This is a genomic window from Streptomyces sp. URMC 126, assembly GCF_051386555.1.
Lineage (GTDB): Bacteria > Actinomycetota > Actinomycetes > Streptomycetales > Streptomycetaceae > Streptomyces.
In genome coordinates this window covers 1-57,671 of the sequence record NZ_JBPQTX010000002.1, presented here as the reverse complement: position 1 = coordinate 57,671, position 57,671 = coordinate 1, and the positions used below count along the sequence as shown (strand labels likewise).

The following is a 57,671-nucleotide window of genomic DNA, read 5'->3' as shown; positions in this document are numbered from 1 at the left end:
CGCATCCACTCGTCCTCGGCGATGCCGAGGTAGTCGAAGAAGGCACGCTGCAGGTTGGGAACCGTCGCCTCGCCGACCCCGATCCGAGGAATCCTCGGGGCTTCCAGCACGGTGATGTCCACCGTGCCCTGGAGGGCCTTGCCGAGATACGCGGCGGTCATCCAGCCGGCCGTACCGCCGCCCAGGATGACGACCTTCTGCAATCGGGTGTCGGTGCTGGTCATGGATCAGCCCTCATTTCGGAGTCGGGAAACACGGCCGGTGGCCGAGAGCCGTGGAGCACGACGCCCGGTGGGCGACCCGGGCCGGTTGGCCGGGGTCCACGAACCGCGGGTGGCTTTTGCCCGGAGCGCCGGAACATCAGTGTGGGGAACCGCTCTATGACGGACCTACAGAGGAGAGTTCCGGCCGGTATAGGGCGCTCGTAGAGCGGGGGAACAGACTCGCCGCAGGCAGAGCGGCATACGACGGCCCCGGGAGGACGCGATGACGACCGCGGTGACCGGAATCGCACGGCAGGCGGTACGCGTCCGCTTCCTCGGCGACTTCGAACTGACCCTGAACGGCGCCCCGGTGCGGCGCTGGCGGGCCGGCAAGGCACGCGGCCTCTTCCAATTCCTCGCGATCCACCGGGGTCAGACACTCACCCGGGACCGGCTGTACGAGGCGCTGTGGCCGGATTCCGACCGGTCCGCCGGGGACAGTTCGCTGAAGGTGGCCGCCCACGCGCTGCGCAGGGTCCTAGGCGCGCACCCCGACGGCACATGTGGGGCGGGGATCCGCCTGTCCTACCGCGACTTCGGCTACGTCCTGGACATCGCGGACCTGTGGTCCGACGTCGACCGCTTCCAGGAGCTGGTGCACGCCGGACTGCGGTCGGCCGCCACGGGCGACCGAGCAACGGCCCGTGATCGGCTGCGGTCCGCGGTCGCCCTGTACGCCGGGGAGTTCCTACGCGGCGAGAGCGCGGACTGGGTGATCGAGCAGCGCGAGTACCTGCGGTCGCTGGCACTACAGGCGCTGGAAGTGCTGCGTGTCGACGCCGCCGAGCAGGAGGACTTTCCCGACCTCATCGAGGTGTGCCGAAGCACCCTGGGCGTCGACCGGCACCACGAGGGGGCCTACCGGGCACTGATGACGGCGCACGGCAGACGGGGCGAATACGCCTGCGTGCGCCGCTGGTACGAGCTGTGCGCGCGCCGACTGCGCGAAGACCTCGCGGTGGCGCCGTCCCGCGAAACCGACCAATTGCTGCACGCGCTACTGCCCGCACCGGTGGCTCCTGCCGGAGGGCCGACACGCTCACCCCTGACGTCCCCGCCGTCCCTGGCGTCCGCCGTGCCGAGTGATGCCTCCCCGGGGCTCCGGCCGCGTGCGGTGCGCCGCTCACGGCCCGACGCCCGCGCCGCCGCCCGCGTGCCCGGTCCCGCGGTCGGTCCGTGGGCCGCCGCCCCCGGCCCCCGGCCGGGTCCGGGTCTCGTCCCGCCGCCGCGCCTCCCCTGACCGAGCGACCCAGTGAGGAAGTCACCGTGACCGTGCCGACCGTGCAACAGGGCTCCGCCGTACCGACGGCCGGGCCGTCCCCGGGGCCGTTGCCGCCCCGCTACGACGACCACTGGATCGGGGGCCGCTGGACGCCTTCCGATGCCGATCGTCGGCTGGTCGTCACCGACCCCAGCACCGAAGCACCGCTCGCCACTGTGCCCGCGGGCACCGCCCGCGACGCCGATTCGGCCGTACGCGCCGCCGCCCGCGCCTTCCCCGGCTGGTCCGCCACTCCGGTACGGGAACGGGCGTTCCTGCTGGGTCGCGTGGTGGAAGGCCTGGAGCGCAACGCCGAGCGATTCGCCCGGACCATCACCGCCGAGGTGGGGGCGCCGTCTGGGATAGCCCTGCGGACCCACGTCGGCCTGTCCGTCGGCATGGCGGCACACTGCGTGGAGACCGTCGCGGCCTACGGGTTCGAGGAGCGGATCGGCCACTCCCTGGTGGTGCGCGAGGCCGCCGGTGTCGCCGCGTGCATCACGCCGTGGAACGTCCCGCTGCTGCTGACGGTGCAAAAGCTGCTGCCCGCGCTCGCCGCCGGCTGCCCGGTCGTCCACAAGCCCAGCGAGCTCACACCGCTGCACGCCCGGCTGCTCGCCGAGGTGTTCGCGGAGGCCGACCTGCCACCCGGCGTGGTCAACATGGTCGTCGGCACCGGTGACACCCTCGGCACCGCCCTCGTCACCCACCCGCTCGTGGACATCGTCTCCCTGACCGGATCCACCCGCGCCGGGCGGCAGGTGGCGGCCTTGGGCGCCGACCGGGTCAAGCGCGTCCACTTGGAGCTCGGCGGCAAGAACGCCTCCCTCGTCCTCGACGACGCCGACCTGCCGACGGCGGTGGGTGCCACCGTCGACCAGGCTCTGTTCAACACCGGGCAGGCGTGCCTCCAGTGGAGCCGGCTGCTCGTGCCCCGCGACCGCCAGGACGAGGCGGTGGAGCTGGCCGGACGGATCATGGACGGGTACGTCACCGGGGACCCCCGCGCCCCCTCGACCGATCTCGGTCCACTGGTGTCGGCCGCCGCGCACGCCCGGGTGACCGACTACATCCTCCGGGGCGTGGCCGAGGGCGGCGCCCGTCTGGTCCACGGCGGCACCGGGCGCCCCACCGGCCTGACCAATGGGTACTACATCCGGCCCACCGTCTTCGCCGATGTCGACCCGTTGACGACCATCAGCCAGGAGGAGATCTTCGGGCCGGTGCTGTGCGTCATCCCGTACGACGACGAGGAGCAGGCGGTACGGATCGTCAACGGCACCAGATACGGGCTGCACGGCGCGGTCTGGTCCGGCGACGACGGCCGGGCCGAGCGTGTCGCACGCCGGTTCCGCACCGGTCTGGTGGACGTCAACGGCGGATCGTTCAACCCGGCGGCTCCGTTCGGCGGTTTCAAGCAGTCCGGCATCGGCCGCGAGTGCGGGAGCGCCGGACTGGAGGCGTTCCTGGAGACCAAGTCCCTGCAGTTGCCCCGGCCCGCGGACTCCGGGGAACCGGTGGCCGGCCCGCGCCTGCGGGCCACCGCCCCGGTTCGCCCCCCGACCGCGACCGGCGCCCCCGCCACTGCCCGCACCGAGGAGAGGAACAACGGATGACGACCCAGCATGCCGATCCCGAACCGGCGCCCCGGCCCCCTGACGGGCCGTCGGACGTAAGCCTCCCCCCGCTGTTCGCCGCGCTGGCGCGCTGGGCCCGCGAGCAGCCGGACGAGCCGGCCGTCGTCGCCGAGGACGGGACGTTCGGCTACGCGGAACTCACCGCGCGCACCGCGGCGACCGCCGCGGCGCTCGCCTCCGCCGGTGCCGGACCCGAGAGCACCGTGGGGCTGCTCCTCGGGCGCTCCCGGGAGAGCGTGCCCGCGCTCCTCGCCGTGTGGAGCCTTGGCGCCACGGCCGTACCCCTGGACCCCGGCCACCCCGTGGAACGGCTCGGTTCGGTCCTGCGGGACGCCCGAGTGTCCGTGCTGGTGGCCACGGAGGTGCCCGACGGGTTGGACGTCACGGGAACCCGTACGGTCGGCCCGGCCGGCCCCGCCTCCGGGACGCTCACCGTGGCAGTACCCGCGCCCGACGGATGCGCCTACGTCATCTACACCTCCGGCACCACGGGCCGCCCCAAGGGGGTCGAGGTCACCTACCGCGGCCTGGACACCTTCCTCGGCGCGCTCGCCGGGCTGGGCCTGTCACCCGGCGGCCTCGGCCTCAACGCCGTCTCCCCCGCCTTCGACGGCTGGCTGTGGTGCACGTTGCTCTATCTCGTCCACGGGCAGGGCGTCGCATTGGTGGACCTGTCCCTCGACGGGCTGCGCCGCGCCGACGTCGAGGGCCGGGATCCGCTGCCCGCCGGACTGCGCACCGCTTGCCTGACCCCGTCCCTGCTGGCCGCCCACGGCGACGGGCTGGACGAGGCGGAGGTCGTCGTGGTGGCCGGCGAGACCTGCCCGGCGGCGCTCGCCGAGCGCTTCTCCCGCGGTCGCCGGCTGCTGAACGTATACGGGCCGACGGAGGTGACGATCGCGGCGACCTGGGCCGACAGCGAACGGGGGGACGACGTGAGCGGCATCGGACGGCCGCTGCCCGGCTACCGGGCGTACGTGCTGGACGACGACCTCGTCCCGGTGCCCACCGGGACCGAGGGCGAGCTGTACCTCGGCGGACCCGCCGTGGCCCGCGGCTACCGCGACCGTCCGGGCCTCACCGCCGCCCGGTTCCTGCCCGACCCGTTCCAGGGCGGCGGAGCCCGGATGTACGGCACCGGGGACCTGGTGGTCCGACGGGCCGACGGAGAACTGGAGTACCACGGGCGGCGTGACGACCAGGTGAAAGTCCGCGGGCACCGCGTCGAGCCGGGTGAGGTGGAACGGGTCGCCGCCGAGGTTCCCGGCGTGGTGGCCGCCGCCTGCTGCCCCCTCGCCCCGGGACAGTCGCTGGGGCTCGCGCTCGTCGCCGCGCCCGGCAGCGGCGCTGCCGCGGAACTGGCCACCGCGGTCGCCGGGCACTGCGCCGGGCTGCTGCCCGAGGCGGCGGTACCCACCGTCGTCCGGGTGGTGGACCGCATCCCCACCCTCACCACCGGCAAGGCCGACCGGGTCGCTCTCGCCGCCCGGCTCATCGCGCCGGAGCAGACGGACGGGGCGGATCGAGTGAGCGGGGCGCGGAGCGCCACGGCACGGGAACGCGAGGTGATGGCCGTCTGGACCAAGGTCCTGGAGCGCGACGTCCCGGGACCGGCCGCCGACTTCTTCGAGCTGGGCGGGCACTCGCTCGCCGCGGCGCGGGTCGTGGCCGATCTGCGCCGGGCCACCGGCCTGCGCATCACGCTCGGGAAGCTGCTCACGCGGCCCACCGTCGCGGAGGTCGCCGCGGAACTCGACCGGCTCGCCGCCGGGGCCGGATCCGGCGCGCCGGCCGCGCCCGCCACCGCCCAAGGAGCCTGACGCCATGGGCAGCTGGATCTCCACTTGGCCGTCCGGCCCCGGCGAGGCCACTCTCCCGGCGCTGCTCTGCCTGCCGCCGGCCGGCGCGGGCTGCCGGCAGTTCCGCGCCTGGACCGCCGCCCTGGACGGGGTCGGGCAGGTCTACGGCGCGCAGTTGCCGGGCCGCGAGAACCGCTGGGGCGAGCCCATGCCGCGAACGTTCGACGAGGCCGTCGAGGCGATCGCCGCCGAGCTGCGGCCGGTCGTCGCCGGCGGCCGACGGCTGGTCGTCTTCGGCCACAGCTTCGGCGGGCTCCTCGGGTACGAGATCGCCCGCCGGGTCCGGCCCACCGCCCTGGTGGTGAGTGCCTGCCGGGCACCCGCCCACTGGGACGGCGCCGGGCGGGGCATCGTCGACGACGACACGGAATTGGACAAGCTCTTCGATACCGCCGGGCTCGACCCCTCCTTCCTGGACGAGGACACCCGCGCGCTGATGGTCGCGATGCTCCGCAAGGACGCGGTGCTGTCGTTGAGTTACGCCCACTCCCCCGGCGCCCCGCTCTCCGTGCCCGTGCACGCCTGGAGGGCCGACGGTGACGACACCGTGACCGCGCGGGACCTCGCCGGCTGGGCCGCGGTCACCACCGCCGCCTTCCGCGTCCACCACGTCGACGGCGGTCATCACGCCGTGCTCCGCCGCCCGCAGACGCTCCTGGAACACCTCGCCGGACTGCTGCGCGACGCGGCCGTACCGGCCGGCACCGCCTGAGCCGGGTGCGGGCCGTCCGGGCCCGTACCGGCACGGGTGGTCCGCGTGCGGATCACCCGCCCCGACCCGTTCGAAAGTCCATGTGACCGAGCCCGGAGGACGTCGTGCCCCTCACTTACCAGGTCCTCGTCAACCACGAGGAGCAGTACGCGCTGTACCCCTCGGCGCGAAAGTTGCCCGACGGCTGGACGCCGGCGGGGTTCAGCGGCACCGAGGACGAGTGCGTCGCCCATGTGGACGCCCGCTGGGACGACACGCGCCCCCGCAGCGTGCGCACCGCCACGGACACCCCCGCGTGCCGGGACGAAGGGAACTGAGATGCGTGTCGACCTGCTGGATCCGGCGCCTTTCGGCCGCAACGACTTCTGGTCCACCTTCACCTGGCTGCGCGCCCACTCGCCCGTGCACTGGCACCCGGAGCCCGGTGGCGACGACGGTTTCTGGGTCCTCAGTAAGCACCGCGACATCGTGGCCGTGTACGCCGACAGCGACACCTTCGGCTCGGACCGGGGCATGCGGCTCGGCAGCGATCCGGCGGCCGTCGCCGCCGTCGCCCAGCGGATGCTGATCGTCTCCGACGCCCCCCACCACCCCCGGCTCAAGCGCGCGTTCCACCAGGCGCTCGCGCCGCAGCAGATGCCGGGCCTGGAGGCCCTCGTCGAGACGGTCGTGGGCGAGCTGGTGGCCGAGGCCGTCGAGGAAGGCGAGCTGGACTTCATCGACCTCGCCAAACAGCTCCCGAACCGGGTGGTCTGTGCGCTGATGGGCATCCCGCGCGCCGACTGGGCCTGGATCGGGGCGCTGACCACGGACGCCTTCGAATCCCCCGACGAGACCTTGCGCAGCAGGGCGCACTCGGAGATATTCCTCTACTTCATCGAACTCCTCGGCGAGCGCCGGGCCCGGCCCGGCGACGACCTGGTCAGCCGGATCGCCCACGACACCCTCGTCGACGAGGGGGAAGGCACCGAACGGCCCCTGAGCGACGAGGAGATCGTCGTCAACTGCAACGGGGTGCTGTCCGGGGCCAATGAGACCACCCGCTACTCCGCCGCGGGCGCGGTCCACATGTTCGCCCGGCTGCCGGAGCAGTGGGAGCTGTTGCGGAGCCTCGGCACCCCGGGCATCGCCCCGGCGGTCGAGGAGATCCTGCGCTGGACCACCCCGGGGGTGCACGCGCTGCGCACCGCCGTGCGCGACACCGAGATCAACGGGACGCGCATCGCGGCCGGCGACCGCGTCACGCTGTGGAACGTCTCCGCCAACCGCGACGAGGACGTCTTCACCGATCCGCACGCCTTCCGCGTCGACCGGCGTCCCAACCGCCACGTCGCTTTCGGCCACGGGCGCCACCTCTGTTTGGGCGCCCGGCTCGCCCGCCTCGAACTCGGCGCCCTGCTGGCCGGGATGCTCACCGCGCTGGACGGCTTCGAGCCGGCCGGCCCCGCCCGGTTCAACTCGTCCAACTTCACGTGGGGGATCACGAGTCTCCCGGTGCGGCTGCTGCGCAGCCGGGCTTTCGCACACCGAGAAAGGGCTGCGCTGTGACCACCGCGATCGTCGACTTCAACCGGACCGACACCGACTTCCCCACCACCGGCTACCCGCGGCTACTCGCCGAGCAGGCGGCCCGCACTCCCGGCGCGCCCGCCCTCGTCCACGGCGACCGCGCCTGGACGTACGCGGACCTGGAGGCCGCCACCAACCGGCTGGCGCACGCCCTGATCGTCCGGGGCGCGGCTCCCGGCGAGCGGATAGGCCTGTGCTACCCGCGCGGCGCCGAGTACGTCATCGGCTCGCTCGCCGTCCTGAAGACGGGTGCCGCGATCGTGGCGCTCGACCCCGTCAGCCCCGACGACCGGCTCGCCACCATGATCGCCGACGCCGGACCGCTGCTCGTGCTCACCCCGCCCGAGACAGGTCCGCGGATGCCCGAAGGCGTGGCGCTTGCCGACGTCGCCACCGCCGGGAACGGCCTGCCCGAGACCCCGACCGACGTCCCCACCGGCCCGGACACGGTCAGCCATCTCATCTACACCTCGGGGTCGACCGGCACGCCCAAGGCCGTGTTGGAGCGGCACGGCGCCCTGACCAACCTGGTGCACTGGACCGGGCGCGCCTATGGCGTGCGACCGGGTGACCGCGCCTCCTGGATGTCCACCCCCGGGTTCGCCGTGCAGATCATGGAGTGGTTGCCGTACCTGCCCCTGGGCGCGTCGATCCACATCCCGGAGGCGGGCCGGGCACAGACGCCGGAACAGATCCGGGACTGGCTCCACGCCGAGGGGATCACCCATACCATGCTCGTCGCCGCGCTCGCCGAACCGGTGTGGGGGCTGGAGTGGCCGCGGGACACGGCGCTGCGGATCCTGGTGACGACGGCGGAGCGGGTGCACAGCTGGCCGCCCGTCGACACGCCGTTCCGCGTTGTCATGACGTACGGCACCACGGAGACGACCAACGTTCTCACCTGCCTCGACCTGGGCGCGGGCGTGGACTTCACCAGCCGGGCCACCCCGGAGGAGGTCCGCGCCACGCGGCAGGTGCCCGTCGGAGTGCCCATCGCCAACATGCGCGTGCACCTGCTGGACGAGGAGGACCGGCCGGTCGCCGACGGCGAGGTCGGCCGGCTCCACGTCTCCGGAGCGGGAGTGTCCGGCGGGTATCACGACCGCCCGGAGCTGACGGCGGCGAAGTTCCGTCCCGGGGTCGTCCCGGACGACCCGTATCCCGTGCTGTACGACACGGGCGACCTGGCACGCCGCAGGGAGGACGGGGCCGTCGAACTCCTCGGCCGCTCCGACTCCCAGGTGAAGATCCGCGGCTTCCGGGTGGAGCTGGGCGAGGTCGAGACCCACGTCGCTCGTACCGACGGTGTCGCCGAGGCGGTCGTCGTCATCCAGGAACGCGGCCCCGACGACAAACGGCTGGTGGCGTACGTCTCCGCCGACGGCGACACGGCTCCGGACCCGGGCGCGGTGCGCATCGCCGTGGCCCGCGCCCTGCCGTACTACATGGTCCCCGGCACGGTTGTCGCCCTTGCCTCCCTGCCGCGCCTGGCCAACGGCAAAGTGGACCGGCAGAGCCTGCCCGAACCGCCGGAGCCCCACGAGGGTGTCGGCGCCGGATACGAACCCCCGCGCAACGAGGTCGAAGACGGGTTGATCCGGCTGTGGACCGAGGCGTTCCGCACCGAGGGCATCGGCGTCCACGACAACTTCTTCGAGCTGGGCGGCCACTCTCTGCTGGCGTTCCGGCTCATCGACGAGGTGCGCCGCCGCTACGGCGTCGAGCTGAGCCTGTCCGATCTGTCGTCCTGCCCGACCGTCGCCGAACTGGGCACCCTGATCGGCGCGGAACGGACCGACGGCCGGGACGAGTTCGGCGGGCTGGCCGCCATCGTGCCCGATCCGGGTGCCCGCTTCGAGCCGTTCCCGCTGACGGAGAGCCAGCAAGCGCTGTGGATCGGCCGCGGCGGCCTGGTCGAGCTGGGGAACGTCGGCTGCCACGGGTACTTCGAGTGGGAGAACGAGAATCTGGACGTCCCGCGGTTCGAGGCCGCCTGGCACCGGCTGGTCGAGCGTCACGACGCGCTACGCACCCGGGTCCTGCCCGACGGTACGCAGCAGGTGTACGAGGAGATCCCCGCGTACGACATCCCGGTCACGGACCTCGGGCACCTGGACGCCACGGCCCGGCAGGCGGAACTGGACGCGTTGCGCGAACGGTTGTCCCACCAAGTGCTCGACGCCGACGCCTGGCCGCTGTTCGACGTGCGGATCAGCCTGCTCGGCGGCGGCCGGGCCCGTATTCACCTCTGCCTGGACTTTCTCGTCGCCGATGCCTGGAGCTACTTCCAGGTTCTGGTCCCGGACCTGGTCACCTACTACACCGAGCCGGGCACGGAACTCCCGCCTCTGGAGCTGTCGTTCCGCGACTACGTGCTGGCCGTGGGGAACTCACTGCGCGACAGCGAGCTGTACCGCCGTTCCGAGTGGTACTGGCGGGACCGGCTCGCCGCCCTTCCTCCCGCACCGGAGCTGCCCGGACGCCCCGCCGACGCCCCGGACCTGCCCGTCCGCTTCGAGCGGCTCAGCCACGTTGTACCCGCCGAACTCTGGAACCGCATCCAGGAGCGGGCCGGCGATCGCGAGGTCACGCCCTCCGGGGTACTCGCCGCCGCCTACGCCGAGATCCTCGGCAACGCCTGCGGGCAGGCCCGGTTCACCATCAACTTCCCCCTGTTCAACCGACTCCCGTTGCACCCGCAGGTCAACGCCCTGCTCGCGGACACCACGACCACCCTGCTGCTGGCCGTCGAGCAGCAGGACACCACCTTCACCGGGCGCGCCCAGGCCGTGCAACGCCGGCTGTGGGCCGACCTGGAGCACCGCTACTTCAGCGGCGTCCAGGTGCTGCGCGAGCTGACCAGGTTGCGCGGCTCCCTCGCTCCCGCCATGCCCGTGGTGATGACGAGCCTCGCCGGCCACCCGCCGCAATACGAGGAGACCGAGCTCGGCGTACCGGTCTACGGCATCTCCCAGACGCCGCAGGTCTCGCTGGACTTCCAGGTCTTCGAGAAGGCGGACGGCCTGACCTTCAACTGGGACCACCTGCCCGCCGTCCACCCCGATGGGCTGATCGAGTCGATGTTCCAGGAGTTCGTCACCCTGCTCGAGGCGCTCGGCGAGGACGAAGCCTGGGAGCGGGTCTCCCCGCCGCCCGGCGAACGGCACGACGACGCCGTCGTCGCCGAACCCGTCGAGGAGCGGGACACGGGCGACGCGTGGGAGCGCTATTGGGCGGGGATCGAGCGCACCGGCCGCGGCGGTGACGTCATCTGGGACGCCGACAGCGGCGAGGAGTTCCAGTGGCTCCTCGGCCAGGCCCGCCGGCACTTCCGCGACGACCTGCCGGTCATCGACCTCGGCTGCGGCAACGGCCGCTACAGCCGCGAACTCGCCCCGCATTATCCCCGAGTGGTGGGCGTGGACGTCTCTGCCAGCGCGATCGCGCACGCCGTGCGGGAGGCGCGCGCGGAGGGCGCCGCGAACGTCGAGTACCTCGCCGTCGACATGACCGACGCCGAGCAGGCCCGCGCGCTCGGCGAGGGCCCGTACAACATCTTCGTCCGCGGTGTCTTCCATGTCCTCGACAGCGCCGCCCGGGCCCGTCTCGCGGTGGTCGCGGGCCGGCTGCTCGGGCCCGACGGAGTGCTGATCGTCCACGAGCCCGATTATTCCGGCAACTCGTTCGGCTACCTCGGCTTCGTCGGCGGCAAGCGCGGCCGGGCGCAGGACCTCGTCGGGCCACTGGAGGCGGCCGGTGTGCGGCACTCCCGGCGCTTCACCCGCCCGGAACTGTCCGCGACCTTCCCGGTGGACGACTGGGAGGTGCTGGAGGACAGTGTGATCGGGCTGCACGCCATCGATCCGCAGTCCGACGCGGACGCGCTGCTGCTGCCGGGCTACTACGCGGTCCTGCGCCGCAGGCGCTGACGGGAGCGGTCGCGCGCCGGCCGGACCGAAAGGTACCGGCCGGAACCTACCGAACCGATGTGGCTGCGAGCGATACCGCCAGCCGCCGGTACCGTTTTCGACGAAAGACCGGAGATCGTGGAACGACGGACCGCCGACCGGCTGCTGAGGGCGCGAGCACAGGTGATCGGGGGGCAGGCCCGCGAGAAAACGGTCGCCGCCGCCCTGAACCGGGTCCTCGCCATCCAGGCGCAGGACCTCACGGCGGCGGGCCTCGGTCTGCGCGCCCGCGTGACGGGACTGGCCCCCGACGACGTCCGGCGGGCCACCGACGTCGAGCGCACCGCCGTCCGCGGCTGGTTCATGCGCGGCACGCTCCAGATCGTCCCCGCGACCGACGCCCGCTGGCTGCTCGGCCTCTTGGGACCGGTCCACTTGGCACTCGGCGCGCGTCGCCTGCGCGAGCTCGGCCTGGACGAGTCCCTGTGCGAACGAGCCTCGCGGCTGATCGTCCGGGCGATCGACGGCGAGGGCCCGCTGACCCGGGCCGAGCTCACCGCACGTCTTACGGCCCTGGGCGTCGAGCCCAAGGGCCAGTCGGCCTTCCACCTCATCCGCCGCACGGCGCTGGCCGGGCTGATCTGCCACGGCCCGCGGCGAGCGGGGGAAGCCGGTGAGCCGACATTCGTCCTGCTCGACGACTGGCTGCCGGGCACCGGCCCGCTCCCCTTCACGGAGGAGAGGGCGGAGACCGAACTCGCCCGCCGCTACCGCGCGGCGCACGGGCCCGGTGACGCCGTGGACTTCGCCCACTGGTCGGGGCTGCGCACCGGCGCGGCCAGGAAGGCGTGGGCGGCCGCCGGCGCAGTGCCCCCGCAGGACGCGGAGGACATTCCGCGGGGCGACGTGCGATTGCTGCCCGCGTACGACAACTACCTCGTCGGGTACCGGCGCAGAGACCTGTCGGTGCCCGCGGAGCACGAGCACCGCGTATGGCCCGGAGGTGGGGTGATCCGTCCGACGGTCGTGGTCGACGGCCTGGCCGTGGGCACCTGGTCGGGCGGCCGGCGCGGCAGCGCACCGGTGGTCGATCCTTTCCCCGGCAGCGGGCCCTTCGGGGCCGCGGCCGCGGCGGGGATCGCCCGGGAGAGCGCCGACGTCGCCCGCTTCTCCGCGGTCTACGACACTTCTCATACGCTCTCTACGCCCGGTCTCCGACCGCCCGGATGCGTAACCGGCCCCTAACCCGCCGTTCCTACGGTGATGCCGACCGACAATTCCGTCCCCAACCAGAAAAGGGCGTCGACATGGCACTGGGTCGGCATTCCGATTTCAACCGCCTGTGGTTCGGGCAGACCGTCAGCAACTTCGGCGACAAGATCTCTTTGCTCGCGCTGCCGACCCTCGCGGTCGTCTTCCTCGGCGGTGGAGCGATCGAGGTCGGCGTCCTCGGCGCACTGCGCTTCCTCCCCTTCCTCCTGCTGGCCCCGATCGCCGGTCTCGTCGCCGACCGGTTCTCACGCCGCACGATCATGATCGTGGCGGACCTGGGCCGCTTCCTGGCCCTGGCGTCGATCCCGCTGGCGTTCGCCCTGGACTCCGTCACGATGACGCATGTCTACGTCGTGGCCGGCGTCGCGGGCATCCTTACCACGTTCTTCGAGGTCTCGTACCAGTCCTGGCTACCGCAGCTCATCGGCACGGAGAACCTGGTCGAGGGCAACACCAAGCTCCAGATCAGCCGCAGCGTCGCCGAGGCCGTCGGCGCCGGCGCGGGCGGCGCGCTGATTCAGGTGCTCGGTGCGGCACGCGCCATCACGACGGACGCCTTCACCTTCCTCGTCTCGTTGGTCGCCCTGCTGGTCATCCGGCACCGTGACACCCGCATGAAGGCGGAGGAGACCAAGGCGTCGGCCAAGGCGGAGATGAAGGCAGGCCTCAAGACCCTCTTCGGCAACCCCGTCCTGCGAGGTCTGTTCACCGCCAACGTCGTGGTCAACCTCGGTGCCGCGATGGGCGACGCGCTGCTGATCGTGTACGCGTACAAGGTGCTCGACCTCAGCCCCGGCCAGGTGGGCGCGGCCTTCGCCGTCATGTCGGTCTTCGTGATCGTCGGCGCGGTCCTGTCCGAGGCGGTCACCAAAGTGCTCACGGTCGGCCGCACGCTGATCCTGACCGCCGTCGTGCTGGGCGCCGGGTACATCCTGGTACCGACCGGTGGCGCGGTCGCCGGCTTCACCGGCCTGATCGTGGTCCAGGCGGTCATCGGCTTCGTGTCCCCGATGTTCGACATCCACGTCCTGAGCCTGGTGCAGGGCGTCACCCCGAACGAGCAGATGGGCCGCGTCAGCGGTACCGCCCTGTCGGCGGTCTACGGCGCACTGTCGCTCGGCTACTTCGTGGGCGGGGTGCTGGGCGAGGCACTCGGTCTGACCGGAGCCCTGGCCATCGCCGGAGCCCTCAGCATCGTCGGCGGTCTGACGCTCCTCGGAGGGCCGGTCGCCGCCATCAAGGAAATGCCGGGCGGGGATGCCCCCGCCGGCCGGAACGTCGCCGACACGGATTCGGCGCTGTCCTCCGCGGAGGGCACGAAGGTCGGCGCGTAGCGCGGCGGCCCCGAGAGGTCGGAGAGGGTGCCGGCCTGCCCGGCACCCGCTCCGCGGCCGCGGCCCCGTACCGCACCCGGCACCACCCCGTGGTTCGCGCCCGCCCGGCAGGACCCCGACGGCGTACCGGTCGCGCCCCTCCCCCCTTGCTGTATTCCTCTCCACCAGACGCACGGAGGCACAAGGTGAGCGAGTCCCTCGCCGAACGCATAGCCGCACTGCCGAAGTCCCGCCGGGCACTGTTCCAGGCCCTCGCGGGCCGCACCGGCGGGCGCGCCGCCGTACGGGAGGACCCCGAGCCGGCGCCCCGGGACCCCGCCGGGGCGCCGGTGCTCTCCTTCGCCCAGCGCCGCCTGTGGTTCATCGACCAGCTCCAGCCGGGCAGCCCGGCGTACAACGTGCCGGTCGCCACCCGCATCCGCGGTCCCCTCGACGTCACCGCCCTGCACGGCGCCCTCCAGGACGTCGTGGACCGGCACGAGGTGCTGCGAACCGTCTACCGGGACGTGCCCGACGCCGCCGAGGCCGTGCCCCGGGTGATCGACGGGTACCGGCTGCCCCTGCCGGTAGCCGACCTACCGGACGAGGACGCCGTCCGGGCCTTCTACGACGCCGACGCGGCGGCCCCCTTCGACCTCGCGGGCGCCGTCCCGCTGCGCGCCTCGCTCGCCCGGCTCTCCGCCGACGACCACGTCCTGGTGCTGAACCTCCATCACATCGTGACCGACGGCTGGTCGATGCGGCTGCTGTCGACGGAGCTGGAGCGCGCCTACGCGATCCGCACGGGCAGGAAAGACGAAGCACCGCCCCGACTCGCCCTGCAGTACGCGGACTTCGCCGCCTGGCAGCGCCGTCGCATCAGCGGCGACCGGCTGGAGCGGCTCACCGCCTTCTGGCGCGAGGAACTCGGCGGCGCGGCCCCCGTGGACCTGCCGACCGACCGGCCCCGCCCACCGGTCTTCGGCCATGCGGGAGCCTCACGGTACGTCGACCTGCCGCCCCGCCTGATCGCGCGGCTGCGGGAGTTCGGCAGGTCCGAGGGCGTCACCCTCTACATGACGATGCTGGCGGGATTCGCCGCGACCCTGCGCCGCTGGACGGGGCAAGAGGACATCGTCGTCGGCACTTCGGTCTCCGGCCGCGACCACCCCGCCTTCAGCGACCTGATCGGCTTTTTCGTCAACACCCTCCCGCTGCGCATCAGAACGGGTGGCGACCCGGGCTTCGCGGAGCTGGTCCGCTCCACCCGGCACACCACCCTCCAGGCCTATGCCCACCAGGAGCTGCCGTTCGACCTGATCATCGACGCGCTCGGACTGCCGCGCGACCCCAGCCGGCCGCCGCTCACCTCGGTGATGTTCCTGCTGGACGAGACCCCGGACACCGCGCCCGGCCTCACGGGCCTGGAGACCGAGCCCATCGATTTCTCCTCCCGCGCCACGAAGTACGACCTGATGATCAGCGTCCACGACAACGGCAGCACCGCGCGCGCCCTGGTGGAGTACCCCACCGATCTCTTCGACGCCACGACCATCGACCGGCTCTTGGGCCACTTCCTCACCACCCTCGAAGCCGCCGTCCAGCGGCCCGGCGCGCCGCTGTCGGCCCTGCCACTGCTCACCGAGCCGGAGCGGCGCGCCGTCCTGAACGATTGGAACGCCACCCGCGCGCCCTTCCCCCAGGACGCCTGCCTGCACCACCTGTTCGAGGAGCACGCCGACCGGCGCCCGGACGCCGCGGCCGTCGTCTGCGGGGGGCTGGACGGCTGGACCGTCACCTACCGGGAGCTGGAGCAGCGCGCCAACCGGCTCGCCCATCGGCTCACCGAGGCGGGGGCGGGGCCGGATCGCACCGTCGCGCTGTGCCTGCGCCGCGGCCCCGGGCTGGTGAGCGCGATCCTCGCGGTGCTCAAGGCGGGCGCGGCGTACGTGCCGCTCGACCCCGAGTACCCGGCCGAGCGCCTGGGCCTGCTGCTGCGGAACGCGGCACCGCCGATCGTGGTCTCCGACGCGGAACTGGTCGGCCGGTTGCCGCTGGACCCAGGCATCACACGGATCCTGCCGGACGCCGACCGGCGGCGGCTGGAGTCGCTGCCGGCGGACCGGCCCGCGGTGCCGGTCACGTCCCGGGACCTGGCGTACGTCATCTTCACCTCCGGCTCCACCGGGGCCCCGAAGGGCATCGCGCTGGAGCACCGCGGCGTCGTGAACAACCTGCTGGACCTGAACCGCTCCTACGGCATCGGGCCGGGCGACGCGGTTCTCGCGCTGTCCTCGCCGAGTTTCGACATGAGCGTGTACGAGACGCTCGGCATGCTCGCCGCCGGCGGCACCATCGTCCTTCCCGACCCGGTCGCGGCGAAGGACCCGGCCCACTGGGCCGAGCTCGCCGAGCGGCACGGCGTGAGCGTATGGAACTCCGCGCCTGCCTTGCTCGGCCTCCTGCTCGACCAGTTGGAGCACGCCTCGGGGCCCGCACTGCCGGGCCTGCGCGCCGCCTTCCTCGGCGGCGACTGGATTCCCGTGACCCAGCCGGACCGGCTGCGGGCCTTCGCTCCCGGAGTGGCTTTCGCCGCGCTCGGCGGGGCGACCGAAGCGTCCATACACTCCATGGAATACCGCGTCGACCACGTCGAGCCCGGCTGGACAAAGCTGCCCTACGGCCGCCCCATGGCGAACCAGCGCGCGTACATCCTCGATCCGGCCGATCGGCTCGTCCCGGTCGGTGTCCCCGGCGAACTCCACCTCGGCGGCGTCGGACTGGCCCGCGGCTACCTGGGCAAGCCGGAGCTGACGGCGGAGAAGTTCGTGCACGTGGAGCTGGCGCCGGGGCGCACCGAACGGCTCTACCGCACCGGCGACCTGGCCCGCTACCGGCCCGACGGAACCGTCGAGCTCCTCGGGCGCACCGACTTCCGCATCAAGCTCAACGGGCTGCGCATCGAGCCCGGCGAGGTGGAGAGCGCCCTGCGCGACCGGCCCGGCGTTCGCGACGCGGTCGTCGTCGCCCGGCAGGCCGCCGGCTCGGCCCGGCTGACCGGCTATGTCGTCCCCGAGAAGGAGGAAGCCGGTCCGGACCCGACGACACTGCGCGCGGCCTTGGGCGCGGTACTCCCGCCGCACTGCGTACCGGCTGAAATCGTCGTGCTGGAGCGGCTGCCCCTCAGTCCCAACGGCAAGGTCGACCGCGCGGCGCTGTCCGAGCCGCGCGCCGCGGCGGCGCCCGCGGCGATCCCCGCACGCGTGGAACGCGACCCGGCGGCTCGGCGCGTCGCGGCCGTCTGGGCCGATGTCCTCGGTCTGCCGGACGTGCGGGTGGACGACGACTTCTTCGCCCTGGGAGGGGACTCCTTCGCCGCCGTCCGGGCGGTGCGGGCCGTCGCCGAGGTATTGCCGGGTGCGGGCGGCCTGCGGGTGGTGGACCTCTTCAGCAACCCCACCTCCGCCGGTCTGGCCGCCCGCGCCGCCGAGCTGACCGGCCGGAGCGGCGGGGGCACGGCGGCGCCGCACCGACTGCTGCACCGGCTCTCTCCCCCCTCCGCGGGCGTCCCCGCCCCGCTCACCCTCGTGTGCTTCCCGCACGGCGGCGGCGACGCGATCGCCTACCGGCCGCTGGCCGCGCATCTCCCGCCGCACATCGAGCTGCTGGCCCTGGCCCCTCCCGGGCACGACCCGCTCAACCCGGGACCGATGCTCCCGGTCACCGACCTCGCCGAGCTCGCCGCCCGCGAGATCGCCCGAGACGTCACCGGGCCGTTCGCCGTCTACGGACACTGTGCGGGAGTGGTCACGGCCCTGGAGACCACCCGGGTGCTGGAGCGCGACGGCTTGCGGCCGGTGGCCCTCCACCTCGCGGCTGCCCTGCCGGAGGACGATCCCGGCTTCGCACTGGAGATGGAGCGCGTCTCCACCGACGACGACCTCGTCGGCTACCTCACCGCCATGGACGGCTTCGACGGCGTCCTCGACGACAACGACCTGTCGGCCGTGCTCCGCATGGTCCGGCATGACATGACCGAGGCCGCCCGCTTCTTCGCCCGCACCCCCGACGGATACGACCAGCCGCTCGTCACCCCGCTCACCTGTGTCATCGGCGACGCCGACGACGCCACCAAGGGCTACGAGGAGGGTCACCGCGCCTGGGGCCGGTACGCCCGCGACCTCCGGCTCGCCGTGATCCCCGGTGGCCGCCACTACTTCGCCAAACATCTGCCGGACCGGCTCGCCGCACTGCTGGCCGAGTTGCACCGCAACGGAGGAACTCATGTCTGACCTCGCCGAACGTCTCGGCCGGCTGCCCCAGGGGCAGCGCTCCCGACTGCTGGGCCGGATGCGCAACCAGGTGACCGCCGGTGTCGGTCACCGCAACGAACTCAAGCGAACCGACCACGGACCGCGCTCTCGCGCCTCCTTCCAGCAGGAGCAGATGTGGTTCATCGACCGGCTGGGCGCGGGCAAGGCCCGCAACAACATAGCCCTGGCCATACGCCTGGACGGGCCGCTCGACCGGGCCGCGCTCCACGAGGCGCTCAACGCCGTCGTCGCCGGCCACCAGGTGCTGCACAGCAAGCTCGTCGAAGTGGACGGGGTGCCGTGGCAGGAGCCCGTCCCGGCCTTCGTGCTCGGTGTGCGGACCAGTGACTTCGCCGACAGCGACGATCCGGAAGGGGAGCTCGCCGAGCTCACCGCGTCCTGCGCGTCGGCGCCCTTCGACCTCGCCGCCGCCCCGCCCGTGCGGGCCCACTTGGTCCGCCTCGGTCCCGACCGGCACGTCCTGTTGTGGGTGGTCCATCACGTGGTGTGGGATCCGGGTTCCACGCGCATCTTCACCGAGGAGCTCACCTCCTGCTACGCGGACGCCGCCCGAGGCCGGCGCCCGGAGGCCGGTTCCCCGCCCGTCGAGTACGCCGACTTCGCCGCCTGGCAGCGCGCCAAACTCGACAACGCGGAACACCGCGGGGCGTTGGCCGACAAGTGGCGGCAACTGCTCGCGGGCGCCGCGGCCACCGAGGTGATGCCCGACCATCCGCGCAGCCCGGAGACCCGCGGTGACGGCCGCGGGCTGACGCTCACGCTGGAGCGGGAACTGCTGGACCGGCTGAAGGAGGTGGCGGAGGGCTCCGACACCACCGTCTTCACCACGCTGCTCGCCGCGTTCAACGCGCTGCTGCGGCACTGGGCGCACACCGAGGACATCGTCGTCGGCACGGCGAGCGCCTCCCGTCCGCACCCCGACCTGGAACGGGTCATCGGCTGCTTCGTCCAGATGATCACCTTGCGCACGGAGGTGGGTGACGGCCTGACCTTCCGCGAACTCGTCGCACGCACCGCGAACACCGTGATGGACGCCTTCACCAACAGCGAACTGCCCTTCGAGCAGGTCGTCGATGCCGTGCGGCCGGTCCGCGACCCGCTGCGCCACCCACTGTTCCAGATCGAGTTCACCTCGCTCGGCCGCTGGGGCACGCACTCGACCGAGGCCGGTGGTGTCGGGTTCGCCGTCGAGCAGTTGCACGACGGGGCGGCCAAGTTCGACATGAGCTTCCTCGTCGGTGAGAACGACGGGCTGGAGCTGTCCCTGGAGTACAACACCTCGCTCTACCGGCACGGAACGGCCTCCGCGATCCTCGCCGCCTTCCGGCGCGTCATCGAGCAGGTCGCTGAGGACCCCGACAGGCGGATCGGCGAGCTCAGTCTGGTCGAGGAGCCGGCCGCCTCCCGGCACGCCCGCGAGTTGTCCCGGGGCGGCCCCGTCGACGAGACCGCCTGGACCACCACACTCGACCGGGCCTTTCGCGAGCGGGCCACCATTGAGCCGGATGCCGTCGCCGTCCGCGACGGTGCGACGACGCTCGACTACGCGGCCCTGGATCGCTGGTCGGAGGCGATCGCCCACCGCCTGCGCGACCGCGGCGTGCGGCACGGCGACCCTGTCGCCGTCTGCCTCGAGCGCGGCCCCGCGGCGGTCGCGGCCCTGCTCGGCACCCTGAAGGCAGGCGCGCACTACGTCCCCGTCGACCCGGCCGCACCCGCCGAGCGCACCAGGACCGTGCTCGCCGACGCGGGCGTGCGGCACGCGCTGGTGGACGACGCGGCGGAGTTGCCCGCGCCTCTGGAACTCGTCACGACCGGCTCCACCGCCCCGGTGCGCGAGGTGCCGTCGCTGGCACCGTCCTCCTCCCCCGCCGACCTCGCGTACGTGCTCTACACCTCCGGCAGCAGCGGCACCCCCAAGGGCGTGATGATCGAGCACCGCTCGGTGGCCCACTTCTCCCGAGCCATCGCGCGGGCATACGAGATCGGCGCCGGCGACCGAGTGCTGCACTTCGCCCCGCTCACCTTCGACGTATCCGTCTTCGAGGTCTTCGCCACCCTGCTGGCGGGTGCCGAACTGGTCATCGCCACCGACCACGAGCGCCGCGACCCCGCTCTGCTGCAAGCGCGGTTGGAGGACGACGGGGTGACGGTAGCGGAGCTGCCGCCCGCCCTGCTGCCGCTGCTCGACCCACGGCGCCTGCCCGGTCTGCGCCTGGTGTCCGTCGGCGGCGAGGCGTTCCCCGGCAAGCTGGTGGCCGAGTGGACCGCGGGCGAGCGCCGCTTCGTCAACGGTTACGGTCCCACGGAGGCCACCGTGGCCGTCACCCTGATGGACTGCACCGGCAGTTACGACCGCAATCCGCCCATCGGCCGCCCCATGCCCGGGCACCAGGCGTTCGTCCTCGACGAGCGGCTGCGTCCCGTACCGCCGGGGGTGCCCGCGGAGCTGTGCGTGGCGGGCCCCGGCATCGCCCGGGGCTACCTGGGCAGGCCGGAGCTGACGGCGAAACGTTTCGTCACCAACCCGTACGCCGACGGGCCCGAAACCGAGCGCCTCTACCGCACCGGTGATCTGGTGCGCTGGCTGCCGGGCGGGAACCTGGAGTTCCTCGGCCGCACGGACCGCCAGCTGAAGCTGCGCGGCCACCGCATCGAACCGGGTGAGGTCGAGGCGGTCCTCGTCGGGCACCCCTCCGTGCAGCAGGCGGTCGCCGTGGCCCGGCCGGCCGCGGGCGGCGAGCGGATGCTCGTCGCGTACGTCACCGTCGAGCAGGTCGGAGCCTACGCCTCAGAGGTCGCCGACGCCGAGGGGCTGCGCGCCTACGCCGCCTCGCGGCTCCCCGGTTACATGGTGCCGGTCGTGATCGTGCTGGAGGAGCTGCCCCTCACCCCGCACGGCAAGGTCGACACCGCGGCGCTGCCGCTGCCCGCCGACCAGTCCGTCGGCGGCACGGCTCCCCGCGACGCCATCGAGGAGCAGATCTGCCGCGACATCCTCACACCGCTGCTGGAGTGGTCGAACCCGGACGTCGAAGGCGACTTCTTCGCCCTGGGCGGCAGCTCGCTGCAGGCCACCATCGTCGTGTCCCGGGTACGCGCCGTGTTCGGCATCGATATCGCGCTCGCCGACTTCTTCGGGCACCCCACCGTCGCGGGTCTCGCGGAACTCGTCCGGAGGGCGCGGGCCGAGGCGGCCGGCGAACAGGACCGGCTCCTGGCGGTCTTCGACCGGATCGAGAGCATGAGTGACGACGAGGCGGCCGCGCTGCTCGGCTCCCTGCAGAATCCGGACGGCACCTGATGGCCGCGCCAACCGATACCGGCGTCGATCGGGCGCTCGCCGCGCTACCGGAGGCCAAGCGCGAACTGGCCCGGCTGCTCCTCGCCTCCAGGCGCCCCGTCCCCGCCCGCCCGGCTCCGCGCTCGGGCGCGGGGCCGGTCCCCGCGACCGCCCTCCAGGCCCGGCTGCTCCGGTGGGAGCGGCACCGGCCGGGCACCGGCACCGGGTCGCACGCCGTTCGTCTCACCGGGCGCCTCGACCACGGGCGGTTGCGCGAGGCGCTCACCGGCGTGCTGGCACGGCACGAGGCGCTGCGATGCAGGATCTCCGGTTCCCCGGACGGTGCGGGGCCGCTGCTGACCGTGGACGACACGCCCCGTCTGCGGCTGGCCCGGACGGACCTCACGCGCCACTCGGAGGCGACGCGACGGAAGGCCGTACGGCGCGAGATCACCGAGAGCGCCGGGACTGCACTGTCACCGGAGGACGGGCGGACGAGCCGGTTCCGGTTGCTGTGCCTCGGTCCGGACGAGCATGTCCTCGTCCTCGCCTCGCACCTGGCCGTCTTCGACGGCTGGTCGTCCGGGGTATTCCTGACCGACCTGGCGGCCGGTTACCGGGACGGACCGGAGTCCCTCGCCCCGCCGGAGCTGCAGTTCACGGACTACACGGACTGGCAGTGGCGCTGGCTGGCCTCACCGGACGGGGCAACCGAACTGGCCCGGCGCCGGGCCGGGCTGGCGGGCGCGCCCGCGGCGCCGCCCGCGCCGGGCGGATTCGAGCGGGGGCACCTTGCGGTGCGGCTCGGCCGCGGACCGGGAAGCCCGCTCGACGCGGCGCTGGCCCTCGGTGCCGCCGAGGGGGCCACGCCCTTCATGACGCTGCTCGCCGCGCTCGCGGTGGTGCTGGCCCGCCGTGAGGGGGGAACGGACGTCGTGGTCGGCACCCCGGCCGCCGGCCGCTTTGCCACACAACTCGAAGGGGCCGTAGGACAGTTCACCACGGTGGTCCCGGTCCGGATCGCCCTTTCCGGGAAGCCGTCGTTCCCGGAGCTGCTGCGCCGCGCCCGAGCGGCGGTCGCCGAAGCCCTGAGCAACCAGCGGCTGCCCGTCGACGTGCTGTGCACCGGCGGGGCACAGCCGTACAGCGTCCTGTTCGCGCTCCACAACTACCCCGCCGTGCCCTTCGAACTCCCCGGAATCGAGGCGAGCGGGCTGCCCGGACCGCCCGCCCGTCACCTGGAGCTGTACAGTCCCGACCCCGCCGCGACCTCCGCCTGCATCGGCCTGGTCGAACGCGACGGCGAGATCGGTGGCACCGCCGAGTTCAACCGTCGGACCACCGCACCCGAGGACGTGAAGGCGCTGCTCGGCGGCGTCGAGGACGTCCTGCGGCGAGCCCTCGCCTCCCCCACCGCCCCCGGGATCACCCGCTAGCCCCTGGGAGTATCCGTGCTCACCACCGAGTTCTACCGGGCACCCGCCGACTGCGGGTTCGTCCGCAGCGGCGACGGCGTGCCCCGCACGCCGATGAGCGCCCTCCGCGAGGAGATCCACGACGTCCTGGTGTCCGCCCCGGTCGCCGCCGCCCGGCGGACGAGGGACCCCCGCCCCGTTCACCGGGCCCTGGGCGAGGCCGGCCTGCTCGCCCCGCAGTGGCCCGAGGAGTACGGCGGCCGCGGGGTCAGCCAGGTCGCGGCCGCCGTACTCGTCGAGGAGCTGGCGATGCACGACGTGCCCGACCTGCTGCACACCCTGACGGTACAGATCGTCGGTTCCACTCTGCTCAATGTGGCGAGTCCCGCGATGAAGGCGAAACACCTGCCGGGCTTCGCGGCCGGCACGGCCTTCGGCTGCGTGCTCTTCAGCGAACCGCAGGCCGGGTCCGACCTCAACATCCTGTCCACCCGCGCCGTTTCCGACGGGAACGGCGGATACAAGCTCTACGGCACCAAGGTCCACTCGCTGTTCGCGGGCCTCGCCGACTACGGCCTGTGCCTGGCGCGCGGCGAGAACGACGCCTTCAGCCTGTTCCTGGTCCCGCTGGCCCGGAAAGGTGTGACGATCAAGGCCATCCCGGGCATCGGTGACGACGCCTTCCACGAGGTGACCCTGGACGGCGTGGCCGTCACCACCGACGACGTAGTGGGGTCCATCGGCCAGGGATGGGCGATCGTCGTCAGGACCCTCGCCTTCGAGCGCACCGGACTCGACTACTACGTCAAGGCGCTGCGCTGGTACCGGGCCGCCGTCGAACGGCTCGAGGGCCACACCGACCGGCTGGAGGCCGGCCAGCACGACCACATCGGTCTGGCCAAGCTCAATGCCCGGCTGCTCGCCGCCGGCACGCTCGTACGGCGCGTGCTGACCAGGCTGGACCGAGGTGAGCTCAACGAGGACGAGGCGGCCGCGGCCAAGTGGTACACCACCGAACTGGCCGCCGAGGTGGCCTGGTGGGCCGCCGAGCTCGACGGCGACCACAGCATGACCCTCGACGACCCGGGGACCGACGGGGTGGCACATCCACTGGACTCGGCGATGCGCGAGGCCCCCGGGATGCGGATATCCGGCGGCACCGCCGAAATGATGCTGGAGACGCTGGCCCGGCTGCGTCTCGACTCAGGGGCGGAGGTACGGCCGTGACACAGGGAACACAGCGGGGAGCCGGCAGCGGGGCGCCCGTCGAGCGGTGGCGCGAGCGCGAGGCGGAGGACTCCCTCTTCCACCGGCTGCGGCTCACCGTGCGCCAGGGGCTGGAGAGGGACGCCAGTACCCCCGCGCACGCCTGGGAGGCCCTGACCCAGGTGGGCGCGTGGGAGTTCGCGCTGCCCATCGGCATGGACGGCCTCGACCTCGGGCAGGCCGTGGCCGCCATGGTGTGCGAGGAGGGCGGCAACGCGATGCAGCCCGTCCCGCTGGCCGACACCCTGCTCGCCCTCGACCTGCTCTCCGGGCTCGGTCCGTTCGCCCCCGAGGGGCTCGACGGTCTCCTCGACCGGGTACGGGAGGGCACCCACCCGATCGCGGTGCCGGGCCGGCTGCCCGACCCGCGGGGCAGCGTACCGCCCGGCATCGCGTGGAAACCCGACGGTGACGGCGGCGGCATCGTGCTCGACGGCTCCGGCGGGCCGTTCGCGGCCGGGGTGGCGCCGGGCGCGCTGCTGGTCCCTGCCTCCGGGCCGGACGGGCCCTGCGTCGCGCTCGTGGAGCTGCCGACCGGCGGGGTCGAAGTGCGCCCGCTGCGCACCCATGGCGGTGGAGCCGTCGCCGGAGCGGTCTTCGAGCACGCGCCCGTACCCGTCGGGTCCGTGCTGCTGCGGGGCCTCGCGGCGGAACAGGCACTGGCCCGGGTGGGGCTGCGGGCGGCCGTGCACCAGGCATCGCTGCTCGCCGGCATCACCGCCGCCGCGCTGACGGCTGTGGTGTCCCGGATCAGGAGCCGCCGACAGTTCGGGCAGGCGCTGGTGAAGCACCAGGGGCCGAGGCTGCGGGTGGCCGGTCTCCTGGCGCGGCTCGACGCCGTCCGCTGGGCCGTCGGGGACGCCGCCAAGGACCTCGACGAGAACCGGCTGTCGTGTGGAGAGGCCGCCGGGCTCATCGCCCTGACCGCGGAGACCGCGCTGGACGTGACCCGGGACGCGGTCCATCTGCATGGCGCGTCAGGACTGGTGCGCGACGGGCTCGTGGCCGGATGTTACCGGCGGGCGGCCTGGGAGGCGCTGCGCTGCGGCCGGCCGACGCACCTGTGGGACCTCGCCGCGCACGGTTCCTGAGCCGACACGGTGCCGGGGCTCCCGACCTGCGGAAGCCCCGGCACCGGAGCAGCTCTGTGCCGTGTCAGCCCAGGTCGCGACGCATCACCCACCGGTACCGCTTGTCGCTCTTCGCCTCGGTCCTGCGCACCCGCCGGAAGCCGGACCGCTCGAACATCTCCATCGTGCCGACGTATGCCAGCGTCGGGTTGACCCGGCCGCCCTCTGGGTCCACGGGATAGCCCTCGACGGCAGGGGCGCCGTTGGCCCGGGCGTGCGCCACCGCGCCGTCGAGCAGACCGGACGCGACGCCCCGGCCGCGGAACTCCTTGCGTACGACGAAGCAGGTCACCGACCACACCGGGGAGTCGTCGACCGTCGGGATCGTCTTCGACGAGGTGAGGCGGTCCAACTGCCGGCGGGGCGCCACGTTGCACCAGCCGGCCACCTGTCCGTCGAGGTAGCCGAGCACGCCGGGCGGCGGGTCGGCCGCCTCGACGAGAGAGCGCAGATGGGCGCCCCGCTCTTCGGCGGACATCCGCCCGTAGTCGCCTGTGGTCAGCCGCCAGGCCATGCACCAGCAGGTGTGTGCGCTCTTCCGGGGCTGCAGGACCGCCCGCAGATCGTTCCATCGCTCGGCGGTCGCCGGCAGGATTTCCAAATTCATCAGGCTACTTCGCTCTCTTTCCAGTGCTGTACGGGCTCCACCTGCGCGGGACTGCCCGTTCCTCGGCCGCTGTCGGGGACCACGGTCGCCAGGACCTCGAGGGCATGACGGCATGCCCGTCGTCCGACGTCCAGGTGGGTGACCAGCCGGACCAGGTCCGGTCCGGGCGCGGTCACCCTTACGCCCTCCCGCGCCGCCCGTCTCACGACGTCCTCGGCGCCGGGCGTGTCGACGAGGACGACGTTGGTCTCGCAGGGCCGCACCGAGCAGCCCGCCTGCCGCAAGCCCGCCGCGAGCAGCGACGCGTGCTCGTGGTCCTCGGCGATGCGCTCCAGGTGGTGGTCCAGGGCGTGCAGGCCGGCGGCCGCCAGGATGCCCGCCTGCCGCATGCCGCCTCCCAGGCCGTGCCGCAACGACCGTGCGCGCGTCAGGTGGTCGGCGCCCATGAGCAGCACGGAGCCGACCGGTGCGCCCAGGCCCTTCGACAGGCACACAGCGAGCGTGTCCGCGACCGGTGCTCCGTAGGCGGACAGGGGCGTACCGGTCGCGGCGTGCGCGTTCCAGATGCGCGCTCCGTCGATGTGCACAGCCGCCCCCGACCGCGCAGTCAGCCGTCGCAGCGCGCGCAGGGTTTCCAGGGGGTAGACCGAGCCGCCCGCCCGGGTGTGGGTCTGTTCGAGGGCCACCGCGCGGGTGCCGACGGTGTAGGCGTTGCCGGGGCGCAGGATCCGCTCCAGCCCCCCGGGGGACAGCAGCCCCCGCTCGCCGGACACGGTGCGTGTCTGGATGCCGCCGTACCAGGCGGGTGAGCCCTCCTCGTGGGCGAGGATGTGCGCTTCGGCGTCGCAGACGATCTCCTGGCCCGGCGCGGCGAGCAGGCGCAGCGCGATCTGGTTGGCCATCACGCCCGAGGGGACGAACAGCCCGGCCGGGAAGCCGAAGAGCTCCGCCATCCGTTCCTCCAACGCGCGGACGGTGGGGTCCTCGCCGAACAGGTCGTCGCCGACCTCGGCGGTCGCCATCGCCCTGCGCATGCCGGGAGTGGGCTGTGTGACGGTGTCGCTGCGCAGATCAACGGGGAGCGTGATCATGGGGTGGGGTCAGCCCCTCCGTCTCGGGGTTGCGGGGTGATGCCGCGGATCGCGGCCCAGTCGAGCAGCGGGCGCACCAGTTCCCAGGTCTCGCGGACGAAGGCGGCGGCCCGGGCCGACCCGATGGCGGGGCCCGGGCCGAGGCGCCGGCCGGCGTCGATCCTGCGGTGACGCAGCAGTTCGAGCCGAGGGTGGTCGGCCGGTACGCCACGCGGCCGGGAGACGAGCCGGTCTCCGCCGATGGAGAAGCCCACTCCGGTCAGCCGGCCGGTGAGGGCGGCCAGTTCCGCGCCGCCGTTCTCCTCTTGGACGGCGGCCCGGTAGCGCGCGACCTCGGCTGCACCGCGCGGGTAGTAACGCCCGGAGGCGTACAGCCCGTCCCGGTCCAGGTGGACCCAGAAACCGAGGGCGGGCAGCACGTCGAGCCAGGCACCCTGGTACGTCTTGTACGGCGACTTGTCGTGCGACGTCCGGGTGTCACGGACGGGGCCCAGCAGCCGCACACCGCCGGGGTACTGCGGGAAGAGGCCGGTCAGTTCGGCGGCGAGTTCCTCCATGGGCGCCCGCACGTCGCTCTCGTACACCGCGCGGTGGCGCAGCCGCCACGCCTGCGTGGTGTTGTCGGCGGCCAGGTCCTCGTACAGGCGCAGCGCCGAGGGCGGGAATCCGTTGAACGTCACGACAGGTACCCCGGCAGGGGGTGGCGGGTGCAGAGCTCGGTGACGCGGGTACGTGCCGTCGCGCGTACCGCCGCCGGGAGCACGCCCGAGCCGGCCCGCAGAGCGTCGAGCACGTCCGCCACCAAATCCGCGCATGCGACGGCGGCGGGGCGGTCCATCCCACGGGCCGCGAGGGTGTTGCTGCCCAGCCGCAGACCGCTCGTGGTGCGCACGGGAGTGGTATCCCCGGGGACGCGGTTGCGGTTGACGATGACGCCGCAGGACTCCAGTGCCTCCTCGGCGACATCCCCGGTCAGTCCGGTGCCGCGCAGGTCGATGAGCACCATGTGGGTGTCGGTGCCGCCGGTGACCAGGCGCATGCCGCGCTTCGCGAGCCGTTCGGCGATGGCTTGGGCGCCGTCGGCCAGCCGCTTGGCGAGTTTCGCGAAATCGGGACTCGCCACGTAGTGCAGGGCGCGGGCTTTGGCGGCGACCGACGCCAGGTCGGGGGTGCCCTGAGTGAAGGGGAACACGGCCCGGCGCATGGTTCCGGCGAGAGTACCGCGCTCGGGCCCCGCCGCGCGGGCGTCGCGGCCGAGCAGGATGAGCCCGCCGCGCGGCCCGTACAGCTGTTTGTAGGTACTGGTGGTGGTGATGTGGGCGTGGTCGATGGGGCTGGGGTGGAGCCCGGCGGCCACCAACCCCGCGATGTGCGAGATGTCGGCGAGGAGGTAGGCACCGGCCTCGTCCGCGATCTTCCGGAACCGGGCGAAGTCGATGCTGCGGGGGTAGGCGCTCGCACCGCAGACGATGAGCTTGGGCCGGTGGGTGAGGGCCAGTTCGCGGATGCGGTCGTAGTCGAGCAGGCCTTCCGGGGTGAGCCGGTAGCCCTTGGCATCGTAGTAGCGGCCGCTTACCGAGGCGGGCGAGCCGTGGGTGAGGTGGCCGCCGCAGTCGAGGTCCAGACCGAGCAGTGTGTCGCCTGGGCTGAGGAGGGCGGTGAGAACCGCGAGGTTGGCGGACGATCCCGAGTGCGGCTGGACGACGGCGTCCTGGGCCCCGAAGGCGGCGCAGGCGCGCTCGATCGCCAGCCGCTCAATCTCGTCGGCCACCCCGCAACCCGCGTGGTAGCGGCCTCCGGGGTAGCCCTCCGCGGTGAGGTTCCCGAGGGTGCTGCCGCCGCAAGCCAGCACCGACGGATCGGCGACGCTGGAGGCGGCGACCATCATGAGGGTGTCGTTCTGCCGTGCCGCCTCGCGGTTCAGCAGTTCGTACAGCGTCGCGTCGGTCTGCCGGAGCCGGGCGGCGGCACGGCCGGCGAAGGTGATGGGGTCGGGTCCGTCCGGTCCGGGCGCGCCGGCCGGCAGACCGCGGCCCCCGGCCGGCGCGCCGATAGGCGCGGTCAAGGTGAACGTCATGGCTGTTCCCTCCGGGAGTGGATGGTTCGGCGGTGGGCCGGTGCTGCCGTACCGCGGGTGCGGACCGGTGCCGTCAGCACGGTGGGTTGCCGTCGCCGGCCGTCCCGTCCGCCGCCTCGTGCTCGTCCGGGGACAGTTCGCCGAGCGCTTCCGCGACTGCCACCGCTCCCGCTCCGTGCTCCTCGTCGGCGGCGATCTTCGCCGCGAGTTCTGCTACGACCGGGGTGCGGAACACGGTCTTCACAGGCACCGGCACCCCCAGCAGTTCCTGGAGGAGGCCGGCCAGCCGGGTGCCGCTGAGCGAGTCACCGCCCAGTTTGAAGAAGTTGTCGGCGGGCACCACGCGGTCGATGCCGAGGATGTCGCCCACGGCCGCGCAGAGCACCAGCTCCAGCGCGTTGCCCGGCCCGGCGTCGGCGTCCGCCGCTGTCAAATCGTCGGCGGACTGCCGGGCGCCGGCGGTGGACGCCAGCAGCAGGCGGTCGACCTTGCCGTTGCGGGTGAGCGGCAACTCGTCGAGCACGGTGACCGCGGACGGGACCATGTACGTCGGCAGTTGCTCGGAGAGCCGTGCCAGGATCCGTTCGCCCGAGCCGCCGGGTGCGACGACGTACGCGTGCAGCCGCCGGACGCCGTGGGCGCTGGCCGGGGCGACCACTACGGCGGAGGCGACCTGCTCGTCCTGGCGCAGGGCGGCCTCGATCTCGCCCAGTTCGATGCGTTGGCCTTGGATCTTGACCTGGAAGTCGTCCCGCCCCAGGATCTCGATGCTGCCGTCGGGTAGGTAGCGGCCCAGGTCCCCGGTCAGGTAGGCCCGTTCACCGGTCTCCGGCAGGTGGATGAAACGGCTGCGGGTACGCTCGTCGTCCCCCCAGTATCCGAGCGCCAGGCCCACGTCACTGGCGACCGCCATCTCGCCGACGACGCCGAGCGGGCGCTCGTGGGCTGTGCCATCGACGATGTAGTAGCGCTGGTTGGTGAGGGGCGTGCCATACGGGATACTCGTCCAGGCCGGGTCCACCTCGCCGATCGGCTGGAACAGCGACCAGCAGATGGTCTCCGTCGGGCCGCCCGATCCGACGACCTGGACCCGGGGGCTCCGGGCGCGCAGCCGGTCCGGCAGCGTCAGCGGGATCCAGTCGCCGGAGAGCACCGACAGCCGCAGCGACTCCAGCGGCCGGCCGCCGTCCCTTCGTTCGCGTACCTCCGCCTCACCGACGAGCAGTTCCATCAGCACCGGTACGGAGTTCCACAGCGTGACGCCCTCCGCGGCGACCAGGTCGGCCCAGACGTCCGGTTCGGCGTGGGTGAAGGGCGGCGGGAGCACCACCGTGCCGCCCTGGGTCAGTACTCCGAACACGTCGTAGATCGAGGCGTCGAAGTGGAGTCCGGAGATGGCCAGCAGCCGGTCCGAGGCGTCGACCGCGAACCGCTTCGCGACGTCCTGGATCAGGTTGACCACCCCGATGTGGTCCACCATGACGCCCTTGGGCTCGCCCGTCGAGCCGGAGGTGAAGATGGTGTACGCCATGTCGGCGGGAGTCTGCGCGGTGGTAGGCCGGGTGGCATCGCCCACCTCGAAGTCCTGGTCGACGCGGTAGCAGAGCGCGTTCGGCGGCCGGCTGATCCGCGGCTCCAGCGCGGACTGGGTGAGGATCTTGTCCACGCCCGCCCGGGCGAGCAGCCGGAGCAGCCGCTCCGGCGGCGCCGCAGCGTCCAGCGGCAGGTAGGCCGCGCCGGAGGCCAGGATGCCGTACACGGCCGCGTACTGCTCCCAGCCCTTCTCCATCACGACCGCGATCAGCTCGCCGGGCCGCGCACCGTCCTGCCGCAGCCGGTTGCCGATGCGCCATGCGTAGGTGGCGAGTTCGGCGTACGTGAGCCGGCGGGTGGCGTCGACGACGGCTTCGGCGCCGGGCGTACGGGCGACCTGCCCGGCGAACAGCTCGTGCAGCGTGGTGTACGGGATCTGGCCCCCGGTGTCGTTGATCCGGCGGCGCAGCGCGCGCTCGGCGGGCGGGATGAGGTCGAAGCGCGCGGTGCGCAGGCCGTCCGGGTCGTCGAGGAGGCGCCGGAGCAGAGCGGTGTAGGCGCCGAACGCGGCCTCGGTGAAGCCGGGGGCGAAGGCACCGTCGGCATAGTCCCAGATGACGCGCAGCTCGCCGCCGAGCTCACGCAGCTGGACGTCCAGGGAGACTTGCGGGGTCTGCGAGATCGAGTAGACCTCCCGGCCCAGGTCGACGACCGGCCGGCGGGCGGGGTAGTCGAGCAGGCTGGTGACGACGACCGGCATCCCGGCCCGGGCGCCGGCGCCGTGCAGCCGGGTCAGTTCCCGCAACACCCGGACGCCGTTGAAGGCCCCGTGCGCCATGTCCCGGTTCAGCTGGTCGCGTAGCGCGTGCGTCCGGTCGAGGAAGGTGGCGCCGGAGCCGTCCGCCGTGAGCAGGACGGCGTTGGTGAAGTCGCCCAGGACGCCGTCGATGTCCTCGTGCACCCGGGGGCGCTGGAAGACGGGGTAGTTGAGGGTGAAGTCGGCTTCCTCCGCCCAGCAGCGCACCACCTCGGCAAACGCGGCGGTCAGCAGGACCGACGGGGTCACGTCCGCCTCCCGCGCCAGTCGCTGGAACCGCTGCCAGTCGGCGGGCGGGAGCCGGTACTCGTGCCGCTCGAAGCGGACCTCGCCGTCGCGGCCGCCACCGGCGGGCAAGGAGGGGGCCGGCGGCAGCTCGGGCACGCGCTCCAGCCAGTAGTCGCGCGCCGCGCCGAAGGCTTCGGTGTGCGGCAGGGTGTCGGCGCGCCACAGGGCGTATTCGGCGAAGGTGATGCCGGGCGAGGGCAGGTCCGCGGACGGGTTCTCGTACAGGTCGATCAGGTCGGGGAAGAGGACCTGGAAGGCGCTGGAGGCGTCGAGCACCTGGAGGTCGATGCCCAGATGGATCCGGCTGGGGTTCCCCTCCCCCGGCAGCCGCACAATCCTCAGGTCGAACAGCGGCCAGCTGCCCACCGGGAAAACCTGGTGGCTCATCTCCGTACGCAGTTCGGCGAGCCGGTTCCCGGCATCCGCCGGCTCGGCATCCCGGAGGTCCAGGACCGGTATCCGATAGACCGGTGGCTCTTCGAGGACATATTGCGTGCCGTCGGACCGGCCGACCGCGCGCAGCATGTCGTGGCGGGCGACGACGCGGTGCCAGGCCGTCGCGAAACGCTCCGGGTCCAGGTCGTCGCGCTCCCATTCGAAGTAGCCGTAGCAGCCGATGCTGCCGAGCTCGACTCCCTCACCCCGGCCGATCATCAGTGCCTGCTGGGTCTCGGTCATGGGAAAAGAAGCGGCGCGGGCGGCGCTGCCGGTGGGGCCGTGCAAGAGCTCGGTCATGATCCAACTCCACTCGCAGTAACGTCGGTTCACCGGGACGGGTGCTGTTGGGGCATCGCGCCGCGGGGCAGGGCGAGGCTAGGGCGGGCCGGTTAGCCGCCGGTTATGCCCCGCGGGGTCCGTCCCGCCGGTTCGCCTCTCGCCAGCCCGTCGGGCAGGGAGAGGGCGAACAGCCGTACCAGCGGGTGGAAGAGGTAGCAGGGCCGGCCGAACTCGTCGGCGCCGCTGACATCCAGCAGGGCCGCATCCGCCATGGCCTCCAGCAGCAGTTCGGCGTTCCCTTCGGGCCGACCGAGTAGTGCCGCGGCGTCCGCTGCGGGGAACGGCCGGAGGCCCAGCCCGGCGAGGGCCGGGAAGACCTGGCGGGCTTCCGGCCTCAGGGCTCGCCACGACGGCAAGAGCGCGCCGTGCACGTCCAGGTCGCCCGAGTGCAGTTCGCGCAGACGGGTGGCCGGGTCGGCGAGCCGCTGGGCCAGCCGATCCGGCGCGTAGTGCGGGCGTGCGGCGATGCGGGTGCCCACGATCCGCAGGGCCAGCGGAAGGCCGGCGCAGTGCTCCACGATCACGGCGGCGGCGCCGGGGGCGGCAGCCATCCGGTCAGGGCCTGCGGCGGCGGCCAGCAGTTCGAGCGCCGGCCCGTCCTCCAGCGGGTCCAGGGCCACGGTGTGCGCCCCGGCGACGGTGGGCAGCGCGGTGCGTCCGGTGATGAGCACCGCCGGCTCAGGGGTGTTGGGGAGCAGCGGGCCGAGCTGTGTGGCGCCCGCGGCGTTGTCCAGCAGGATGAGCAGGCTCCTGCCGCCGGTGTGCTCCCGGTAGAGGCGGACCAGTTCGTCGGTGTCGCCGGCGGTGTCCGCGTCGGGGGACAGCCCGAGGGCCCGCAACAGGCGCAGGAGCACCTTGCCGGCCGGCCACTCGGTTCCGTCCGGGGCGCGCAGATCGGCGTACAGCTGCCCGTCGGGGAAGTATCGCTTGCAGCGGTGGGCCGCGTGAACGGCCAGCGCGGTCTTGCCGACCCCGGCCATGCCGGTCACCAGGACCCGGCGGGGCCGGTCGGCGGTGGCGGCGTCCGGGGCGAGCGCCCGTTGTAGCAGACCGAGCTCGCGCTTCCGGCCGGTGAAGTCGGCCGTGTCGGGGGGCAGCGTCGCCGGGACGCTGTTCGCCGCCCCTCGACCGTCGTCCGCGGAGCGGTCGTCGTGAGTACCGGACGCGGCCGGGGCGGCCCGCTCTTCCGGGCGCGACGCCGTGTGAGCCGGGGCCCCTGCGCGCGACAGGCGTACGAGTGAACCGTCCAGCAGCGACCGGTAGGTCGCCTGCAGTTCCTCACCCGGATCGACACCCAGCTCCTCGGCCAGCGCGACCCGCCCGTGGTGGTACAGATGGATCGCGTCGGCCTGGCGCCCGCTGCGGCACAGCGCGGTCATCAGCTGACAGCGGATGCGCTCGCGCAGCGGGAACTCAGCCACCAGTCCGGTGAGTTCGGCCGTGATGTGCTCGTGCCGGCCGAGTGCCAGGTCAGCCGCGATCCGGTGCTCCAGGGTGGCGGCGCGGGCCTCCATCAGACAGGGTGCCTCGGTTTCCGCCAGGTACTCGGTCGTGTTCGCCAGCGGCGGCCCGTTCCAGCGCGCCAAGGCGTCCCGGAGGAGATCACCGGCCTTTTCGTGGTCCTGCGCCGACAGCGCTTCCCGCCCGGTGCGCGCCAGTTCCTCGTATTCGATCAGATCGACGCTGGAATCGCCTATCGCCATGGCATATCCGGGCGGCCTACGGTCAATGAGTATGTCATCGCCAAGAATTTTCCGCAGCCGGGACACATAGGTGTAAAGCTGGGCACTGACGGTCACCGGCGGCGTCCAGCCCCAGAGCAGGCGGCTCAGCCGGTCGTCGGAGACCACCTCACCCCGGGCCAGCAGGAGAGCGGCGAGCACAGTGTGCAGCTTGGCGCCGGAGATCGGCACCCTCCTTCCACGGTCGCGCACCTCTACGGGACCGAGCACTCGAAATTCCATGACACCCCCGTTCGCGATTCATGGGAAGAATCTGCGACAACGCTAGAGGGAGACGTTATCTCCTCGATATCGTGCCGATTTCACGAGCGTCCCGGCGCGTGAAATCGGTGGAAGAAGGGATCGAAAGGAGCCGTCCCTACTGTCCGTTCGTACCGCAGCAAGCGGCAATACGGTCCACCGATGAGGGGAATCGCTATGGGCAGTACTCGGAGGGCGAAGCGGGCGACGATGGCCGGTCTGGCCGTACTGGCAGGGCTCATGACGGGCGCCGGCGCCGGGCTGGGCGTCACCGCGCACTCCGCCACGGTCACGAACGCGGACGACATGCCCTGGGGGATCGTCAGGCCGGTCGAGACGCCGGGTTCGTCCGACGACGACATGCCGTGGGGATGATCCCGCGTCTCCCGTTCCAGGCCGCCCGTAGCCGCGAAGCCCGCAGCGGAGGCGTCCGTCAGTCTGAACCGCCCGCCAGCAACAGGCGCAAAGCCCTGGGCGTGAAAGATCGTTTCGTCCGCGCTCCGGCGGCTCCGCCGCCCGTCCCGGACGCTCCGCCCACCGCGGTGATCAGCCGCATCACGCCGGCCCGCCAGGGCTGAGCCCCCACCTCCCCGAGTGCGGCATGGGCCCGCTCGAACCTCTCCACGGCTTCCGCGTGGTCGCCGCCGATCGCATCGACGCATCCGAGGTCCGTCTCGACCCGCGCGTACAGGAAGCGGTCGGCCAGCTCCTCAGTGATCTCCAAGGCCTGCTTCAGCGTGCGCCCGGCCGCCGGGAGCAGGCCCTGGCTCCACTGTGTTTCGCCCAGCCCGCGCAGGCCATGGGCCTCACCGACCCGGTCCCCTTCCTTGCGGGCCAGCTGCAGCACCTCGAGAAAGGACCCGGCGGCCTCATCGAACTCGCCTGCGCGCAGCCGTGCTTCGGCGAGCCGGTAGAGGCTCTGCGTCTCGGCGCGCACCGACCCCGCGCGGCGGCTCAGCTCCACCGCCTCCACCGCCAGCGGCAGCGCCCGCTCCACCTGCCCGCGGTCGAGTTCGATCTGAGCGAGGAACCCCAGCAGGTGGGCTTGATTGCCGGTGTCCCCGGCCGCGGAGAACCCGTCCAACGCTGCCCGGCAGTGGCCCAGCGCCCGGTCCCAGTCGCCCGGGAACCGGGCGCACATGGCAAGGTTCCGTTGGGCGAGCGCCGCCCCGTGGACATCGTCCGTCTCCCGCAGCAGCCGCAGGGCGGCCATGTTCCATCCCTCGGCCAGTTCGTAGCGCCGCTGGTAGATGGCGAGCGAGCCGAGCAGCCGCAGCATCGTGGCCTCGCCGGACCGGTCGCCGGTACGGCGGGCCGAAGACAGGGACGCCTCGGCGCACCGCTGCCAGTCCTCCAGGTAGTTGCGGGTCTCGAAGTGGGGCACCGCGCTCTCGGTCAGGGCGCAGGCGTATCGGCCCCGGCCCGTCTCGGCCGCGTGCACCACCACGTCGGTGACGGCGGCACGCTCGGAGTCGAACCAGTCCAGCGGGGACGCCAGCAGCTCGTCCGCCGCGCCCTGCAGGAAGCCGGGCGTCGGCTGCGGAGGCCGGCCGACCGGGAACTCCCGCCCGTTCAGGCGCCGGTGGGCTTCCTCGGCCAGCCAGAGCCAGGCCCCGAAAGCCCGCTCCAGCGCGGCGTCACATCCCTCCTCCGCCTCATCCGTCTCCGCGCGTTCCCGGGCGAACAATTGGAGCAGGTCTTGGAAGCGGTAGCGCGCCGCCCGGCCCGGTACCGGGTCGACCGCCTCCAGCAGCTGAGCGTCCACGAGCTGGTCGAGCAATTCCTCCGCGTGCCACAGGTCCGTGTCCACGACGGCCGCGGCGACCCAGGCCGCGAAGTCGGCGGTGCGCAGCAGCCCGAGCCTGCGGTACATGCAGGCGGCTTCCGGGGTCAGGTCGCGGTACGTCAGGCGGAAGCCCGCCCGCACCCCACCCTCCTCCCGGCTCAGTTCGTCCAGCCTCCGCCGCTGGTCGCGCAGGCGCTCCACCAGAGCCCGCACGGTCAGACCGGGTTTGCCGGCAAGCCGAGCCCCGGCGATCCGCAGTGCGAGCGGCAGGCAGTCGCACAGGGCGCTCAGCTGTTCCAGGGCCACCGGGTCACTGCCGAAGCGATCGGCACCGGCGATCTTCGTGAGCAGAGTGGTGGCTTCGGACGGCGGCAGCACCCGCAGCCGGATGCGCATGGCCGTGTAGTCGCCGGTGACGTCGTCGAGAGCCTCCCGACCGGTGGCCAGGACGACACTGCGGCCGCCGCCCGGCAATATGGGTTTCAGCTGAGTGAACGACCGCACATTGTCGAGGAGGATCAGCATTCTTCGGGTACTCAGCAGGCTACGGAAGAGCGCCGCCCGTTCGTCGGGCTCCTCCGGAATTTGCGGGGCGGGTATCCCGAGAGCGCGCAGGAAACGGTCGAGCACGGCGGACGGGGAGACCGGCGGGTTTTCCTCGTCGTAGCCGCGCAGGTCGGCGAAAAGTTGGCCGTCGGGGAAGCGCTCGGCGGCCTGGCTCGCCCAGTGGACAGCGAGCGCGGTCTTGCCCACGCCGCCCACGCCGACGATCGTTGCCACGGCCGGGGCGTGCGGGTGGTACGGCTCCTTCAGCAGCCGGTCGAGGGAGGTCAGCTCCTGCTGCCGGCCGGTGAAGCGCCGGATGTCCGCGGGGAGCTGGGCGGGAACGGTCTGGACGGTGACCGACGCCGAGGCCGTCGTGGCCGGCGGCCGGGTCAGCTCCGGTGAGTCGTGCAGGATCAAGTCGTGCAACTGCTGAAGAGGCGGGCCGGGTTCGATACCCAGCTCCTCGTTCAGCAGCCGACGTCCCTGCCGGAAGACCTCCAAGGCCTCGGCGCGCTGCCCGGAGCGGTACAGCGCGAGCATCAGGTGTTCACGCGACTGCTCCCGCAGCGGGTGCCGAGCCACCAGTTCGCCGAGCTCGCCGGTGAGCACACGGTGCCGCCCCAACTCCAGCATGAGGCCGGCGCGCTCCTCGATGAGATCAAGACGGAGTTGTTCGAGCCGGGTGGCCTCGGCTTCTATGCGTTCCCCGGCGAGTTCGTCGAGAGCCGCACCCCGCCATTTGCTGAGCGCCTCCTCCAGGAGGACGCAGGCGTCCTCGGCCCGCCCGAGCCGGGCGGCGTCCCGGCCGCGTTCGGCCTGGTGCAGGAACTCCACGACGTCGATGCGATGTTCGCCGCTGGCGAGGACGTAGCCGGGCGGGGAGGTAAGCAGCAGTTCGCTTTCCCCTACCTCCTTGAAGGTCTTGCGCAGGGTCGCCACGCAGATGGCAATCTGGTTGCGGGCGGTCGCCGGGGGTGCAACGGGCCACACCGCGTCGACGAGCGTATCGACGGACACGATCCGGTCGGCCGAGAGCAGCAGCATCGCGAGAACGGTGGACTGCCGCTTTCCCTTGATGCGGAGCGGGACCCCGTCGGCCTGGACGAACAGGGGCCCCAGCATTCTGAAAACCAACTGATTCAACGGTCCCCCCGGACTGCGACCTGAGTCAGGTCGGTAACGGTACAACAAGAAAAGAGTGCCGCTCGGACACCAACCAGCGGGCTTCCGGGGCGATTTCGGGCCGAGCGCGGCCACCGAGTCGCCGGCGGCCACCGGTGGTTCCCCCTGTCCGCCCATCTCAGGACCGGAGGCGCGGAGCGGCGACGCTCAACCCGCGCGAGAAGTCGGGCAACAACCCTCCCTCGCGTTGCAGTTCGCACTCGCCGCCCGGTTTCCCGCTCACCTTCCGAACCGGCTCGGCGTGACCGGTACCCGGTCCCGCACATCACTTCCGCCTCCCCCCGGCTCGATGACCGCCGGCAACCCGGCCTGCTGGTCGGCGGGATGGACACGGTGGACGGCGAGGCTCCGCGCCACCAGGAGGTCGGCGAGCCGCCGCACGCTCTGCCGAGTGGTGCCGGTCAGCCGGGCAACGCCCGACACGGACTGCGGGACGGCCCTCACCGCGTCCACGACCCGCCACGGGGCGGCGCTCAGTTCGAAGGGCTGCGCCACATGGCCGAGCAGAGCGTTGAACCCGCCGTCGGGACGGAGTGCGACCAAGGCGGAGCGGCCCGGAACGTCGACGGCGCTCGTACCACCGCAGGCATCCTCATCGGGTATCGCGACACGCACCACGGCCGGCCCCCTTCACCGGACTTCGACACGGGGCGCCCGTCCATCAGGCTGCGTCTCCCGGCCACGCGTTGCTGCACCGTACAGGTGACCCGCACCGATGTCCATGTGCTGCCCATGAGGGGAATGTGCGGTACCGCTTCTTGATGACACCCCCCGAACGCCGATCCCGAACCGGTCAGCCACAGTTCACCGGCCGGCCCGGCAGGCGCTACTCGACCAGTTGTCGGGGCGGGAGGCTGGAGGTAGGTGTCGGACGCGGGCTCTACGAACGTATCGAATGGGCCGCGCTCAACGGCATCATGGGCATCGTCTGGATTCTGCCGGTATCGGCGCTCAAGGATCGCTTTGAGCTCTACGGGCCGGCAACCGTAAGCACCCCGCGAGGCGGGGTCTGGCACACCCTTCTCGCCGTCGGAGCACGCGTTGATCGAACTCAACTCCGATCAACGAGGTCTCCCCAGTGCCACGACGGCCGAGCCGGCCACCGCCCCGCTCCGGTGAGCGACCTCCCAACTCGCATAATCCGTAACCGGTCGCCCCCGACCACGGGCTATGCACAGGACTCAGGCCGCCTGCCCACTGGGACGATACGGAGCTTACTCATGGGAACCTTGATCGCCTCTCCTTCGACGCTGTCCCAGAGCACGACCGTCCCGCCTGAATCACCCATCTGCAGGTAGGGGCGCACCGGCACCAACTCGCCGCCGTCGACGGGGACATCGGAGACTTTTCCAATGGGGTGCACACACACCCACTCCGGTTTGATACCGAAGTATGCAGAAGGAGTATTCCCTTTCTTCGCTTCCGCCACAGCCTTGGAGCCTGCCCTGCCCGCAGAAACAAGGCCCAGATCACCCATGCCGTAAGCCAGTAGGCACAAGCCGAGGGCCAAGACGACGAGAGTGACGTACCAACGGTCCTTTACATACAAGTGGAAATGCTTGAGGTATCCGAGCAATGCCAGAGCAACCAGCTCCAGACTCATACATGCCGCCAGCTTGGACGAAGCAAGAAATTCCCAAAACTTGGGTATCTCCACATCCTCTGAGTTCAAGCCAAAGGCATCGAGGTAGAAGGCGTGCAACCCAAGCCCCAGCGACGGAAGAAAGCCCAACCCGATCGGAAGAAGTGCGGGAAGCAACCACGAGGCAGTGCGTTGCCAACTCCACTGGCGTACCAGCATCCTGATGCCGTTGCACAACAGTCCGGCCACGGCAAGGTAGAAGATAGCGCGCGAGCCGTATCCGGCAATGGGCGCAGTACGGGCCAGCTGTGCCCCCAAGGCGGCCGCGCCCAAGGTCAGACCACCGCTCACCAAGAGGCACTTCGCACGCGGCATGCCCGGAGCGGCATGGGTCACTGCTTTCGCCAGAGCGAAAGCGATCACCACACCCATCCCGGCGAGCCATGCCCACGATGCGAATCCGTGGGCATACCGGTCGGCAAGTCGAGCTCCAACCCACACGGCAACCATCACCAGCAGGGTCAGCCACGACATCCGCCTGTTGAATTCACGGCGCCGCCCATAGGAGTTCACCCCACGCGGCGTCGCACCCATCGGCCCGCGCACGGATATCCGCCCGGGTGGTGTCACCGTTCCCGGCAGATGTCGCACAGCGAGGTGCTGTGCGGAGAGCGCCGAGGATGCAGTGATCAAACGCCCTGTGTCACGGACCCCCAGCTTCTCTGCTTGCCAAAGCCTCCATCGGTCCGCCAACCGCCGCCGCCAAGGCAGCGAAGTAGTCAACGGATGGACGTTCGGCCGTTCGTACGCAGACCAATGCGGCCGGTTCACGGGATCCCGGTCGACGCGATCGACCACTCCGACGTTGAGCTCCAGCACCAACTTGTCGGAGAGGGCTTCGATCCGCTCACGCGCTCCCCTGACCGCATTGATGCGGCTGCCGGGAAAACGTACCTCGATGACGTACCAGGAATGACCTTCCGCGACACCGGAAGGGAGGGCACCGCGCCTCTCCAGGATCTTCCATCCCTGATCCGTCAGAGCACGTTCGAACTCCTCGTGCTCACACCCCGTCCCCCGCAATTCGATCAGTGCCACCGCCCGCTGATCGAACCTTGGCATCGTGGACACGCTCCCGCCTCCCTCTCGCCCTCCACGCACTCCCGACGCACATCACGCGTCACCACGCCGATGAGATGACATCGTTGCAGGGGGACTGACATCGCAGATGAGTCGACCACCGCCGGACCCACACGGCGGCGAGGGCCCCCGGCCGTCGCTACCGAACCGTTCCGTCCGCGTCGCCCGGAGTGACGAGGCCCGTCTCGTAGGCGAGGACGACGGCCTGGGCTCGGTCGCGCAGGGTGAGTTTGGCGAGGATCCGGGCCACATGGGTCTTCACCGTCGCCTCACTGAGGGTCAGGGTCCTTGCGGGTTCGCCGTTGGACAGGGCTCGGCCCACGAGTGTCAGCACCTCGTGTCGTGGAGGTCCACGCCGATTCGGGCCCGTTCGGCGTCGACCGCCGTCCGTGCGGCGCTCTCCCGCTCACGCTCCAGCAGCCGACCGCGCTCCTCCAGCGCCGACCGGTGGCACCGCCGCGCCCGGGCGAGGGCCACGCCCAGCCAGCCCGCGGCAGCACACGCCACCGCCAGCGCCACGATCGGCCATCCCACCCCTGAACTCCCCACTCCGCCACCCTCGCGTTCCCGCCCCACGATCCGCATCAGCCCCGGGGTCCGACCCTCCAGGGATTATGCCGCCCAGAGCCTTGATGTCGCCGTATTCCTTGTATACGCCGACGAGCCGCACGACGACCTGCTGCGGACTGCCGGGATCATGAATCATGGCACGAACTCAGGCTCGGGGGGACGGGGTGGCGTCACACCCCGGGTGTAACCGTACGAGCTCGTCATCCCGGGGATGTACGGGATGGCAGGCGAGCAGATGCAGCCGCCCAGGCCGGCGTCTTGGCGGCGGTGTCGACCCCGCCGCCAAAGAAGATGACGGCCTGATCGATGATCTCGTCGCCGGGCCGCTGCGGGGTGTCTCCCCGCTCGGCAGCGTATGCGTCCAGCAGGTCGCCGCGATCGGCCGTATCCCCCTGGCCGGTCGGCGACGATGTCTCGCAAGGTCGCCCGCAACCGGCTCCCCGCCCGGTGTTGGCGCCGATTGCCTGGCGTGGGGAGCCGGTTCAGCGCCCGCAGTGTGATCACTCTCCGATAGATCACGCGCACCAGGGTGCGCAGATCACTGACCGCCCACCGAACCGTCGGGCGGCAACGAGCCGGGGAACATGGTCACCATCAAGCTGTTGATGGTCAGGGCCAGCATCTCGTCCTGGACGTCCAGGAACTGTCCCTAAGGCTGCCTGGGCCGTCATGACGTCGGCGTAACCGTTGAGACGGCCGTGATGGAAGGCGGGCTGGGCGAGCCGTCGCCGCCGCCGGTGCTCGGCATACGGGCACGTCGCCAGCCCGTCGCCGACCAACTCCCTGATCCGGTCGTACGCCACTCCGCCCTTGTCGAACATGCGGTCCTCGACCAGCACCTGGCGGCGACGCCCCCCTGCCACGCGTGTGAGTGCACGTGCCGGCAGGCGGCTGTATGTGTCGGCTTATACCGGTGTGGGCTTGCCACGACGCACGGGAGGGGTACCGGACCTTCGGCGTCGTCAATCCGCACGAGGACGGGATCTCACTCGACACGTTCGTCGGGCGGCCGGCGGCAGCGGCATTCACTGCTCCCCCTGCCGCACGCCTCCGCGCAGCCGCAGGAGCCCCTGCCCGGCTCGGCTCTACCGGCGGAACGCTTCCGCGCGGCAGTGCGGGCAGCCGCACTCACCGAGGAGAACGACATCGCGCATCTGCCGCAGGACCTGATCACCAAGTACGTGGCGGACCTTCGGGCACGGCATCTGCTGTGACCGATCCCATGGGAGGCCGTGGGTGGTCACTGACGAGCCGCGGTCGGCGGCCGGGCCGTGACGTGAACCCTGAGGTGGCGTCAGCTCGGCAGCGAACGGCGGATGGTTCCGGCTGCCCTCAGGCGTGGACTGTGGTGGCGGGCCGCTCGGCCGTGGACAGCCGTTGCGAGCGACGGGCAAGGATGATGGTGACGGCGGGGAAGAGCACGTCGCAGACCAGGACCCCGCCGCCGTTGCCCGGAGCGTGGTTGCCGTTGGCGAACCACTGGTACACGTGGCCGATCACCGCGCCCCAGAGGAACATTCCGGCGCCGAGACCGACAGTGATGCGCTCACGGGCCGTGGCCGAGGGCGAGGCGGCGCGAAAGCCCATGACCGCGAGCCCGAGGTTGGCGAAGGCAATCTCGAACTCGAACGGGCTTCGATTGAAGCCGATCGTGGCGGCCATTCCGTCCGGGATGGTGACGAACGCGATCGTGAGCCACAGGCTCCCGCAGCCGAGGGCGGCGACGGCCCACCACCGCTGCCAGGTTTCCAATGCCGCTTGGCGGGAGGGGCTGCGCCGGGTGCGCATCAGCGCACCGACCGTCGCTACGAGCACCCAGACCAGAGGTAACGCGGACCGCACCGCATAGGAGATCTCACTCATGACCATAAGTCTTGCATGGTTAATATTAACCAGGCAAGACTCTGGTACGCTCGCCGCATGGACGACGGGCTCGCTGACTTGCTGCATCGCGTGGTGTTCCTGCTCGGGGAGGCCGCGCGGCAGCGCGGCGACGGCTCCGCCGGCCTGAGCTACAGCCAGATGCGATTGCTGGGGACGTTGGAGGACCTGCAGCCGGTGACTCAGCACCGCCTGGCACAGGCGCTGTCGGTATCCGACCCGGCGATCAGCCGGGCCCTGCGCCCGCTGGAGGCAGCCGGGCTCGTCGAGGTCCGCCCCGATCCCGACCACGGACGGCGACGACTGGTCGGCATCACCGACGCCGGCCGCGAAGCCTTTCACGAAAGCGGGAAACCGCTCTACGACGAGTTGCGCAACGCCCTGCTCGAGGCCGGTTTCCCTTACGAGCGGTACCTGTCCGACACCGTCCGGCTGGTACGGATCCTGGAGAAGTGAACCGGCGGGCGGATCCGATGGGATTCGCGCCGCGGCGCCCCCTCGGATCGCGCGGGCCCGGGTGATGCGGTCGGGACGGATTGCCGTCTGCCATCGGTGAACAGCGTCCCGAGGGGGCGCAACGGTCATTACCGTCCCGTCACATGACGACGATCACAACTCGTACGGTCGAATACCCGGCCGACAACCTGACGATGATCGGACACCTCGCGCTCCCGGCCGGTGCCGAGCGCCGGCCTGCCGTACTGGTCGGACCCGAGGGGGTCGGGCTCAGCGATGTGGAGCGACGCCGGGCCGAGGCGCTGGCCGAGCTGGGGTATGTGGCGCTCGCTTTCGACCTCCACGGTGGGCGCTATCTGGACGACCCGGACGAAATGTTGGCCCGCTGCATGCCGCTGCTTGCCGACCCCAACCGGATGCGGGGAATCGGTCACGCCGCGCTCGACGTGTTGCGTGCCGAACCACGGACGGACCCCGACCGGATCGCCGCCGTCGGCTACGGCACCGGGGGCGCGGTCGCACTGGAACTCGGCCGTGCCGGCGTAGACTTGCGCGCGATCGGGACAGTCAACGGATTGATCACGGGCCGACCGGGTGAGGCGGCACGCATTCGCTGCCCGGTGTGGGCCGGCGTCGGATCGGAAGACCCGATCATGACGCCCGCCCAACGGGACGCGTTTACCGAGGAGATGCGGGCCGCGGGCGTCGACTGGCGCCTCACGGTCTACGGAGGGGCCCTTCACGCCTTCCACCACCCGCCGGTCGACCACACCGTGCGTCCCGGCGTCGGCTACCACCCCCGGCACGCACAGCGAGCCTGGCATGACATCGTCGCCCTGCTCGCCGAGTGCCTGCCCGTCACGGATTGATCCGATCGGCTCCTGATACTCACTCCTGCCCGCCGGCGTGGTCTCCGCCCGGCTCCGATGCGTCCGGGTCGCGTAGCGGGCGCGGGGCATCGGCGGCCGGAGGGGGAGGGAAGGCGGTGAAGCTCACTGAGGGGCGGGGTCCTGGCTAGTCAGCCGTTGGACTGGCCCCGGCTTACGAGCGTCAGCACCTCGCGCTCCCGCGGTGTCAGGGCGGCCAGGTCGCGGTGGACGGCGACCGGGGCTGTGGGCTCAGGGGCCGGGCGGCGGAGTCGGCGTCGCCGCGACGACCGGCTCCCGGGCCGCTCGCGTGTGACGCGGTCGTTCCGCTGGGGCGTGGCGCGGTTCAGGAGGAACGGGGTGTCCCAGGACGGCACCCTGGGACATCGCGTTTCCGCACGTCACCCCGTGGGACGTCCCACGTCTTCCCGTTCCCGCCGCCGTCGCTGGTACCGGCCGGGCCGGCGGGGGACAGTCGTTGCCGTGCCGGGCGTCACGGCCCGGACGACAACGGAGGGAACAGAACCATGAGCGTACGCAGGAGTGCCGCCCTGGCGGCGACGACCCTGATGCTGGGCGGCGGCCTCGCGATGGCGCCCGCCGTCCAGGCGGCCCCGGCCTCCGCGGGCTCCACCGCCGCCGCACAGAGGTGCTGGCAGGACAGCATCACCGTGCCGTCCGACCGTGGCGCGGTGGCCTACTGGGAGTGCCGGCGCAAGGTCGGCAGCACGTGGCAGTCCAGCGTCCAGATCTGGGTCTACGACAAGAAGTCGGACGGCAAGTGCGTCTACGGCGACGTGAAGATCGGTAGCTGGCGGAAGACGTACAAGGCCTGTCCGAAGGGCAACAACGTGAACGGGGCCCGCACCGGCTGGCACAACGGCTACGACGCCCAGGTGACCATGTCGATCCGCTGACGCCACGCCCGTACGCCGGCGGCGGCCCGCACCCCGCTCGGGGGTGCGGCCGTCGCCGGTGCCACGGGCCGGGCCCCGCACGAGGCCGGCGAACCTCCACGCGAGGCCGGCGAACGCGGGGGATTTCGAGGGGGATCGGCCGCCAGGACCCACGGGCGGCCGGTCCCCACAGGCGATTCCGCGGCCGGTGTCCGCCACGGGCTCGTCCAGGGAGGTGCGGCGCAGGCACCAGTGGGTGCCGTCGATGAGCGCGACGGGCCCTGGACGCGCGGGCGGTGGCCGGCGAAGGCCCGGCTCCGGGGCCCAGCAGGCCAACTCGCGGTAGCTCCACGTCCCGCCGCCTGCCGCCCTTCTCCACCACCACCGCCATCCGGTCGGGGTGCCGTCAGGCCAGGGCCGCGTCGGCCCTGTGCACCGGCGGAGGAGCGTCGTCACCGACGGCTCGGGCGGAGGGCACGGCGTGCGCCGCCGAAACGATCATGTGCACAGGCAAGCGAACGGCGCGGCGGCGCCTCCGCCCCGCGTCAGTCGAACGACGCGATGTCGTCACGCGACGGCCTCGGGGGCTGACCACACCGTAGAACCCGCCGGCCGGCGGTCGCCCGACGACACGTTGCCTGACGCCTCGGGGTACCGCCACGTAATCTCTCCCCAATGGGCGCGGAAACTCGGCCAATTCCCGCCGCGTCATGGAGCGCAAGAGAGCCCCGAGCGACAGAGCGCGCCCCATACCCGGCCTCCGTGGCGGTGGCGGCGCCTTTCGGCGGGAAACGCCCGGCGCGCGTATCTCCCGTAACGGCCTCTTTCCTTCGCGGCGCACCCGGTGTCGGCCGGAAGTGTGCGGCGGATGTCCGCGCCGGACGGAATTGCCGCAGGGTAAACGCCCTGCCCGTGCGCCCGGTTCCTGGGCGGAAGCGTTCGCGCATTTCAAGCATGGCGGGCCATAGCGGCCGGTTTGTGTGCCGCGTGCGGTGGTTGTGCGGTGGTTCCGTGACCGGAGGAAGCTTTCACCATACCCAGGCCGCCGGACCCTCACTATTGCCCTTTTGGGCAATGATCGTTCTTTGCCGAGATGATGCTGGCGAAAAAGAGGGAGAGATGTTTTGCTTGCTCCGGCTCACCGGCCGGGGGCCAGTGCGCCGCCAACTGGCCCCGTGTGGCAGCACCTGGTGCCGACGGCCGTTCGCGTCCCCGCATCCGATCAGGACAGAGGAGATTCCGAAATGGCTGAGGTACACCTCGCGGCGGGCACTCTGGAGTACGAGGACACCGGTGGCGACGGGCCCGTGGTGGTCCTGCTGCACGGTGTCGCGATGGACGGCTCCCTGTGGCGCCACGTGGTGGCGGATCTGCGCGGGGAATTCCGGTGCGTGGTACCGACATTGCCGCTCGGCGGGCATCGCCGGCCCATGAAGGAGGACGCCGACCTGTCCATCCCCGGCGTGGCCGGGATCGTCGCGGACTTCCTCGACGAACTGGACCTGCGCGACGTGACCCTGGTGATGAGCGACTGGGGCGGGGGCCAGGCGCTGGTCGCGCTGGGCCGGGACGAGCGGATCGGACGTCTCGTCATCACGTCGTGCGAGGCGTTCGACAACTTCCCGCCCGGGCTGCCCGGTTCGAATTTGTTCACCTCGGCGAAGATGCCCGGCGGCCTCAACTTCGCCTTCAAGCTCCTGAAGATGAAGCCGATGCGGCGGCTGCCGATGACCTGGGGCTGGATGAGCAAGCGGCCGGTCCCGCACGAGGTGATGAACGGTTGGTTCGAGCCGCTGTGGACCAACCCCGAGATCCGCCGTGACCTGCGGAAGTACGTCCTCGGAGTGCCGCCCAAGGAGGAGCTGCTGTCCTGGGCCGAGAAGCTGCGCGACTTCGACCGCCCGGCGCTGGTGGTGTGGGCCGCCGAGGACAAGGTGATGCCGCCGGAGCACGGACGGAAACTCGCGGAGCTGCTGCCGCAGGGCGAGCTGGTGGAGCTCGACGACTGCTACACGCTCATTCCCGAGGACCAGCCGGCGCGGCTCTCCGCGTACATCCGGTCGTTCCTCCTCACGGGCAAGGCCGTCGGCTAGCCGCCGTCCGTACGGCGGGATCCTCACCCGGCCGCCCTCCGCTCCGGAGGCGGCCACCCGGTGCTCGGAGTGACACCGCCCGTTTCAGCGGATGGCGCTGCCCCTCCTTCGGCGGGCGGCGAGAAGCCGGACGGGCCGGCGTCCACATCACGCCACAGCCGTAGGTACACGGACACCGGCGGACGCGGGGCGGGGACGCGTGGTCCGACCGGGAAGACAGGGGCGCGAGAGCCGACCGCGCGAGGCGCCGGTACGGGGCCGCGAGCGCTGGAACGCCGGGCCACCGGATTATCGGGCCACCGGGTTATCGGGCTACCCGAAACGCGAAGCCACGGGCCGCCCGGGACTACCGAAATCCACGCACACGATACGCACACGCACACGCACACAAATCCGTGGATCCCGGGACCAGGAATCCACGGAACCGGCGAACCGGCGAACCGAGCAGCCGGAAAAGCAGGGCGCACGGAACGACAGGGGGACGTGATGGCTGAAGCGATGGGCGCGACGGATCCGGCGGGCGACGCGGCCGGGCCGGGGGACGGGCGGCGGCGGCCCACTCCCCTGACGGACCGGCTGGCCGCCCTGCCGCCGGAAGCCCGGTACGCGGTCCTGCTGGAACTGGTCCGGGAGAAGACCGCCGAGTTGCTGGGCACGGACCCTCACGACATCTCCCCCGACCTCGCCTACCGCGACTTCGGCTACAACTCCCTGGCCGCGCTGGAGCTGACGGGCAATCTCGCCGCGGCCACCGGCCTCGACCTGCCGCTGACAGTGCTGTTCGACCATCCGTCGCCCGCCGCCGTGGCCGCGCACCTGCTGGCGTCCCTGGGGTGGGGGCCGGAGGCGGAAGCCGTCCCCGAAACCCCGGCGGACCCGTCCGCCGGCTCCGGTCCCGACGACCCCGTCGCCGTCGTCGGCATGGCCTGCCGCTACCCGGGCGGCATCGCCTCCCCCGCCGACCTGTGGGACGCCGTGGCCGCCGGGCGGGACCTGGTGTCGGGCTTCCCCGCCGACCGCGGCTGGGACCTCGACCGCCTCTTCTCCGACGATCCGGAGCGCCCCGGAACCTGTTACGCCCGCGCCGGCGGCTTCCTCGACCCGGTGGCCGACTTCGACGCGGACTTCTTCGGCGTCTCGCGCCGCGAGGCGCTGGCGATGGACCCGCAGCAGCGGCTGCTCCTGCACACGGTCTGGGAGGCCCTGGAGCACGCGGGGATCGATCCCGGCACCTTGCGGAAGTCGCCGACGGGCGTCTTCGTCGGCAGCAGCGGCCAGGACTACGAGCAGGTGGCCCGTTCGGGGCCGCACGAGCTGGAGGGCTACTGGGGCATCGGTTCCGCCGGCAGCGTGCTCTCCGGCCGGGTGGCCTACGTCTTCGGCTTCGAGGGCCCGGCGCTCACCGTCGACACGGCCTGTTCCTCGTCCCTGGTGAGCGTGCACCTGGCGGCCCGGGCGCTGCGGGCCGGCGAGTGCTCGCTCGCGCTCGCCGGCGGGGTCGCCGTGATGGCGACGCCCAAGGTGTTCACCGAGTTCAGCCGGCAGCGGGCGCTGTCCCCGGACGGCCGGTGCCGCTCGTACGCGGAGGCGGCCGACGGTACGGGGTGGGCGGAGGGCGTCGGCGTCCTGGTCCTGGAGCGGCTGAGCGAGGCGCGGCGGCGCGGCCACCGGGTGCTGGCGCTCCTGCCCGGTTCCGCCGTCAACCAGGACGGCGCCAGCAACGGCCTGACGGCGCCGAGCGGCGCCGCGCAGCAGCGGGTCGTGGGGCAGGCGCTGGCGGCGGCCGGGCTCCGCCCGGGGGACGTCGACGCGGTGGAGGGCCACGGCACGGGTACGACGCTCGGCGACCCGATCGAGATCGACTCGCTGGCGGCGGTGTTCGGCGGTGACCGGCCCGCCGGGCGGCCGCTGCGGCTGGGTTCGCTGAAGTCCAACATCGGCCACAGCCAGGCGGCGGCGGGCGTCGGCGGCCTGATCAAGATGATCATGGCGTTGCGGCACGGGGTGCTGCCCAGGACCCTGCACGTCGACCGCCCCACACCGAAGGCGGACTGGTCGAGCGGCGCCGTGTCCCTGCTGCGGGAGCCGGTGCCGTGGCCGCGGGGCGAGCGGATCCGCCGGGCCGGGGTGTCGGCGTTCGGGGTCGGCGGCACGAACGCGCACGTCCTGGTGGAGGAGGCACCGGCCGACGACGCGAAGGAGGCGCCCGCGGGCGACGCGAAGGGGGCGCCCGCGGGCGACGTGGGAGCGGCGGCGCCCGCCGACGGCCCGGAGCCCGCGCCGGACGCCGCCGCTCCCCCGGCCGTCCCCTGGCTGCTCTCCGCCAAGTCCCCCGCCGCGCTGCGCGACCAGGCGCGCCGGCTGTACACCCACCTCACGACCCGCCCGGATACGGATACCGCCCCCGCCGACGTCGGGGCCGCACTCGCCCTCACCCGCGCCCACTTCGACCACCGGGCCGCCGTCACGGGCACGTCGCGCGCCGAACTACTGGACGGAATAGCTGGGTTGGCGCGCGGCGAGGCGACGGAGGGTACGGCGGTGGGCCGGGCCGGCACCGGCGGCAAGGTCGTCTTCGTCTTCCCCGGGCAGGGCTCCCAATGGCTCGGCATGAGCCGCGAACTCGCCTCCAGGGAGCCCGTGTTCGCCGATGAACTGCGCGCCTGCGCGGAGGCGCTCGCGCCGCACGTCGCGTGGTCCCTCGACGAGGTGCTGCGTGGCGCGCCGGGCGCTCCCTCGCTCGACCGCGTGGACGTCGTCCAGCCGGCCCTGTTCGCCGTGATGGCCGCGCTCGCCGCGCTCTGGCGGCGGTACGGGGTGCGGCCGGACGCGGTCGTCGGGCACTCGCAGGGCGAGATCGCCGCCGCGTACGTCGCCGGGGGGCTGTCGCTGGAGGACGCGGCCCGCGTGGTGGCGCTGCGGAGCCGGGCCATCGCCGCGACCATGGCCGGGCGCGGCGGGATGGCGTCGGTGACGGCGCCCCCGGAGCGGCTGCTGCCGCTGCTCGGCCGCTGGGACGGGCACCTCTCGGTGGCCGCCGTGAACGGACCGTCCTCCCTCACCGTCTCCGGCGATCCCCGCGCCCTGGACGAGCTCCTCGCCCGCTGCGCCGAGGAGGGCTTCTGGGCCCGGCGCGTCCCCGTCGACTACGCGTCGCACTCCGCGCAGGCCGAGGCCGTGGAGGAGGAGCTCGCCGAGGTCCTCGCGCCGCTCGCGCCCCGCTCCGGAACCGTCGCCTTCCATTCGACGGTCACGGCGGGGCTGTTCGACACGGCGGGGCTCGACGCGGGCTACTGGTACCGGAACCTGCGGCGGACGGTCCGCTTCGACGAGGTCGTCCGAGGTCTCCTGGACACCGGTCACACCACGTTCGTCGAGGTGAGCCCGCACCCCATCCTCACGGTCGCGCTGGAACAGACGGTGGAGGCGGCGGGCGCGCCGGCGGCCGTCCTCGCCACCTCCCGGCGGGACGGCGAGGCGGCGGCCTTCACCGCCGCCCTCGCGGCGGCGCACGTGCACGGCGCGCCGGTCGCGTGGGACGCCGTGTTCGACGCGGGCGCCGCCCGGCGGGCGGAACTCCCCACGTACGCCTTCCAGTCGGAGCGGTACTGGGCCGCGCCCCGGCCCACCGAGCGGGACGCCGACGGCGCGGGCCGACGCCCGACGGGCCATCCGCTGCTCACCTGGGTCACCGAACTGGCCTACACCGAGGGCCGGTTGCTCGGCGGACGCATATCCCGGGACGCGCACCCGTGGCTGGACGATCACGCGGTGCACGACACCGTCCTGGTCCCCGGCACGGCGTTCGTGGACATGGCGGCGCTGGCGGCCGGCCGGGCCGGCTGCGACACGGTGGCCGAACTGACCCTGGAGAAGCCGCTGGCCCTCGCGGCGGGGGCGGCGTTCGACCTCCAAGCGGTGGTGGGCGCGCCGGACGAACGGGGTGCCCGGCCCGTCTCCGTCCACGCGCGTCCCGCCGGGGCGGCGGACGGCGAGGAGTGGACGCGGCACGCGACCGGCTTCCTCACGGCGGCGGCGCCACCGGACACGCCCCCGCCACCGGCCGCCTGGCCTCCGCCCGGTGCCACGCCCGTGTCCCTCGACGGCCTCTACGACCGGCTCGCCGACCGCGGTTTCGGCTACGGCCCGGCCTTCCGGGGGCTGCGCGCGGCCTGGCGGCAGGGGGACGACCTCCTGGCGGAGGTGGACACCACGGAGGACGCGGACGGCTTCGGGATCCACCCGGCGCTGCTGGACGCGGCGTTCCACGCCCGGCTCCCCGAGACGGCGGGAACGGGCACGGCCGACGCGGCGGACACGGACGGCGTCGCGGGCACGGACGACAGGTCGTACAAGGAAGGCGCGTCGTACGAGGGAGGCGCGCCCGGCAAGGCAGATACGTTCGGCGGGGACGACGCGTCGGCGCCCGTCTGGCTGCCGTTCGTCTGGTCCGGCGTCCGCATCGCCCGCCCGGGCGCCACTCGGCTCCGGGTGACGCTGACCGGACTCGGCGAGGGCGTGGCCCGGATGTCGGCCACCGACGAGACGGGGGCTCCGGTCGTCTCCGTCGCGTCGGTGACGGCCCGTCCGGTGTCAGCGGCGGCGCTGGCGTCGGTACGTCCGGCGGCGGACGCGCTGTTCCGCCTCGCGTGGCAGCCGGTCGCCGCGCCGGAACGCCCCGACGGAACGGGCGCGGTACGCGGCGCGGACGTCGCGGTGGCCGCTCCGGAACACCCCGGCGCAACGGGCGCCGCACCCGCTACAGACGTCGAGGTGGCCACAACGGAACGCCCGAACACCCCCGGCGCGAACGTCAAGACCGCCGCTGCGGAACACCCTGACGCAACGGGCGCCACACCCGCTACAGACGGCGCGGTGGCCACGCCGGAACGCCCGGACACCCCCGGCGCCGACGTCAAGGCCGCCGCTCCGGAACACCCTGACGCAACGGACACGGCACTCGACGCGAACGTCGAGGTGACCAAAACGGAACGCCCCGGCGCACCACTTCACCCCGACGGCGACGCGCCCACAACAAAACACCCCAATGCAACATGCACAACACTCGCCACGAACAGCAAGGCGACGCCCCCAACAGAGCCCCCCAGCGCCCCCACCGCAGTGCTGAGCGCCGACGGCAAGGCCCCCGCCTACGCGGCCGGCCTCCCCGTGTACCCGGACGTGGCCGCGCTCGCCGCGGCGGCCACGGCGGTCCCCGAGACCGTCCTCGTACCGGTGCCCGCCCCGCGCGGCGCGGACGCGGACGAGGTCCGGGCGGTCGCGCACCGTACTCTCGCGCTGCTCCAGGCGTGGCTCGCGGACGAGCGCCTCGCCGGTTCCCGGCTCGTCCTCGTCACCCGCGGGGCCGTCGCCGTCGCGGCGGACGAGGCCGTCCGGCCGGGCCTGGCCCCGCTCTGGGGCCTGGTCCGCTCCGCGCAGGCCGAACACCCCGGGCGGTTCGCGCTCGTCGACCTCGACGACGCCGACCACCGGCGGCTCCCCCTGGCGCTCCTCGGCGAGGAGCCGCAGCTCGCCGTGCGCGGCGGCACCGCGTACGCGCCGCGCGTCGTGCGGGCCGGTGCCGCCGGGGAGCCGCTGCCGTTCGATCCCGACGGCACCGTGCTGGTCACCGGTGGCACCGGGGGCATCGGCGCCCTGGTGGCCCGGCACCTGGTCGTGGAGCACGGTGCCCGGCACCTGCTGCTGGCCGGACGCCGCGGGACGGCGGCCGAGGGCGTCGCCGAACTGGTCGCGGAGCTCCGCTCGTCGGGCGCCGAGGTCACCGTGGCCGCCTGTGACGTGACCGACCGGGCGGCCGTGGCCGGCCTGCTGGCCTCGGTGCCGCCGGAGCACCCGCTCACGTCCGTCGTCCACTCGGCGGGCGTGCTCGACGACGGGCTCGTCGAGGCGCTCACGCCCGAGCGCCTCGACGGCGTCCTGCGGCCCAAGACCGATGCCGTCCTCCATCTGCACGAGCTCACGGCGGGCGCCCCGCTCCGGTCGTTCGTCCTCTTCTCCTCCGTGGCGGGCACCGTCGGCGGCCCCGGTCAGGGGAACTACGCCGCGGCCAACACGTTCCTCGACGCCTTCGCCCACTGGCGGCGGGCGCGGGGGCTGCCCGCCGTCTCCCTCGCCTGGGGGCTGTGGGAGGAGACGAGCGCCATGACACGGCACCTGGCGGGCGAGGGGGTGGCCCGGCTCGGCAGGTCGGGGCTGGCCCCGCTGGCGACCGGCGAGGCGCTGCGCCTCTTCGACGCGGCGCACGGCACCGGTGACGCGCTGCTGCTGCCCGCCCGGTTCGACGCGGCCGCCCTGCGCGCCCAGGGCCGCGACGGCATGCTCCCCGCACCGCTCCGCGCCCTGGCCCCCGCCCCGGCGGGCGCGGCGGACAAGGCGGGGACGGCCGACAGGGCGGGGACGGCCGGCGCCACCCTGCCCGCCCGGCTCGCGGCGGCGCCCGCGGAGGAGCGCGACGCGCTCGTCGCGGCCGTCGTCACCGCCGAGGTCGCGGCGCTCCTCGGGCACGAGGACGCCTCGACGGTCGACGCGGAACGGCCGTTCAAGGAGCTGGGCCTGGACTCGCTCGGCGCCGTGCGGCTCCGCAACCGGCTGAGCCGCGTCACCGGCCTCTCCCTCCCGTCCACCCTCGTCTTCGGCCATCCGACGGTCCCCGCCCTCGCCGCCCGGCTGCGCGCCCTGCTGGAGGAGCGCGCCGCCCCGGACGAGCCGGGCTCCGGCACGTCCGCCGTCCTGGCGGACCTCGACCGGCTCGCCGCCCTGCTGCCGTCCGTCCCGCCGTCCGAGGCGGACGCGGTGGGCGCCCGGCTGCGCGCGCTGCTCGCCGCGGTGGAGCGCCCGGACCCCGGGGACGGTGACGGGCGGCGGATCGAGGACGCCACCGCCGACGAGCTCTTCGACCTCATCGACCGCGACCTGGGGGTGGCCTGAGCCATGCCGGACGACGACAAGACACTCCGGTACCTCAAGCGCGTGGCGGCCGAACTGCAGAGCACCCGCGAGCGGCTGCGCCGGGCGGAGGCCCGGACCACCGAACCCGTGGCGGTCGTCGGGATGGCGTGCCGCTACCCGGGCGGCATCACCTCCGCCGACGGGCTGTGGGAGGCCGTGGCCGCCGGGCGGGACGTCGTCGGGCCGTTCCCGGACGACCGGGGCTGGGACCTCGACGGCCTCTTCGACGACGACCCCGACCGCCCGGGCACCACCTACACCCGGGCCGGCGGCTTCCTGGAGGGGGCGACGGAGTTCGACGCCGGGTTCTTCGGCATCGGCCCCACCGAGGCCCGGGCCATGGACCCCCAGCAACGGCTGCTCCTGCAGACCGTCTGGGAGTGCCTGGAGGACGCCGGCATCGACCCGGGCACCCTGCGCGGCTCCCGTACCGGCGTGTTCGTGGGGACGGCCGGACAGGACTACGCGCACCTCGCCCGCTCCGGGCCGAGCGACCTGGAGGGCTACTGGGGCATCGGCTCGGCGGGCAGCGTCCTGTCGGGGCGCGTCTCGTACGTGCTGGGTTTCGAGGGCCCGGCCCTCACCATCGACACGGCGTGCTCGTCGTCGCTGGTCGGCGTGCACCTCGCGGCGCAGGCGCTGCGGCAGGGCGAGTGCGCGCTCGCCCTCGTCGGCGGTGTGACGGTGATGTCCACGCCGGGCGTCTTCACGGAGTTCGGCCGGCAGCGCGCGCTGTCGCCGGACGGCCGGTGCCGGGCCTACGCGGCGGCGGCGAACGGCACGGGCTGGAGCGAGGGGGTCGGCGTCGTCCTGCTGGAGCGGCTGTCCGAGGCCCGGCGCAACGGCCGTCGCGTCCTCGCCGTCCTGCGGGGTTCCGCCGTCAACCAGGACGGCGCGAGCAACGGCCTCACCGCGCCCAACGGCACGTCCCAGCAGCACGTCATCGGTCAGGCGCTGGCCGCCGCCGGGCTGCGCCCCGCCGACGTCGACGCCGTCGAGGGGCACGGCACCGGCACCACGCTCGGCGACCCCATCGAGATCGACGCGCTGAACGCCGTCTACGGCCGCGAGCGCGACGGCCGGCCGCCGCTGCGGCTGGGCTCGCTCAAGTCCAACCTGGGGCACACGCAGGCCGCGGCGGGGGTCGGCGGTCTCATCAAGACGGTCCAGGCGTTGCGGCACGAGGTGCTGCCCCGCACCCTGCACGTGGACCGGCCGACGCCGAAGGCCGACTGGTCGGGGGGCGGCCTCGCGCTGCTGACGGAGGACGTGCCCTGGCCCCGGGGGGAGCGGGTCCGGCGGGCCGGCGTCTCCTCGTTCGGCATCAGCGGCAGCAACGCCCACGTCATCGTCGAGGAGGCGCCCGCCGGCACGGACGGCGAGAACACGGGCCGTCCCGCCGAACTCCCGGCCGTCCCCTGGCTGTTCTCCGCCAAGTCGCCCGCCGCCCTCCGCGACCAGGCTCGGCGGCTCCACGCCCACCTGGCCGCCCGTCCCGACGCCACTCCGGCCGACGCCGGCGCCGCGCTCGCCCGGACCCGGGCCCGCTTCGAGCACCGGGCGGCCGTCGTGGGCGGCGGGCGGGACGAACTGCTCGCCGGGCTCGCGGCTTTCGCCGCGGGCGAGCTGCCCGCGAACGGCGTCCGGGGCGTGGCCGGGCGGGCGGGCCGGACGGCGTTCCTCTTCTCCGGCCAGGGCTCCCAGCGGGCCGGCGCCGGACGTGAACTAGCCGCCGCCTACCCGGCGTTCGCGGAGGCCCTGGACGCGGTCTGCGCCGAGCTGGACCGGCACCTGGACCGGCCGCTGCGTCCGGTGATGTCCGCGGCCGAGGGGACGCCCGAGGCGGCCCTCCTGCACCACACCGCGTACACCCAGCCCGCCTTGTTCGCCCTGGAGACCGCCCTCTACCGGCTCGTCGAGTCCTGGGGGTTCACCCCCGACTTCCTGCTGGGCCACTCGGTCGGCGAACTGACCGCCGCGCACGTCGCCGGGGTGCTGTCGCTGGCCGACGCGAGCGCCCTGGTGGCCGCGCGCGGCGCGCTGATGCAGTCGCTGCCGGAGGGCGGCGCGATGACGGCGGTGGAGGCGTCGGAGGACGAGGTCCGCGAAAGCCTGGCGGCGTACGAGGAGTTGGCGGTGGCGGCGGTCAACGGGCCGCGCTCCGTCGTGGTGTCCGGTGCCGTCGGCGCCCTCGCCGCCTGGGAGTCCCCGTGGCGGGAGCGGGGCCGGCGCACCACCCGGCTGCGGGTGAGCCACGCCTTCCACTCGCCGCTGACGCGGCCCGTGCTCGGCCGGCTCGCGGAGGTGGCACGGGGTCTGGAGTTCCGGCCGCCCCGGATCCCGGTGGTATCCGACGTGACCGGCGCCCTCGCCGGGGAAGAACTCACCGACCCGGACTACTGGGTGCGGCACGCCGAGCGGCCGGTCCGCTTCCACGACGGCGTCCGCGCCCTGGAGGCGGCGGGCGCGACCGCCTTCCTGGAGCTCGGCCCCGGCGGGGTGCTCACGGGCATGGCGCGGGACTGCCTCGGCGCCCCGTCCTCCGCCGTCCTCGCCGCCACCCTGGACGGACGCGCACCCGAGCCCGTCTCCCTCGTCACCGCCCTCACCGAGCTGCACGCGCACGGCACGGGCGGCGATGTCGCGGGCCTCTTCCCGCCCGGGGCGGGCCGCGGAGTGAGCCTGCCCACCTACCCGTTCCAGCCGCGCCGGTACTGGGTCGACGTCCGGTGGACGGCGCCCGGGCAGCGGCCCGCGGCGGCCCCTGAGGAACCGGCGGACGCCGCCCCTCCGGAGGCCCCACGGGACGTCCTCGGCATCGTCCTGACGCAGACCGCCCGCGTTCTCGGGTACGACGAGGGCACCGCCGTGGACCCGGACCGCACACTGCCGGAGCTCGGCGTCGACTCGCTCGGGGCCGTCCGGCTGCAACGCGCCCTCTCCGCCGCCACCGGGCTCGACCTGCCGGTGACGCTCCTGGTCGACCACCCCACCCCCCGGGCGGTCGCGGACCACCTGCGACCGCTGACCGAAGCGCCCACGCCCCCGCCCCCGGCACCCGCGCCGACCGCCGAGGCCACCACACCGGAGCCCCGGACCGCCGCGCCGGCCGCCGCCTCGGGGCCCGGGACCACCGCGCCCGAGCCGGGAGGCGCCGGGCGGGGCCCCGCCACCACACTCCTCCTGAACGCCCACGCACGCGGGGAACTGCCGCTGGTCGTCACGGAATTGCGCCGGGCCGCCACCGAACTCCCCGCGTTCACCTCGCCTGACAAATCCCCCGACGAATCCCCCGACAGAACCCCCGACG

Annotated in this window: 33 protein-coding genes and 1 pseudogene (1 of these 34 running past the window's edge); 21 read left to right on the top strand and 13 right to left on the bottom strand. The window is 72.8% G+C overall.

Annotated features, from left to right (window positions below; translation table 11 throughout):
* A protein-coding gene (locus ACSNOK_RS00700) for a tryptophan halogenase family protein (RefSeq protein ID WP_436778543.1) crosses the window boundary here: on the bottom strand, positions 1 to 224 show its beginning. Its footprint begins 1,375 nt before the window's first position; the window shows 224 of its 1,599 coding nt (coding positions 1-224); the start codon lies at positions 222 to 224; its stop codon lies off the left edge, out of view.
* Positions 225 to 486: 262 nt separating this feature from the next.
* Between ACSNOK_RS00700 and ACSNOK_RS00695 the strand changes: the two genes are divergently transcribed.
* The 14 genes from ACSNOK_RS00695 (at position 487) to ACSNOK_RS00630 (ending at position 25,183) form a co-directional block, all read left to right on the top strand.
* A complete protein-coding gene (locus ACSNOK_RS00695; protein WP_436778542.1) occupies positions 487 to 1,503 on the top strand; it encodes a BTAD domain-containing putative transcriptional regulator in 1,017 nt (338 codons plus the stop codon).
* Between the two features lie 89 nt (positions 1,504 to 1,592).
* Positions 1,593 to 3,140 carry an aldehyde dehydrogenase family protein gene (locus ACSNOK_RS00690; protein ID WP_436778555.1) on the top strand — a complete coding sequence of 516 codons (1,548 nt, stop codon included), beginning with the start codon at positions 1,593 to 1,595 and terminating at the stop codon, positions 3,138 to 3,140.
* Positions 3,137 to 4,981: a non-ribosomal peptide synthetase gene (locus tag ACSNOK_RS00685; RefSeq protein WP_436778541.1), complete on the top strand. Its 1,845-nt coding sequence runs from the start codon at positions 3,137 to 3,139 to the stop codon at positions 4,979 to 4,981. The genes ACSNOK_RS00690 and ACSNOK_RS00685 overlap by 4 nt, the downstream gene beginning before the upstream one ends.
* 4 nt (positions 4,982 to 4,985) lie before the next feature.
* Positions 4,986 to 5,732 carry a thioesterase II family protein gene (locus ACSNOK_RS00680; RefSeq protein WP_436778540.1) on the top strand — a complete coding sequence of 249 codons (747 nt, stop codon included), beginning with the start codon at positions 4,986 to 4,988 and terminating at the stop codon, positions 5,730 to 5,732.
* Between the two features lie 104 nt (positions 5,733 to 5,836).
* Positions 5,837 to 6,049: an MbtH family protein gene (locus ACSNOK_RS00675; protein ID WP_436778539.1), complete on the top strand. Its 213-nt coding sequence runs from the start codon at positions 5,837 to 5,839 to the stop codon at positions 6,047 to 6,049.
* Between the two features lies 1 nt (position 6,050).
* Positions 6,051 to 7,280, top strand: coding sequence for a cytochrome P450 (locus ACSNOK_RS00670; RefSeq protein WP_436778538.1), 1,230 nt, complete (start codon positions 6,051 to 6,053; stop codon positions 7,278 to 7,280).
* Positions 7,277 to 11,230, top strand: a complete 3,954-nt coding sequence (locus ACSNOK_RS00665; RefSeq protein ID WP_436778537.1) for an amino acid adenylation domain-containing protein — start codon at positions 7,277 to 7,279, stop codon at positions 11,228 to 11,230. The genes ACSNOK_RS00670 and ACSNOK_RS00665 overlap by 4 nt, the downstream gene beginning before the upstream one ends.
* Positions 11,231 to 11,347: 117 nt before the next feature.
* Entirely contained in the window at positions 11,348 to 12,454 is a 1,107-nt protein-coding gene (locus tag ACSNOK_RS00660) for a winged helix DNA-binding domain-containing protein (RefSeq protein WP_436778536.1), read from the top strand.
* 62 nt (positions 12,455 to 12,516) lie between these two features.
* Complete coding sequence (locus ACSNOK_RS00655) at positions 12,517 to 13,815, top strand: MFS transporter (RefSeq protein WP_436778535.1); 1,299 nt, start codon at positions 12,517 to 12,519, stop codon at positions 13,813 to 13,815.
* 185 nt (positions 13,816 to 14,000) lie between these two features.
* Complete coding sequence (locus tag ACSNOK_RS00650) at positions 14,001 to 18,086, top strand: non-ribosomal peptide synthetase (protein WP_436778534.1); 4,086 nt, start codon at positions 14,001 to 14,003, stop codon at positions 18,084 to 18,086.
* Entirely contained in the window at positions 18,079 to 21,432 is a 3,354-nt protein-coding gene (locus ACSNOK_RS00645) for a non-ribosomal peptide synthetase (protein ID WP_436778533.1), read from the top strand. The genes ACSNOK_RS00650 and ACSNOK_RS00645 overlap by 8 nt, the downstream gene beginning before the upstream one ends.
* A complete protein-coding gene (locus ACSNOK_RS00640) occupies positions 21,432 to 22,847 on the top strand; it encodes a condensation domain-containing protein (RefSeq protein WP_436778532.1) in 1,416 nt (471 codons plus the stop codon). The genes ACSNOK_RS00645 and ACSNOK_RS00640 overlap by 1 nt, the downstream gene beginning before the upstream one ends.
* A gap of 15 nt (positions 22,848 to 22,862) precedes the next feature.
* Entirely contained in the window at positions 22,863 to 24,053 is a 1,191-nt protein-coding gene (locus ACSNOK_RS00635; RefSeq protein ID WP_436778531.1) for an acyl-CoA dehydrogenase family protein, read from the top strand.
* A complete protein-coding gene (locus ACSNOK_RS00630) occupies positions 24,050 to 25,183 on the top strand; it encodes an acyl-CoA dehydrogenase family protein (protein ID WP_436778530.1) in 1,134 nt (377 codons plus the stop codon). The genes ACSNOK_RS00635 and ACSNOK_RS00630 overlap by 4 nt, the downstream gene beginning before the upstream one ends.
* Positions 25,184 to 25,247: 64 nt before the next feature.
* Here ACSNOK_RS00630 and ACSNOK_RS00625 read toward each other — a convergent pair whose 3' ends face one another.
* The 6 genes from ACSNOK_RS00625 to ACSNOK_RS00600 all read right to left on the bottom strand — a co-directional run bounded on the left by ACSNOK_RS00625 (position 25,248) and on the right by ACSNOK_RS00600 (position 34,325).
* A complete protein-coding gene (locus tag ACSNOK_RS00625) occupies positions 25,248 to 25,823 on the bottom strand; it encodes an N-acetyltransferase family protein (protein WP_436778529.1) in 576 nt (191 codons plus the stop codon).
* A 5-nt stretch (positions 25,824 to 25,828) separates the two neighbouring features.
* Positions 25,829 to 26,920 (bottom strand): threonine aldolase family protein, encoded by a 1,092-nt coding sequence (locus ACSNOK_RS00620; RefSeq protein WP_436778528.1) that lies wholly within the window; start codon positions 26,918 to 26,920, stop codon positions 25,829 to 25,831.
* Positions 26,917 to 27,600, bottom strand: coding sequence for a DUF2461 domain-containing protein (locus ACSNOK_RS00615; RefSeq protein WP_436778527.1), 684 nt, complete (start codon positions 27,598 to 27,600; stop codon positions 26,917 to 26,919). The genes ACSNOK_RS00620 and ACSNOK_RS00615 overlap by 4 nt, the downstream gene beginning before the upstream one ends.
* Complete coding sequence (gene glyA, locus ACSNOK_RS00610) at positions 27,597 to 28,997, bottom strand: serine hydroxymethyltransferase (RefSeq protein WP_436778526.1); 1,401 nt, start codon at positions 28,995 to 28,997, stop codon at positions 27,597 to 27,599. Before glyA ends, ACSNOK_RS00615 begins: the two co-directional genes overlap by 4 nt.
* A gap of 73 nt (positions 28,998 to 29,070) precedes the next feature.
* Positions 29,071 to 32,370: a non-ribosomal peptide synthetase gene (locus ACSNOK_RS00605; protein ID WP_436778525.1), complete on the bottom strand. Its 3,300-nt coding sequence runs from the start codon at positions 32,368 to 32,370 to the stop codon at positions 29,071 to 29,073.
* A 92-nt stretch (positions 32,371 to 32,462) separates the two neighbouring features.
* On the bottom strand, positions 32,463 to 34,325 hold the full coding sequence (locus ACSNOK_RS00600) for a BTAD domain-containing putative transcriptional regulator (RefSeq protein WP_436778524.1): 1,863 nt from the start codon (positions 34,323 to 34,325) through the stop codon (positions 32,463 to 32,465).
* Between the two features lie 231 nt (positions 34,326 to 34,556).
* Here ACSNOK_RS00600 and ACSNOK_RS00595 point away from each other — a divergent pair, with 231 nt between their 5' ends.
* Positions 34,557 to 34,769, top strand: a complete 213-nt coding sequence (locus ACSNOK_RS00595) for a hypothetical protein (RefSeq protein ID WP_436778523.1) — start codon at positions 34,557 to 34,559, stop codon at positions 34,767 to 34,769.
* 58 nt (positions 34,770 to 34,827) lie between these two features.
* Here the strand turns inward: ACSNOK_RS00595 and ACSNOK_RS00590 are convergent, their stop codons facing one another.
* The 6 genes and pseudogenes from ACSNOK_RS00590 to ACSNOK_RS00565 all read right to left on the bottom strand — a co-directional run bounded on the left by ACSNOK_RS00590 (position 34,828) and on the right by ACSNOK_RS00565 (position 43,063).
* Positions 34,828 to 37,848: a BTAD domain-containing putative transcriptional regulator gene (locus tag ACSNOK_RS00590; RefSeq protein WP_436778522.1), complete on the bottom strand. Its 3,021-nt coding sequence runs from the start codon at positions 37,846 to 37,848 to the stop codon at positions 34,828 to 34,830.
* 279 nt (positions 37,849 to 38,127) lie between these two features.
* Positions 38,128 to 38,526: a MarR family transcriptional regulator gene (locus tag ACSNOK_RS00585; RefSeq protein WP_436778521.1), complete on the bottom strand. Its 399-nt coding sequence runs from the start codon at positions 38,524 to 38,526 to the stop codon at positions 38,128 to 38,130.
* Between the two features lie 550 nt (positions 38,527 to 39,076).
* The gene (locus ACSNOK_RS00580; RefSeq protein ID WP_436778520.1) at positions 39,077 to 40,621 is read right to left on the bottom strand and encodes a hypothetical protein; all 1,545 of its coding nucleotides are present in this window, start codon (positions 40,619 to 40,621) and stop codon (positions 39,077 to 39,079) included.
* A 148-nt stretch (positions 40,622 to 40,769) separates the two neighbouring features.
* Positions 40,770 to 40,979 (bottom strand): annotated as a pseudogene (locus ACSNOK_RS00575) (response regulator transcription factor); the annotation flags it as partial.
* Positions 40,958 to 41,164 (bottom strand): hypothetical protein, encoded by a 207-nt coding sequence (locus ACSNOK_RS00570; RefSeq protein ID WP_436778519.1) that lies wholly within the window; start codon positions 41,162 to 41,164, stop codon positions 40,958 to 40,960. The gene ACSNOK_RS00570 and the pseudogene ACSNOK_RS00575, both read right to left, overlap by 22 nt.
* 1,368 nt (positions 41,165 to 42,532) lie before the next feature.
* Complete coding sequence (locus tag ACSNOK_RS00565; RefSeq protein ID WP_436778518.1) at positions 42,533 to 43,063, bottom strand: DUF6790 family protein; 531 nt, start codon at positions 43,061 to 43,063, stop codon at positions 42,533 to 42,535.
* Between the two features lie 57 nt (positions 43,064 to 43,120).
* Between ACSNOK_RS00565 and ACSNOK_RS00560 the strand changes: the two genes are divergently transcribed.
* From ACSNOK_RS00560 to ACSNOK_RS00535, 6 genes are all read left to right on the top strand, one after another.
* Complete coding sequence (locus ACSNOK_RS00560) at positions 43,121 to 43,537, top strand: MarR family winged helix-turn-helix transcriptional regulator (protein WP_436778517.1); 417 nt, start codon at positions 43,121 to 43,123, stop codon at positions 43,535 to 43,537.
* A 143-nt stretch (positions 43,538 to 43,680) separates the two neighbouring features.
* On the top strand, positions 43,681 to 44,406 hold the full coding sequence (locus tag ACSNOK_RS00555; RefSeq protein ID WP_436778516.1) for a dienelactone hydrolase family protein: 726 nt from the start codon (positions 43,681 to 43,683) through the stop codon (positions 44,404 to 44,406).
* A 524-nt stretch (positions 44,407 to 44,930) separates the two neighbouring features.
* Complete coding sequence (locus ACSNOK_RS00550) at positions 44,931 to 45,320, top strand: hypothetical protein (protein ID WP_436778515.1); 390 nt, start codon at positions 44,931 to 44,933, stop codon at positions 45,318 to 45,320.
* 1,223 nt (positions 45,321 to 46,543) lie between these two features.
* The gene (locus ACSNOK_RS00545; RefSeq protein ID WP_436778514.1) at positions 46,544 to 47,392 is read left to right on the top strand and encodes an alpha/beta fold hydrolase; all 849 of its coding nucleotides are present in this window, start codon (positions 46,544 to 46,546) and stop codon (positions 47,390 to 47,392) included.
* A 486-nt stretch (positions 47,393 to 47,878) separates the two neighbouring features.
* A complete protein-coding gene (locus ACSNOK_RS00540; RefSeq protein WP_436778513.1) occupies positions 47,879 to 54,340 on the top strand; it encodes an SDR family NAD(P)-dependent oxidoreductase in 6,462 nt (2,153 codons plus the stop codon).
* A 3-nt stretch (positions 54,341 to 54,343) separates the two neighbouring features.
* A partial coding sequence (locus tag ACSNOK_RS00535) for a type I polyketide synthase (RefSeq protein WP_436778512.1) occupies positions 54,344 to 57,671 on the top strand: 3,328 nt, incomplete at its 3' end.

Bases quoted from the DNA above. Each gene is read 5' to 3' on its own strand.
- ACSNOK_RS00560 (WP_436778517.1), top strand. From the start codon at position 43,121: ATGGACGACGGGCTCGCTGACTTGCTGCATCGCGTGGTGTTCCTGCTC.
- ACSNOK_RS00695 (WP_436778542.1), top strand. From the start codon at position 487: ATGACGACCGCGGTGACCGGAATCGCACGGCAGGCGGTACGCGTCCGC.
- ACSNOK_RS00545 (WP_436778514.1), top strand. From the start codon at position 46,544: ATGGCTGAGGTACACCTCGCGGCGGGCACTCTGGAGTACGAGGACACC.
- ACSNOK_RS00590 (WP_436778522.1), bottom strand. From the start codon at position 37,848: ATGCTGGGGCCCCTGTTCGTCCAGGCCGACGGGGTCCCGCTCCGCATC.
- ACSNOK_RS00555 (WP_436778516.1), top strand. From the start codon at position 43,681: ATGACGACGATCACAACTCGTACGGTCGAATACCCGGCCGACAACCTG.
- ACSNOK_RS00620 (WP_436778528.1), bottom strand. From the start codon at position 26,920: ATGATCACGCTCCCCGTTGATCTGCGCAGCGACACCGTCACACAGCCC.
- ACSNOK_RS00655 (WP_436778535.1), top strand. From the start codon at position 12,517: ATGGCACTGGGTCGGCATTCCGATTTCAACCGCCTGTGGTTCGGGCAG.
- ACSNOK_RS00670 (WP_436778538.1), top strand. From the start codon at position 6,051: ATGCGTGTCGACCTGCTGGATCCGGCGCCTTTCGGCCGCAACGACTTC.
- ACSNOK_RS00540 (WP_436778513.1), top strand. From the start codon at position 47,879: ATGGCTGAAGCGATGGGCGCGACGGATCCGGCGGGCGACGCGGCCGGG.
- ACSNOK_RS00595 (WP_436778523.1), top strand. From the start codon at position 34,557: ATGAGGGGAATCGCTATGGGCAGTACTCGGAGGGCGAAGCGGGCGACG.
- ACSNOK_RS00565 (WP_436778518.1), bottom strand. From the start codon at position 43,063: ATGAGTGAGATCTCCTATGCGGTGCGGTCCGCGTTACCTCTGGTCTGG.
- ACSNOK_RS00605 (WP_436778525.1), bottom strand. From the start codon at position 32,370: ATGACCGAGCTCTTGCACGGCCCCACCGGCAGCGCCGCCCGCGCCGCT.
- ACSNOK_RS00645 (WP_436778533.1), top strand. From the start codon at position 18,079: ATGTCTGACCTCGCCGAACGTCTCGGCCGGCTGCCCCAGGGGCAGCGC.
- glyA (WP_436778526.1), bottom strand. From the start codon at position 28,997: ATGACGTTCACCTTGACCGCGCCTATCGGCGCGCCGGCCGGGGGCCGC.
- ACSNOK_RS00640 (WP_436778532.1), top strand. From the start codon at position 21,432: ATGGCCGCGCCAACCGATACCGGCGTCGATCGGGCGCTCGCCGCGCTA.
- ACSNOK_RS00550 (WP_436778515.1), top strand. From the start codon at position 44,931: ATGAGCGTACGCAGGAGTGCCGCCCTGGCGGCGACGACCCTGATGCTG.
- ACSNOK_RS00680 (WP_436778540.1), top strand. From the start codon at position 4,986: ATGGGCAGCTGGATCTCCACTTGGCCGTCCGGCCCCGGCGAGGCCACT.
- ACSNOK_RS00685 (WP_436778541.1), top strand. From the start codon at position 3,137: ATGACGACCCAGCATGCCGATCCCGAACCGGCGCCCCGGCCCCCTGAC.